Source organism: Streptomyces neyagawaensis (assembly GCF_023516595.1).
Taxonomy (GTDB): Bacteria; Actinomycetota; Actinomycetes; order Streptomycetales; family Streptomycetaceae; genus Streptomyces; species Streptomyces neyagawaensis.
This window is the reverse complement of the sequence record NZ_JAMGBG010000001.1, coordinates 343769-400098: the sequence shown is the minus strand read 5'-3', so window position 1 is coordinate 400098 and position 56330 is coordinate 343769. Positions and strand designations below refer to the sequence as shown.

Below are 56330 nucleotides of genomic sequence, written 5' to 3'. Positions count from 1 at the left end.
ACCGAGTTCGTCACCTGGCTGGAGGGGCTGGAACCCGGCGCCCTCGACGGCCTGCGGTACGCCGTACTCGGCGTCGGCGACCGCAACTGGGCCGCCACCTACCAGCGCGTCCCCACCCTCATCGACGAGCGGCTCACCGCCGCCGGCGCCACACCGCTGCTGGAGCGCGGCGCCGCCGACGCCGCCGGTGACTTCGCCGGCACCGTGGACCGCTGGACCGGCGACCTGTGGACCACGCTCCTGGAGCGCTACGGGACCGCCGGGGAAGCGGCCGCCGCCGAACCGGAGGACGACCAGGACTCGGGCCTGTACGTACTGGAGGACGCGACCGACTCGGTCATCGGCGGGCTCGCCGCACGGCACGGCGTCCAGCCGATGGAGGTGCTCGACGCCGGTGAACTCGTCGACATGTACCACGGGTTGGGCCGCTCCAAGCGCTTCCTCAAGCTGCGGCTGCCCGAGGGCGTCACCTATCGCACCGGCGACCACCTCGCCGTTCTCCCGAGCAACCCGGCCGACCTCGTGCGGCGGGTGGCCGACCGGTTCTCCCTCGACCTGGACCGCACCGTCCGGCTCCAGACCCGCCGCCGCAGCCGGGGCGCCCTGCCCGTCGACCGCCCGCTGACCCTGCGCCGCCTGCTGACCGACTTCGTCGAACTCCAGGACCCCGCCACCCGGGAGCAGGTCGCCGCACTCGCCGAGCACACCGCCTGCCCGCCCGAGAAGCGCCCCCTGGCCGAACTCGCCTCCGCCGACGAGGAGACCTTCCGCGAGCAGGTGACCGCCGCCGGACGCAGCCTCCTCGACCTGCTGGAGCGCTACCGGGCCTGCGAGCTGCCGTTCGAGGTCTTCCTGGAGCTGCTGCCGGTGCTGCGCCCGCGCCACTACTCGATCTCCTCGTCCGCCGCGGCGGCACCCGGCGAGGTCGACCTGATGGTGTCGTTGCTCGCCGCGCCCCACCGCAGCGGCGAGGGCACCTTCCGCGGCATCGGCTCGCACTACCTCCAGACGGTGAGCGCCGGCGACACGGTCCAGGCCCGGGTGCTGCCCTGCAGCGAGGCGTTCCGGCTGCCCGAGGACGACTCGGTGCCGGTGATCCTGGTCAGCGCGGGCACCGGTCTCGCCCCCTTCCGCGGGGCCGTGCTCGACCGCCACCACACCGGGTCGACGGGCACCCTGCTGTGCTACTTCGGCTGCGACCACCCCGACGTCGACTACCTGCACCGCACGGAGTTCGAGGCGGCCGAGGCCGCCGGAGCCGTCAGCATGCGGCCCACCTTCTCCTGCGCCCCCGAGGACGGGGCCCGCTTCGTCCAGGACCGCATCGCCAAGGAGAGCGACGAGGTGTGGGCGGCCCTGGAGGCCGGCGGCCGTGTCCATGTCTGCGGCGACGGCCGCCGGATGGCCCCCGCGGTGCGGGAGGCGTTCATGGCGATCTACCGCACCCACACCGGCGCCGGGGACGTCGAGGCCAGCGCCTGGCTGAACGCGCTGATCGAGTCCGGAATCTACGTCGAGGACGTCTGGGCCGGCTGACCGGCCTCGGTGCGGTGGCGGCGCCCGCCGCACACCGCGCCACCCCACTGACCGACAGGGTCACGGACACTCCCCCCTCCGTGGCCCTGTCTCCTTCGCACCGTCTCCCGCCCCCTCCTGAACTGGTGAGGTTCGCATGCCCGTCACCCGCTCGGCATCCCGCCGAGGACCCTTGACCACCCCCAACCACCCACAGAGGAGCGGTCGGTGAACGCACGAACGGGTTCCGCGCTCACCTTCGGCGTGGCGGTCGCCCTCGTCGCCGGAGTGACCCTGGGCAACGGCGGGGCGAACGTGATGCCTGTCTTCGTCGACGACTTCGCGACGCGCTTCGCGCTGTCCGACTCCACCGCCGGGCTCGTGGCCGCGACCCAGCTGATGGCGACCGCCGTCGTCACGCTGCTGCTGGCCGGGCGGGCGGCGCGGCCGGGCCGGGTGCGGATGGCCCGGCTGGGCCTGGCCGTCTCGTGCGTCGGCTTCCTGGGCGCGGCGGCGGTCACCGACACGGTCACCCTGATCCTCGCCAACCTGGTCCTCGGCGCGGGGCTCGGCGCCGTGTACGCGGCGGCCACGGCCGCGCTCGCCGCCACCGACGACGCCGACAAGGCCTCCGCGGTCACCATCTGCGGTGTCGTCGGGGTGACGGCGCTGCTGATCATGGGCGTCCCCATGGCCAACCACGACCTGGGGGAGGGCACCGGCTTCCTGCTCATGGCACTGTGCTGTCTCGCCGCATGGCCGCTGCTGCGCCGACTCCCCGACGGCCCCGCCGTCCCCACCGCGCCGGGCGCCGATCCCACCGCGTCCGGCGTCGGCCCCACGCCACCGGCCGCCGGGTCCGCCGGTGCGCGAGGGACGGCGGCGTCGAGGCCGTCGGTCGTACTGCTCGTCGGTACCGGGCTCCTGTGGACAGTCACCCAGGGCGCGTGGTCGTACGCCTCGGTGCTGGGGCGTCAGCACACCGGCATGTCGCACTCGGCGGTGTCGGCCGTCCTCGCTGTCTCCAGCGTCGTGGCACTCGTCGGCGCGGTGGTGGGGCCCGTCACCGCGCGGCACTGGGGTCGCATGCGGTCGATGGCCGCCTTCGTCATGGGGCAGGCCGTCGCGATGGCGATCCTGATCTTCACCCACGACCCGGTGTTCTTCACCGTCGCGGCCGTCCTCTGGCAGGGCTGCCAACTGGCCGTCCTGGTGCAGATGCTCGCCGCCGCGGCGCTCCTCGACCCGACCGGCCGACTCGTCGCCTCCCTCAGCGGCGCGGGTGCGCTGGGCACCGGCGTGGGACCGTTGGCCGTCGGCGCCGTGCTCGACGGGGCCGGGGCCGGCGTCCTGAGCGTCGTCCTGGCGTTCGGCACCTGCCTCGCCTCGCTGCCCCTGCTGAGGATGACGGTGGCCAGCGGGGAGACCGCCGGCGCAGTACAGCCCGGACGTGTGCCGGCGGCCTGAGGAGGCCGCACGGGACGTGCGTGCCGACAGACTGCCGTGACCCACTGCCGAAGGGCCGGCGCGGACGGAACACCGTCCGCGCCGGCCCTTTCCCGGCTCGCCGTCAGCTGATCAGACCGTCGGCAGAGTCACGAACTCCAGGCGGCCGCCCGCGAGTGCGACGACGGCGGAGACCAGGGCCTGGAGGCAGGCGAGTTCGGCCTCCTCGTCGGGCAGGGAGAGGCGCTGCGACGAGAGGCCGTCGAAGCCGGCCAGGAAGAACCGGGCGAGGGTCTCCGGCGGCTGGGCCAGCTGGTGACCGGTACGCTCGGCGGCCTCGGCCACCAGCTTCGTCGTCACGGCCGTCACCTCGCGGTAGTGGCCCTCCAGGGCCTCCTTCAGCCGTGGGGTCCGGAGCGCGAACATGGACAGTTCGGTGAGCAGCAGGTGCGTGGTCGGCTGCTCGCGCACGGTCCGCCACAGGGCGGTGGCGAGTGCCGCGATCGTGTCCTCGAAGCAGGCGTCCGTGGGCGCCGACCGTCCGACCTGGGTGATGAGATCGTGGGTGAGCTGCTCCATGACGGCGCGGTAGAGGTCTTCCTTGGTGCCGAAGGTGTAGTGCACCGTGGCCTGGGCGACGCCCAGCTCCGCCGCGATGGCACGGGTGCTGCCGGCGGCCACGCCCTCCCTCGTCATGAGGTCGATGGCGGCCTTGATCAACTGAGGACGGCGCTCGGCCGCGGATACGTGAGCCATGAAGCCATTATATCGACTTAGTCCTGCGAACAAGTCGATCGATCATGTCGAATCGGCGACGGCCGGTGTGTCGAGGTTGACTGCGCCCCGGTTGACTGCGCCCTGGCCGAGCCGACCGTGGCCGCGGCCGGTGGCGCAAGAGGCCCCCTCCCACAGCCCGCCGGGTGTGGGAGGGGACCTCCGTCATTCAGCGATCCTCAGGGAACCACAGGGGCAGTCAGCGGCTACCCGAGGCGGCCCGTGCTCAGCAGGTCGGGCAGCGGGTTGACGAGGTCGCCGCTCGGGGACTGGCGCTGAGCGGAGGGGGCGGCCGGCCAGACCGCGGGGCAGTGGGTGTTCTTGCGAGGGGTCTTCAGAGTGAGCAGGTACGAGTCGATGGCCTTGCGGGCGCACGGGCTCAGCCAGTAGTCACCGTGGCCGACCCCGTCGTACGTGAGGAGGACGGCCTCGCGGCCGATCTGCCGAGCCGCCTGGGATCCCCAGGAGTACGGTGTCGCCACGTCGTAGCGGCTGTTGGTCACGAGGATCGGCGGGGTGCCGTCGACGCGGAGCCGGTGCGGCGGGTTGGCCACCTCGGTCGGCCAGTTCTGGCAGCCGGTCAGGTCGGTCCACGCCAGGGAGCTCAGCCGGGTGACCGGGGCGAGACGGGCCAGCTTGCGTTCGTAGCGGGCGAGCATGCCGTACGAGGCCACGTCGAAGTCGTAGTCCTGGCATGTCACCGGGAGGTACGGGAACTGCGTCGGCTCACCGCGCCGCCCGAGGGACTTCGCCGCGGAGGGGGCGCCCGCGTCCAGGTCGGCGAGGGACTGGGCGAACTCGAACCAGGAGGCCGGGTCGTACATGTTCCCGAACGCCGCGTCCTGGAGTTCCTGGGTGGTCACGGTGTGCGGCGGGTCGCCCGGCAGGACCAGCTCACCGGCGGCCGCGCGCTGGTAGAGCGAGTCGAACAGGGCGCGGGCGTCCCGGCCGTGCAGCGCGCAGGCGGACGTACGGGCGCACCAGTCGGCGAACTGGCCGTACGACTCCTCCATCGCGATCGTCTCGGTCTTCTGGTAGTCCCACCTGCCCAGGCTGTGGTCCATGTTGGAGTCGAGGGTCATCGCGCGGACGCGGTGCGGATAGCGCTCGGCGTACTGCTGGCCGATACCGGTGCCGTAGGAGACGCCGTAGTAGCTGATCCGCTTCTCGCCGAGGCCGGCGCGGATCGCGTCCATGTCGCGGATGACGCTCCCCGTGTCCATGTGGTCGACGAGGGAGCCGGTGAGAGCGCGGCAGCTCTTGCCGAGGGCGCGGTTCGCCCGGCGCAGGGAGGTGAAGGACGCGGTGCTGTCCGGGTAGAGCAGTCCCGACTGCGCCGTGACCAGGTCGCTGTCGCACCGCACCGGGTTGCTGCGGGCGACACCGCGCGGGTCGAAGCCCACGATGTCGAAGCGCTCCAGGAGCGCGGGCGAGAAGCTCTCGGGCGCGCTGAACGCGAAGTCCACGCCGGAGCCGCCCGGGCCGCCGGGGTTGATCAGGAGCGAACCGATCCTGCGTGCGGGGTTCGTCGCCACATGGCGGTTGAGCGCCAGGTCGATGGTGGCGCCACGCGGCTTCTTCCAGTCCACCGGCACGGTGAGGGTGGCGCACTCGAAGGTGCCCTGACCGGAGGGGGACTCACAGGGTTCCCAGGCTATGCGTCCGGGCGACGGGGCCTCGGCCGTGGGAGCGGCGACCGCGGTTCCGGCGAGCAACTGCCCGAACAGGGCGGTGACCAGGGTACCGACGGCGAGTCGCCCGCGCCGTCTGTGGCGAGCGGCGGGCCGGGCCAGTGGGGGGTGGGATGTCACGGATGTTCCTCCAAGGAACAGGAGTTCACAGGCGCGACACAGGATCATCCCAACTGGCCTGCCACGCAAGGAAGATGATGTTCCCTCGGGCGAGGTTGGCCGGATCGGCTTGACCCTCACGCCGCGTGAGGCCGTTGAGTGGGCGCATGAGCGACTACTACGACGCGTTCGAGATGAGCCCCGTGCCCGCTCCCGGCCCCGACGCGGTGCCGCCGGAGCCGTTCCGCGGCATCTACGGGATGCCGGCGTTCGTGACGATCCCCACGGACGATCTGGCGGCCTCGGTGGACTTCTGGGTCCGCGGCCTCGGGTTCTTCGAACTGTTCAGCATCCCCGGCGGGGTCGTGCACCTGCGCCGGTGGGCGTTCCAGGACGTGCTCCTCGTCCCGGCGGCGGGTGTTCCGGAGCAGGCACCGGCGCTGAGTGTCGGCTTCGCGTGCCTGCTGAGCCAGATCGACTCCCTCGTCGAGGACTGCCGTGCCGTGCGCCCGGAGTCGGTCGACGGCCCACGCGACACCCCCTGGAACACCCGCGACGTGGTGGTGACCACCCCGGAGAAGGCCCGGATCGTCCTCACCGCGGCCAAGCCCTTGGATCCGGCCAGTGAGGAGGCGCGGAACCTCGCGGCCGTCGGGATCACCCCGCCGGGCGGCGGCCGACCCGACAATGGGAGCCATGCCTGACGCCACGGACACCGACGGCCTGACCGTCGGTCAGGTCTCGATGCGGCTCGGTGCGACCGTCCGCGCGCTGCACCACTGGGACGAGATCGGTCTGGCGCGGCCGTCGCTGCGCACGACCGCCGGATACCGGCTCTACACCGCCCGTGACCTCGAACGCCTCCACCGCGTCGTCGTCTACCGCGAGCTCGGTGTGGGCCTCGACGACATCCGGTCCATCCTCGACGACGCGACGGAGGTGTCTGCCGCGCTGCGCGCGCAGCGCACCCAGGTCGCCGAACGGATCGACCGCCTCCAGCGGCTCGGCGCCGGACTGGACCGGATGATCGACGCACACGAGCGCGGTCTGCTGCTGACCGTCGAGCAGCAGACCGCGATCTTCGGCCCCGCGTGGAACCCCGACTGGCCCGCCGAGGCCCGCCGGCGCTACGGGGACACGGAGCAGTGGCAGCAGTACGCCGAACGCTCCGCCTCACGCGGCCCGGAGGAGTGGCAGGCCGTCGCCGACTCCGTCGCCGCCCTCGAACGTGCCCTCGGGGAGGCGATGGACGCCGGTGTCGCCCCCGGTGATCCGGAGGCGAACCGGCTCGTCGAGCGGCACCGCGAGGTCTTCGCCGCGTACTTCCCCCTCACCCGGCGCATGCAGGTCTGCCTCGGCCGCAGGTACGAGGCCGACCCGGGGTTCGCCGCCCACTACGACGGCATCCGCGCCGGTCTCGCCACCTGGTTCCGTCGCATCGTCGACGCCGACGCGCGGGCCCACGGCATCGACCCGGACACCGCGACCTGGGAGTAGAGGCCGGCGAAGACCAAGCCTCCTCGCCCCGGTCGACCGGGGGTGAACGCACGCGGTGCGGGGCTACGCGGTGCGGGGCCGCGTCCGTGGGGCGGGCTGTTCGCCGGAGCCCCGGACGATCAGACGGGTGGGGACGGTGAGGGTGCGGGCGCGGCCGCGGTCTCCGTCGAGGCGGGCCAGGGCGGTGGTCGCGGCCACCCGGCCGAGTTCCTCCGCGTCCTGGGCGACGACGGTCAGGGCCGGCTCCAGTGCCTCGGCGAGCGCCACGTCGTCGAAGGCGACGACCGCGACCTCCTTGCGCTTGCTGCGGGCGAGTTCGGCCACTATGCCCAGCGCCATGATGTTGTTTCCCGCGAACAGGGCGGTGGGGGGATCGGCCAGACCGAGGAGCCCGGCGGTCGCGGCCTCGGCCCCCGACTGGTCGTGGGCGTTGGCGACGAGGGCGCGGTCGTAGGGGATGTCGGCCGCCAGCAGCGCCGAGCGGTAGCCCGCCTGGCGCTCACGGCGGGTGTACAGCTTCGGGGGCAGGTCGCCGACGAAGCCGATCCTGCGGTGCCCGTGGGCGATGAGGTGGGCGACGCCCTCCTGGGCCCCGGCCCGGTTGGAGCTGACGATGCTGTCGGTGACCAGGCCGACTCCGGGCCGGTCGAGGAAGACCACGGGAAGTCCCGCCGTGCGCTGGGACTTGAGGTGGGAGTGGTCGGCGCCCACGGACGGGACGACGATCAGGATGCTGACGCGGCGGGCGAGGAACTTGTCCGTGAGGGCGCGTTCCCGCTCCGGGTCGTCCGCGGAGGAACCCATGAGCAGGGTCAGTCCGCGGTCGCCGACGGTGTCCTCGATGGCTCGGGCCACCGCCCCGAAGAAGGGGTTGGCCAGATCGGGGATGACCAGACCGATGGTGGTGTCCGGGCCGCCGACGCGGATGTTGCGGGCCATGAGGTTCGGCTGGAAGCCGAGCTTCGCCACTGCGGCCAGTACCTGTTCCCTGGTTCGCGCGGAGACGGGGCCGTCCTCGTTGAGGACCCGGGAGACCGTCTTGGCGCTGACCCCGACCTCTCGGGCGACATCGGCCAGGGTGGGGCGGCGGTTCGCTGCCATGGAGGAAACCGTCTCCTGAAGGGCTCTCCTCTCCGACCGCGGCCTTCGGCCGGAGACGGGAGAGCGGGGTTGAGCTGTCAGGTGGCCCGGACGCCGGCGGCCTTCGCGGCCTCCGAATCCGCAACGACAGTATCTCCGGCCGCGTCGACGGTGAGTGCGCCGGTCATGATGGCGACGACCTCGGCCATGGAGTAGTCGGAAGGCTTGATCACGGCGGCCCGCCGGCCCAGCCGGTGGACGTGGATGCGGTCGGCGATCTCGAAGACATGAGGCATGTTGTGGCTGATGAGGACCACGGGCATGCCCTTGTCGCGGACCCGGCGGATCAGATCGAGGACCTGGCCCGACTCCTTGACGCCGAGGGCGGCGGTGGGTTCGTCCATGACGACCACCGAGCGGGCCCAGGCCACGGCGCGGGCGACCGCGACCGCCTGGCGCTGTCCGCCGGAGAGGGTCTCCACCGACTGGGTCAGCGAGCGCAGACCGATCTTGAGGTCGGCCATGTGCTCGGCGGCCTCCTGCCGCATGCGCTTCTTGTCGAGCATGCGGAAGGCGGTGCCGAGGACACCGGGGCGGCGCAGTTCACGGCCGAGGAACATGTTCGAGGCGATGTCCATCGACGCGGCGACCGCGAGGTCCTGATACACCGTCTCGATGCCGTGGGCGCGTGCGCTCTGCGGGCCGGAGAACGTGATGGGCTCTCCGTTCAGCCGAATCTCGCCCGCGTCCGGGACAACGGCGCCGGTCAGCGCCTTGATGAGACTGGTCTTGCCGGCGCCGTTGTCGCCGATGACGGCGAGGACCTCACCGGGCATCAGATCGAAGTCGGCGCCGTCGATGGCGGTGACGTGTCCGTACCGCTTGACGAGGCCGCGGGCCTGCAGCACGGGCGTGGGGGCGGGGGTCGCGGTCATCGTGCCTTCTTCCGGGAGATCTGGTCGACGGTCACCGCGAGGATCACCAGGACGCCCGTGATCAGGGTCTGGTAGATCGAGGCGACCCCCATCAGCTGGAGCCCGTTGCGGAACACACCGACGATGAGGACGCCGATGAAGGTGCCGAGGACCGAACCGCGGCCGCCGAAGAGGCTGGTGCCGCCGAGGACCACGGCGGTGATGCTGTCGAGGTTGTCGGTCTGCCCGGCCTGCGGGTCGCCGACACCGGTGCGGGAGATGAGCAGCAGTGCGGCGACGCCGTACAGCAGACCGGCCACCGTGTAGACGCCGACGGTGAGGCGGGAGGTGCGGATGCCGTTCAGTCGCGCGGCCTCGGCGCTGTTGCCCAGGGCGTAGACGTGCCGGCCCCAGCCGGTGCTGCTCAGCGCGTAGGCGAACAGCAGAAACAGGGCGATGGTGACCAGGGAGCCGTAGGTGATGTCCGTGCGGCCGAGGGGGAAGGTCTCGCCGAGGGCGGTCAGCGGGCCGGGCAGATTGCTGACCGTCTGCTCCTCGGAGTAGATGTGCGTCAGCGCGAACGCCACATTGAGCATGCCGAGGGTGACGATGAACGGCGGCAGCGGGATCTTCTGCACCAACAGGCCGTTGAGCAGCCCGAAACCGCCGCAGACGACCAGGCCCAGCGCGATCGCGACCAGCGGCGGGACGGAGCCCTCGGCCGCCATCTTGGCGATCACGATGCTGCCGAACGCCATCACCGCTCCGCACGACAGGTCGATCCCGGCCGTGAGGATGATCAGGGTCTGCCCGATGGCGAGGGTGCCCACGACCATGACCTGCTGCACGATCAGCGAGAAGTTGCCGCCGGTGAGGAACTGGTCGGTCGAGAACGAGAAGAAGGCGCAGGCCAGGAGGAGGGCGGCCAGGGGGCCGGTGGTCGGCGCCGTGAGCAGTCTGCGGACCGTGGTCGGCGCTTTGAGCTCCGAGTACGGCGATGTCGTCGCTGTCATGCGAAGTCCTTGTCGGAAGACAGAAGTCCTGGTCGGAGGACATGGCGTCCTGGTCGGAGGACGAGGGGAGAGGCTCCCGCCACCGGGGTCGGGCACGGCCCGGGGGCGGCCGCCCGGTCAGGGAAGGGGCGGCCGCTCCACGGAGGGCGGTGGCGGGGTCGTACGGTCCCGGGGGCCGGGCTCAGCCCCAGCAGTTCTCCAGGCCGTAGGCGGTGTCCTTCGACGTGACCCCGTCCTGCGCCTTGTCGGTGATCAGCGTGACGCCGGTGTCGGTGTAACCGGACGCCTTCTTGCCGTCCTTGGCGAACGTCACGACCGCCTTCACGCCCTCGGCGGCCATCTTCAGCGGGTACTGCTGCGACGTCGCGGCGATCTTGCCGTCCTTGACCGCCTGGGTGCCGGTGCAGCCGCCGTCGACGGAGACGATCAGCACGTCCTTCTCGCGGCCCTTGGCCTTCAGCGCGGTGTAGGCGCCGAGGGCCGCCGGCTCGTTGATGGTGTAGACGACGTTGATGTCGGGGGCCTTCTGCAGACAGTTCTCCATCGCGGTCTGGCCCTTGGCCTGGTCGCCGCCCGTGTCCTGGGCGCAGACGACGTCCTTGTCCGAGGCGCCGAAGCCCTTCAGGAACCCGTCGTGCCGCTGGACGCCGACCGAGACGCCCGGCGCCAGGTCGAGGGTGGCTATCTTCGCCTTCTTGCCCTTCATCGCGGCCTTGGCGTACTCGCCGATCAGCTCGCCGGCCTTGAGGTTGTCGGTGGCGAAGAGGGCGTCGACCGCGCTCTCCGGGTCGGTCGGGGTGTCCAGCGCGATGACCAGGACGCCCTTGGCGCGGGCCTTCTCGATCGCGGGGACGATCGCCTTGGAGTCGCTCGGGGTGATCAGGATGCCCTTCACGCCGGCGGCGACCATGTTCTCCAGAGCGGTGACCTGCCCGGCGTTGTCCCCGTCGAACTTGCCTGCCGCGGTGGACAGTTCGGCGCCGTTCTCCTTGGCGGCCTTCTCCGCGCCCTCCTTCATCTTCACGAAGAACGGGTTGGTGTCGGTCTTGGTGATCAGGCCGACCTTGACGGCTCCGGAGCCGGAACCCGAGGAGGAGGAGTCCGAACCGGAGCCGGAGCCGCAGGCCGTCAGCGTGAGGGCCGCGACGCCCGTGACCGCGGCCGCTCTGAGGAGGGAGGAGGACAGACGAGTGGTGCGAGACATGATCGACTCCTGTGGGATAGCGAGCGGCACGGGGCTGGGTGATCGGAGCATGCCGCCCCGGTGTCATCGTTGACTTATGTCATCGTTGACACTGCATGGCGAGGATGATGGACTCCGGATCCGGGCAACGTCAATGCCTTCCACCCGTCACAAATCGGCAACGTACGAAGCCGTCTTCTCCGCACGGCCGGTGAGCCCCCCTGTCGCCGCGCCGACCCCTCGCCCGGTCCTGCCGAGCCTTCTTCGAGAGAGAGCAGCCCATGAGCCCGAGTCGGATCACTGTGCTGGGAGAGTGCGTCGCGGACGCCTTCACCGAGCCGGCCCACGCTCCCGATGAACTCGCTCTGCGGGTGCTGCCCGGCGGGGGACCCGCGAACACGGCGGTGGCCCTGGCCCGGCTCGGGACCCCGGCCCGCTTCCTCGCCCGCCTGTCGGGGGACGTGTTCGGCCGGCTGTTCCGGGGGCACCTGGAGGCGTCCGGCGTCGACCTCTCGTACGCCGTCGCCGCCGCGGAGCCCAGCACGCTCGCCGTGGCGGAACTGGACGCCACCGGGCAGGCCGCGTTCTCCTTCCACGCCCAGAACACCGCCGACTGGCAGTGGACCTCGGAGGAACTGGCCCGGGTCGATCTGTCCGGGACGGCCTGTGTGCACACCGGCTCGCTGGCGCTGGTCCGCGAGCCCGGCGGGGCGGTGGTGGAACGGTTCCTGGAGACGGCGGCCGAGCGGGCCACCGTCAGCATCGACCCCAACGTCCGGCCGCTGCTGGTGGACCCCGAGGTCTACCGTGCCCGGCTGGCGCGCTGGTGCGCTCTCACCGACATCCTGCGGCTGAGCTCGGACGACCTGGACCTGCTGCTGCCGGGCACCTCGCCCGAGGAAGCCTGCGACACCTGGCACGCGGCGGGGGTACGGCTCGTCGTGATCACCCTCGGCGCCGACGGCGCCCTGGCCTCGCTCGACGGCGAACGGGTGCGGGTGCCCGCGGTGGCCACCCGGGTCGTCGACACGGTCGGCGCGGGCGACTCCTTCACGGCCGGCCTCCTGCACCACCTCGGCACCCTCGGTCTGCTCGGTGGCCGACTCGACAGGGTCGGTCTCGACGAGGTCGCCGAGGCATGCCGGTTCGGCGCCCGGGTAGCGGCCCTGACCTGCTCGGTCGCGGGTCCCAATCCGCCGTGGCGGGAGCAGCTGACGCAGCTCGCGCCCGCCGTGGGCGCCTGAGCCGCGGGGCGGACCGTGCGGGCGATTCCCCGAGAGTGATTCCCGGCGAGCGATACCCCGCGGGCCGTTGACGTGCCCACCGGATCTCGCCCATCATCGGGCCACTCGATGTCATCGATGACATCGGTCGGCGGGCCCGCCCGGCAGGGATGAACGCCCTGGCCGGAGCGGTGACAGCGCCCTGCCCAGGTGGCAACAGTGACTCTGCCCTGCCGGCCCCTGCCCGGGTCCGGCGACGAAAGGCTCGTGCCGGGCGAACCGCCACAAGCGTGCGGTTCCGGCCGCCGGTTCGGGCCGTGGGTGCGGGCCGCGTACGCGACACTCACCCCTGCGACGACAAGGACACGCCATCGTGAAGAAGACCCTGCTCGCCGAGTTCACCGCCCGTGAGGGGGCCCGGGACGAGGTGGCCCGCATGATCGGGGAGTACGCCCTGAAGGTGCGCGAGGAGGAAGGCAACCTCGCCTTCGACGTCTACACCAAGGCGGCCGAACCGCGCGCCTTCTGGATCTTCGAGGTGTACCGGGACGAGGACGCCTTCCAGGCCCATCTGAAGGCCCCCTACGGCGGCCCGTTCAACGCCGCGCTCGCGCCGCTGATCGAGGAGGACGCGTCCGTGCTCACGTTCCTGGACCCGCTGGCGTGACCGGACCGTTCCTCGATCCGCCGGCGTGACCTGGCGGAACCCCGACCCGCTGGCGTGACCGGATCGTTCCTCGGCCTGCCGGCGTGACCGGGCCGGGCGCGGTGTGCCGCGGGGTGCCACGGGCGGGTCGGGTCGACCCGCCCGGGACGAGGGCCGGACGACAGACCCCAGGTGCGCTGCCGGTCGTCCGCGTCAGCGCTGGGTGTAGATGAAGCCGATCTTGTCGGCCTCGTCGCCCGCACGGCCGTGGAAACCGGCGATCTGCCAGCCCGACGGTGCCGTGCGCGTCACACACGTCGAGGTGGTGGTGCCCCCGGCCAGGGTGCGGCCCTGGTTGGTGGTGAACTTGGCGGAGAAGATCCGGGTGCGGCCGTCCTTCTGGCCCTGGCACAGGGTGGCCGAGGTGAGGTACTCGCCGCTGCCCAGCGTGAGGGAGGACGCGGTGCCCCCGGTGCCGCCGTGGGTGAGCGTGGTGCCGTTCGCGAGGGTGAGGCTCAGCTGGTCCACACGGGAACCGGCGCGCAGGGCGACGGTGGTGGCGCGGGCCCCGGCCGGCACGCTGCCGATGTCGTTGAAGTAGTCGCCGTGCGGGCCGCCGAACTGGTCGCTGAGCTGGAAGGCGGCGTTGCGCGACCAGGAGAAGTCCACCGTGAGGGGGTCGTGGTCGGAGAGCATCAGGCCGCCGTCGGTGAGGAACTTGGCGTGCTCGTTGTTGTAGCGCGTCGCGTTCAGCGAGACGAGCTTGCTGCCCCGGTAGAGGATCTTGTCGACGACCTCGCAGGTGTTGGGCACGGTGGTTCCCGTCTGGTCGCAGACCAGGGCGTCGCTGCCCTTCGCAGGGGCGACGCCACCGCGGATCAGCTTGACCCACGGGTCGGTGAGGCCGTTGGCGGCGGCGAACTCGGCGATGGTGTCGCCGGAGCGGGTGTACCGGGTGTTGGTGTCGCCCATGACCACGACGGCGTTGCCCGCGGAGTGCGAGGCGATGAAGTCGGTGAGCTGGCTGAGGTTGGCCCTGCGGGCGGCGAGGTCGTCGTCGTTGGTGCCGGCGTTGGTGTGCAGGTTGTAGAAGTCGACGTAGACACCCTCGGCGAGGCGCTCACGCATGAAGGTGAAGCCCTTGGGGGTCAGGCAGTCGCCCGAGCCCAAGGTGCAGCTGTTCCAGCGCACCCGCTCGAAGTCGTCCTCGTCGTAGGGGAGTTTCGAGAGCGTGTTGAGTCCGCTGCCGATGGCGGCGCCGCCGCTGGTGGGGGTGCGGTACGGGTGCGCGGTGTCTGCGGCGTAGAGGAGGGCGTGGTAGTTGAAGTCCTCCTGGGCGTGGACGACGTCGTACGACGCGATCCGCTGACCGATCGTCGTGGTGCTGGGCTCGCGGGGCGTCGGTGCGCTGGATATCGCCTCGGGCAGGCCCGCGACGTTGTAGCTGAGGACGTTGAAGGTGCCGGAGTCGGCGGCGGGGGCGGCTGAGGCGGAGGGGGCGGCTGAGGCGGAGGGGGCGGCGACGGTGAGGCCGCCGAGGACGGCGGCCGCCGACGTGAGACAGGCGAGGAGTCTGCGCATGGGGAGTCTCTCCTGGGGAGTGAACTGGGGCTGGTGGTGCGGGAGTAGCGCTCAGGGGTGGGGCTGAAGATGGGGCTGGGGAAAGCGGTTGCTGGACGATCGTGGCTGAAGTTACCCCCGGTTACCCATGTCCTGTCGAGAGTTCGGGCGGCATTCGCCGAGAGTTGCCGAGGTGTACGCCCGCGTTCGGCGGCTCGACCAGGGCGGGGGAGGGCGTGTGATGCTGTCGGTATGACTGAGCGGCGCGAGATCGCGGTGGTCCGCTGGCCCGGGTACGACCCCGGTGACGAGGGCGGGCTCGCCCGGTTGCTCGCGGACTACCACCTGCGGACCGAGGCGGAGAAGGGCCGGGCTGTCACCGGCGTGGACGGGCTGCCCGACCGCTACCGGGCGGAGATCACGGATCCGCGGACCGCGTTCGCCGCCGATGCCGTGCTGCTGGCGTCAAGTGAACAGAGCGCTGTCGGCTGCCTCGTGGTGACCGCGCCCGTCGACGGCTGCTCCGAGATCAAGCGGCTCTGGGCGGATCCCGCCCACCGCGGCAGGGGCGTCGCGTCGCGCCTGATCGAGGCCGCGGTGGCGCACGCCACGGAGAGCGGGGTGAGCACCCTGCGGCTGTCGGTGTGGCAGTGGCGCACAGGAGCCATCGCCCTCTACGAACGGCTCGGCTTCACGCCCACCGAGTCGTGGGACCCGCGCGATCAACTGGTCTGCATGCGGCGGGGGTTGTGAGGGGGCGTAGGTGTGAGGGGCAAGGGGGCAAGGGGGCGAGGGGCGGGGCGGCCGGGGTCGCTGTGGCTGTCGGTGGTGAGCCGGGCGAGGCGTAGCCCGTGGTGACGCTGTAGCCCCCGGTCGCCGAAGTCGTGCAGGCGGTGCGGGTGATGGCCGCCGGTGAGGCACTGCTCGCCTCGTCGGTCACCCGCCGGCTCATCGAGGAGCACGCTCGGCGCGGTCCCGCCCGAGCGGGAGACCCGGCTGGGCCGGGCGCGGGCGCTGCGGGCCCGGGGCCGCCTCGACCCGGCGCGGGAGGCGTGCGGGGCGCTGCTCCGGGAGGCCGCCGAGCGCGGCGACTCGTACGGGCGGGGCCTCGCCGAGTACGAGTGCGGGCATGTCCTGCGGGCCCTCGGGGGCGACGGGGCGGCCCTGCGTCACTGGCGCGGCGTGCCGACCGCCCTGGAGGGCACGGACGCACCGGTACTCCACGAACTCCGGTCACTCACGCGGGAGTTCAGCCCCGACGGGCCGTTCGGCACGACGGTGAGACGACCGTTGCCGAGCAGCGGCCGGCGGCCCTCACCGTGAATCGGCCGCCGACGGGGCCGTGGACGGGGTCGGCACCGCCGAGGGCGCCTCGGTCGGGGAGGACGCGCCCGGCGCCGCGGACGGGGCGGTGGAGGAGTCCTCGGCGGGAACGGGGGTGACGGGCGTGGGCGATTTCGCGCGGGGGTGCGTGGGAGCGGGGCTGGTCGCGGGCGGTGGGGCGAGCGGTGGCGACGGGGGTGTGCGGGTTTCGGACGTGGCGAACAGCGTGGGCACGGTGATGAGGGCGGCCACCGCGCAGGTGACGGCGGTTCCGGCGGCGGCACGCAGCAGACGGCGGCGGGCAGCGGCGCGGCGGATCGCCTCGTAGCGGCCGGACGGCGGGCCGAGGTGCTCGGCGGGCGGGCGCAGGACGACGGTCAGCGGATCGTCGGGCTCGAACTCCGGGCCGTCGTCAGCGGGTGTGATCAAGGCTTCTCCTCAGATGGGCGCGGAGCAGTTCGCGGGCCGCGTGGAGATCGGCCTTGACGGTTCCTTCCTTGCGTCCGGTCAGGACGGACACCTCCCGGATCGGCATGTCAGCGTAGTAGTGCAGCAGGATCGGGACGCGCAGTCGCTCCGGCAGCGACTGCACCAGCAGCCGCACCGAGGGGTCGGCCTGCTCGGCGTGATCGCCCTGCGGGCGCACCGCCGCCTCGGCCGTGGCCCGATGCATCGCCCGGCGTTCCCGTTCGAGTTTGCGCCAGTGGTCCCGTACGAGGTTCGCCGCGGTGACGTAGAGGAAGCCGTGGGGTTCGGCGACGGAGGTCCAGCGGGCCCAGAGCCGGGTGAATGCCTCCGACGCGATCTCGTGGGCCGTCTCGTCGTCGTCGACCAGCCTGCGGCACCAGCCGGCGAGGCGGGGGTAGAGGGCGGCGAACAGTTCGGACGCGGCCTTCTCGCGGGACCGTTTCAACGCTCTCCAGGGTCGTGGGCTCGTCATGCCGTGCGGGCGGTCGTACGGAGGGGATGAGGCCCGCCCCGGGGGTGGCCGTACGGGCGGGCGGCGGGGGAGGGGTGACCGGTCACGGCACCGGCTCGCCCGTACGGCCGGTGGCGCTCAGCGTGGCGAAGACGATCACGTTGTCCCGGTACTCCTCGCCGGAGCGGGGGCCACCGCAGGTGATGAGACGGAGTTCGGGGCGGTCCACGTTCCCGTAGACCTCCGCCGCCGGGAAGTCGGCCTTGGCGACGGTCCGTACGCGGTCGACGGTGAACTCCGCCGTCGAGCCGTCGGCCCGGCGCGCGGTGATCCGCGCGCCGGGCCGCAGCCGCGCGAGCCGGCGGAAGACACCGTCGCCGTAGGCCCCGACCGTGACATGCCCCAGGATCACCGAGGGGCCGGTCTGACCCGGTGTCGGCGAGTGCCGGTACCAACCCGCCCGGTCGTGCTCCGCCACCGGCGGCACCTCCACGCTCCCGTCCGCCGCCAGCCCGAGTTCCATGACCGGCGTGTCCACCCCGATGGCCGGGATCAGCAGCCTGACCGGCACGGAACGCGCCAGCGGCGACGGCGACCCGGCCGAGGAGGACGACCGACGGGACGCGTCCGACGACGGGGCGGACGGGGCCGTGCCGGCCGGGGGAGTGCCCGAGTCCCGGCCCCCGGCCCCGCCGCTCCCCTGGCAACCGACGAGCAGCGAGGCCGCCGCCGCGGCGACGAGGGAGCGCCGGGAGAGCGCCGCGGTGGGCGGTGTCATGCCGCGTCGCCCCGACGGCGCCGGACGAGGACGATCGCGCCGGCTCCGCCGAGGAGGGCCGCGACGGCGCCCGAGCCGACGAGCACGGCGCCCGTCCCGGAGCCGTCCGACCCCGCCGCCTCCCCGGTGTCGGGCGCCCCGCTCGGCACCACGGAGACCTGACTGGGCACCGGAGACGGCTCGGTGGCGTTCCCGTCCTCGGCGGGCTCGGGCGTGGCCGACTCCTCGGCGGGCCCGGCGGTGGACGGCACCGGGGTGGGGGTGGAGGTCGCCGAACGGGGCGCGGCGGACGGGGCGGTGTCGTCGGCGAACGCGGGCAGCGCGCCCGCCAGGACGGCGGTGCAGGCCAGGGCCGCGGCACTGAGGACGGTACGGCGCATGAGTCGCTCTCTCTCGTCGGGCCGCCCGGACGGTGACCCGGCGGGGCGGCGTTGCGGATCGAGCGGAGAGACGAGACAGCGGCCGCCCCCGTTGTAAAGAGATGGCAAAGCCGTTGTCGCGGGCCGGAATCGGCGCGACCGCCGCGACACCCCGAGTACGACGACTTCGGCCCCCCGGCCCGGCGACCGCGACACCCTGGCCCGGCGACCGCGACACCCCGGCCCGGCGACCGCGACACCCGCCGACCCGGCGACTGCGGCGCCCGCCCTGGTCACACGGGTCACACGAGGAACAGCAGCTCCACGGCGACCACCACGTCCACGACCCCGCACCACTCGGCGAAGGTGGGCGCGACGACACCGTCGAGTCGACGCATCCGCAGATGGGCGAAGTCCCAGACGCCGTGGAGGAACCAGCCCGCGGCCACCAGATACCGGCCCACGTCGGGGTCCAGCACCAGACCGGTGAGCGCGAGCGCGCCGAACACGACCGCGCCGGCCGCCTGGACGCCAAGGAGGGGCCGCCCATGGGGAGTTCCGCGCACGGCACCCCACAGCAGTACGGCCAGCGCGACGCCCACCATGACACCGGCCGGCGAGACGACGTCCAGGAGTTGCAGGGCGAACGCGAACACCACGCCCGCCCCCAGCACGGGCCAGGTCGCCTTCGCCCTCCCCGCCTGATGGACGACCACGTACAGCAGCGGGAGGAGGGGCAGGAACTCCCCGTATCCGCGGACGGCGCCAGCCGCTTCTTCCGAGCCGCCCAGCACCAGCCCCGGCACGGTCAGGGCGAGCGCGAGGGCCGTGGGCCAGCGCCGCAGCAGCGCCCGGCCCGGCCGCCGCTCCTCGGACATGTCGCTGGAGCGGGACGAGGTCGTGGCACACATGGGGTCTCCTGCGATACGTGGGAACGGGACACGAGAGGCGTCAAGCCAGGTCAAAGGGGGCGGGGTTCTTCCCCCTGGCCCTCAGACTGCTCCCGCCCCGACGCCGCCAGTAGTGCCGTATCCGCACGCCCGCGCATGGCGTTGTCATGTCTCCGCGTGACATCTGTCATGCGGGGGCACAGCCGTACGACAATGAGCGGGTGCGGGACGGGGAGAGCGAGCGCGGGGCGGGGCTGACGGGCTTCCGTCGTTTCACCTGGTGGACGGTGCCGGGCACCACCGTGTGCCTTCTGGTGCTGTTCTACGGCGAGTGGGTCCTGGACCCGGACGTCCCCGCTTGGGCGCGGGTCCCGGTCGCCGGCGCGCTCGTGGTCGACACGGTCGTCGGCGCGATTCTGCTCGGCCGTCCGCTGAGCCCGTCGAGGGCCGCCGACGTCCCTCACCGCGCGCGCCCACCGCGGTACTTGCTGGTCGCCCTGGTCGCCGCCACCGTCGTGCTCGCGACGCTGCCGCTGGCCCGGCACGCCTACGAGTTGTGGGCGGTCGCCCCGGCCGTCACCACGGCCATCTTCGCGACCTTCCTCCGCCCCCGTCACCGCCGGTCCCTGCTCGCCGGCGCGGTGCTCCTCGCCACGCTGCCGGGCGCCGCCGTCAGTCTGGCCGCCGGTGACGGGGAGCTGCCGTACGCCGCGCTCTTCCCGGCCGGGCTCGTCGCCTTCACCGCGTGGACGGTGCTCGGCCCCCTGTGGGCCTGGAACATCGCCGGACGCCTCGACCGGGCGCGGCGACTGGAGGCCGAGCTGGCCGTGCGGGACGAACGGCTCCGCTTCGCCGCCGACCTGCACGACATCCAGGGTCACCACCTCCAGGTCATCGCTTTGAAGAGCGAGTTGGCGGCGCGGCTCGTGGAACGGGACCCCGCGCGGGCCGCCGCCGAGATGCGCGAGGTACGGCAGCTGTCCGCCGACGCCCTCCGCGACACACGGGCCGTGGTGCGGGGCTACCGCAGGACCACCCTCGACGACGAGATCGCCAACGCCGGGAAGGTGCTGGCCGCGGCCGGCATCGACACCCGCACGTCCCTCGAACCCGCCGCCTCCGCCGGCGACATGGCCGACACCACCCGCCATCTGCTCGGCCTGGTCATGCGGGAGGCCACCACCAACGTCCTGCGCCACAGCCACGCCCGGTACGCGGAGATCGACCACCTGGTCACCGGCGACCGCGCCCGGCTGCGCGTGGCCAACGACGGCGCCGACGAGCGCCCCGGCGCCGGTGACGGCACCGGCCTGACCGCCCTCGCCGAGCGACTGCGGTCCGCCGGAGGCGAGTTGACGTGGCACCGCGACGGCGGCCGCTTCGAGGTCACGGCCACCCTGCCGCTCGGCCGGGCCGACGCGACCCCCGAACCCCTGAAGGAAGTGGCCCGATGATCCGGCTCCTCATAGCCGACGACGAGGACCTCCTGCGCGGCGCCCTCGCCGCGCTGCTCGCCCTGGAGGACGACCTGCGGGTGGTCGCGGAGGCCGCCACCTCCACCGACGCGGTCCGGCTCGCCCGCGAACACCGCCCGGACATCGCCGTGCTCGACCTGGAGATGCCACCGACCGACGGACTGCGCGCCGCCGAGGAGATCGGCGCCGAACTGCCCACCCGCACCGTCATCGTCACCCGGCACGCCCGGCCCGCCGTACTGCGCCGGGCCCTCGCCGCGGGCGTGCGGGGCTTCGTCCCCAAGACGACCCCGGCCGCCCGGCTGGCGGAGATCCTCCGCGACATCGCCGCCGGACGCCGCTATGTGGACCCCGACATCGCCGCGTCCGCGCTCACCGAGGACGACTGCCCCCTCAGCGACCGCGAACTCCAGGTCCTGCGCGCCGCCCGCACCGGAGCCTCCGTCGCCGAGATCGCCACCGAGGTCCATCTGGCCCAGGGCACCGTGCGCAACTACCTCTCCGCCGCGATGTCCAAGCTGGGCGCCCCCACCCGCCACGCGGCGGCCCACCACGCGTGGCAGCAGGGCTGGATCTGACGGGGAGATGGGCGGGTGCCCCTGTCGGCGCACAGGGTCAGTACACGTCCCGCACGTACCGCTTCTCGTTCGCCAGCTGCTTCACGTACGCGGCGGCCTCCGCCTCGCTCAGCCCGCCGTGGGCGACCGCGATGTCGCGCAGCGCCCGGTCGACGTCCTTCGCCATGCGGGAGGCGTCGCCGCAGACGTAGAAGCGGGCGCCGTCCTGAAGCCAGTGCCACAGCTCGGGGCCGTGCTCGCGCATCCGGTCCTGCACGTACACCTTGGCCCGCTGGTCCCGCGAGAACGCGGTGTCCAGCCGGTCCAGCACCCCCGCCCGCCGCAGCTCCGTCAGCTCGTCCTCGTAGTAGTGGTCCGTGGCCCGGTGCTGCTCGCCGAAGAACAGCCAGTTGGGCGCCCGGTGGCCGAGGGCCAGCCGCTCCTGGAGGAAGCCGATGAAGGGGGCGACACCGGTGCCGGGGCCGACCATGACCATCGGGGTCGTGGCGTCCGCGGGCGGCCGGAAGTGCGGTGACCGGTGCACGAACACCGGCACCTCCAGGCCCGTCTCGCCGTCCGCGAGGAACGGTGAGCAGACCCCGCCGCGCGGCTGCCCGCGCAGGTTCTCGTACCGCACGACCGACACGGTCAGCGACACCTCGTGCGGGTCGACGAGCGGGCTCGACGAGATGGAGTACAGCCGGGGCTGGAGCCGCTTGAACACCCCGGCCCACTCTGCCGCGGAGGCCCGCACCGCGAACTCGGCGACCACGTCCACGGCCTGCCTGCCCCACGACCACTGGGCGAGGCCGTCCTTGTTGTCGGGCCGCATCAGCTTCTTCAACTCCCGGTTGTCCCGAGTCCGTTCGGAGACGAAACGGAGCAGGTCCGAGGTGATCCGGGTGATGTCGAGATGCCGGTGCAGCGCCTCGGCGAAGGGCACCTCGCCGACACCGGCGACCTCCACGGCGGCCGAGCCGTCCAGACCGGTCACCGCCAGCCATTCCGCGACCAGGCCGGGGGAGTTGACCGGCCGCACCCCGAGCGCGTCACCGGCCTCGTACGTGAGCCGCGTCCCCTTCGTGTCGAAGGTGAACCGGCGTACTTCCTTGCCCGCCCCCGGCAGGCTGAGCAGCCGGTTGCCGACCAGCCGGGCCCGCGCGGGCGCGGGCCTGGCGGACCGGGGGGCGACGGGCGCGGTGACGGGCGCCAGGACGGGGGCCGTGACAGGGACTGCGTCGGGTGCGGCCTGAGGGCCCGCCTCCGTGAGCCCCTGCGGAGCGGAGGTCTCCGTCCCGGTGCCGAGCGCGGTGAGCACCTGCCCGAGCCAGGCGTCAGCCGACGGCTCGTAGTCCGGCTCGCAGTCCGTACGGGGCGCCAGTCGCACCGCGCCCAGCTCGTCGAGCCGGGCGTCCAGCCGCCGGCCGTGCCCGCAGAAGTCGTCGTAGGACGAGTCCCCGAACGCCAGCACCGCGTACCGCACACCGTCGAGCCTCGGCGCCTCCCGGTCCGTGAGCGCCTCCCAGAAACCCGAGCCGTTGTCGGGCGCGTCCCCGTCACCGAAGGTGCTGGTGATGAGCAACAGGTCCGCGCCGCGCGGCAGTTCGGCCGGGGCGGCCTCGTCCATGCCGACCAGCGCCGCCCGGTGCCCCGCCGCGCCCAGCTGCTCGGCGGCGGCCATCGCGAACTCCTCCGCGGTGCCGGTCTGCGAGGCCCACAGCACCAAGACGTCCCGCCCCGCCGCCCCGGCCGCGGGGACGGCCACCGGCGCCGCGGACCGCGAGTACATCCCGGCGAGCACCCCGTTCACCCACAGCGCGTGCTCGGGGCTGAACGGCGCGTCCGGCGGCAGCACGGGCACCCCGGTGACGCCGGACCCGAGCCCGGCGAGGAAACCGGTCAGGTACTGGCGCTCCTGGGCGGAGAGCACGGGCGGGGGAGCGGGTGCGAGACCGAAGGGGTTGGCGCCGGGGGCGACCGCGCTCGGGACGAGCGCCTCGACAGTGTGAGCCGTGCCCGCCCGGGTGTCGACCGCGCCGGCCGCGACCGGCTGGGTCCCGGTCGGCGACGGCGCGGGCGCCGCCACCTTCGTCAGGCCCACCGCGCACACCTTCAACTCCGGCTGGAACGACAGCGGGTCCACCGCGTCGCTGGTCACCGCGTTGATGCTCAGGTACTCCCCGAACAGGTCGTTCCAGTGGAACGGCGCGAACAGACACCCCGGCCGCACCCGGTCCGTCACGACCACCGGCAGCACGGCCCGCCCCCGCCGCGAGGCGACCTCGACGAAGTCGCCGTCGGCGAGGTGCAGCGCCTGCGCGTCCTGCGGATGCACCTCCACGAACGGACCGGGGTTCAGCCGGTTGAGCTTGGCGACCTTCCCCGTCTTCGTCAGCGTGTGCCACTGGTGCTGCAGCCGCCCCGTGTTGAGCACGAACGGGAAGTCGTCGTCCGGGAGTTCGGCGGGCTCCATGTGCGGCCGCGCGTGGAACACGGCACGTCCGCTCGCGGTGGGGAACGTCAGCCCGCCGTCCGCGTCCACGTACCGGATCGGGTTCCGCGCGGGTCCCGTCTCCTCCGCGGCCGGCCACTGCACCGTCGACGACCGCAGCCGCTCGTACGTCACTCCCCGCAGATCCCACCCGGTCTTCGGGTTCCATGCCTGCTTGATCTCCTCGAAGACCTGCTCGGCGCTGTCGTACGAGAAGCCCTTCTCGAAGCCCATCTCCCGCGCGACGGCGGCGATGATCCGCCAGTCCGCCATCGCCTCGCCCGGCGGGTCGGCGGCCGCGGAGGCCAGCGTCAGATTCCGCTCGCTGTTGACGAGGACGCCCTCGGACTCGGTCCACAGGGCCCCGGGCAGCACGACATCGGCGTACGCGTTGGTCTCGGTGTCGGCGAACACGTCCTGCGTGACGACGAACTCCGCGGCCTCCAGCCCCTCGATCACGGTCTTCCGGTTGGCGACGGAGGCGACGGGGTTGGTGCAGATGATCCAGCACGCCTTGATCTCGCCGTCGGCCATCCTCCGGAACATCTCGACGGTGCCCTTGCCGAAACCGTCCGGGCGCAGCGTGTCCGGCGCCAGCCCCCACAGTTCCTCGACGAACGCCCGCTCCTCGTCCACGAGCACCGACCGCTGGCCCGGCAGCCCCGGCCCCATGTAGCCCATCTCGCGCCCGCCCATGGCGTTGGGCTGCCCGGTCAGGGAGAACGGCCCGCTGCCCGGCCGGCAGATGGCGCCGGTCGCCAGATGCAGATTGACCAGGGCGTTGGTGTTCCAGGTGCCGTGCGTGGACTGGTTGAGCCCCATGGTCCAGCAGCTCGTCCACTCGGCCGCCTCGCCGATCAGCCGCGCGGCCTCGCGTATGTCGTCGGCGGCGAGCCCGGTGACGGAGGCGACGGCGTCCGGCGCGTAGTCGGCGAGGAAGCCGGGCATCGCCTCCCAGCCCTCGGTGTGGGCGGCGATGAACTCCGGGTCGGTGTGCCCGTTCTCGTGCAGCAGGCGCAGCAGCCCGTTGAGCAGGGCGAGGTCCGTGCCCGGACGTATCTGAAGGAAGAGCTCGGCCTTCTCGGCGGTCGCCGTCCGCCGCGGATCGACGACGATCAGCTTCGCGCCCGCTTTGACGCGGTCCATCATCCGCAGGAAGAGGATGGGGTGGCAGTCGGCCATGTTCGAGCCGATCACGAGGAAGACGTCCGCCTTGTCGAGGTCCTCGTACGAGCCGGGCGGCCCGTCGGCGCCCAGCGACAGCTTGTAGCCGGTGCCGGCGCTCGCCATGCACAGCCGGGAGTTCGACTCGATCTGATTGGTGCGGATGAAGCCCTTGGCCAGCTTGTTCGCCAGGTACTGCGCCTCCAGGCTCATCTGGCCGGAGACATAGAACGCGAACGCGTCGGGGCCGTGCTCGTCGATGATCGCGCGCAGCCGCCGGGCCGTCTCGGAGAGGGCGTCCGCGACCGGCATGGGCACCGGCTCGTCACCCCGGTCGTCCCGTACGAGGGCCGTGGTGAGCCGGCCGGGCGCGGCCAGCATGTCGGCGGTCGTCGCGCCCTTGGTGCAGAGTCGGCCGAAGTTCGCCGGGTGGGACTTGTCGCCGGTCGCCCTCAGGACCGTGCGCCGCCCGTCGGGACCCGTCCCGACGTCCAGGAGCATGCCGCAGCCGACACCGCAGTACGAGCACACGGTCCGTACCTGGGTGGTGGTGCTCTGCGGGCCCTGCGCGACCACGGGCGGCCCCTCTCTGTCGGCGTGCGGGGTGTCCCGGTCCCCGTCCGGTACGGCGGCCGGACTGCTTCCGCTCAGCGTCCTGGTGGCCGCCGGGCAGGCTCGATCGTACGAATTGCCCGTTACGCCGATGTCACATGACCTGATCATGAGGGGTTACGCCTGCTACACACCGTCCGGCGCGGGGCTGTGAGGCCGCGGTGCGGCCGACGCGCTGGGCGGAGGTTTCGCGGCCGGCCTCGCGGTCCGTGTCGCTGTTGGGCCGAACGGGTGACCATGCGTAAGAATTGGTCGATGCAGTCAATCAGTGCGAGCCAGGGGGAAGGCCGGTGAACAGGGTGAACAGCCACGATGTCACCGACGAACAGTGGGAGGGGCTCGCACAGGTCGTGCCGCTGCGGGGCCGGGACGCCTGGCCGTCCGCGGTCGACCACCGGACCATACCGGAGGCCGAGACGGAGGCCCGGCGCCGTTTCGTCGTCCTCCGCGTCAATGTCTTCGCCGACGCCCGCGACGTCGCCGAGACGCTGATGGCGGGCATTCCGGTCCTCCTCGACCTCTCCGGCGCGGAGAGCGAGGTGGCCAAACGCGTCCTCGACTTCAGCACCGGCGTCGTCTTCGGCCTCGCCAGCGGAATGCACCGGGTCGACCGCAACGTGTTCCTCCTCACACCCCACGGCACGGAGGTCCGGGGCCTGATGGAGAACGCGGGCGTTCCCGGGGTCTGACCGGCCGGCCCGGACCGCCCGAACCGGAGCAGGGGAGCCGAGGGTCGTCGGAGCCTTCACTCCGACGACGCCGTGGTGATCCGCTTCTCGAACCAGTGATGGGCATACGGCTCGTCGTTGAAGGCGGTGACCTCCTCGAAGCCGTAGGAGTGGTACAGGCCGATCGCGGCGCCGAGAGCCTTGTTGGTGTCCAGGCGCAGGACGTCATGGCCGTGCCGGGCGGCCCGGGACTCCAGTTCGGCCAGGAGCCTGCGGCCGAGGCCGAGGCCACGGGTGTGGGGCGCGACCCACATGCGCTTGACCTCGGCCGGGGCGCCGGGCGGCAGCTTCAGACCCGCGCAGCCGACCGGCTCGCCGTGCAGTCGGGCGACCAGGAACAGCCCGTGCGGCGGCCGGAGTTCGCCCGCGTCGGGCAGCAGGCTCCGCGCGGGGTCGAATCCGGTCTCGAAGCGCTCCTGCAGTTCGGTGAAGTAGGACCGCAGACAGTGCTGGGCGTCGGGGTGGTCCGGGTCGGCACCGTCCAGTGCGACCGTCGCGGCGGTCAGCAGACGGTCGACCTCGGCCATGGCGGCCACCAGCCGGACGCGCTGGGCGGCGTTGAGCGGTTCCAGGAGGGAGCCGGCCAGCTCGTCGCTGCGGCGATCCAGCGCGGCGCGCTCCGCGCGGCCCGCGTCGGTGAGCCGGACCGTACGCACCCGCCGGTCCCGGGGCTGCGGCTCCACCGTCACCAGGCCGTCGGTCTCCAGGGAACGCAGCAACCGGCTGACGTACCCGGAGTCGAGCCCGAGGCGCTCGCGCAGCCGCCGTACGTCCTGGCCCTGCTCGCCGATCTCCCACAGCAGCCGCGCCTCACCGACGGGCCGATCGCGGCCCAGGTAGTGGTCGTGGAGCACGCCCACGCGTTCGGTGACGGTGCGGTTGAACCGCCGCACCTGATCAATCTCCGCCCGATCCATTCTCTGACTCTAGTCAGAGAACCGGCTGTGCGGCCAGAGGGGCCTGGCCGGCGGGAGCGGCTGGCCGGCGGCTCGGCAGCCGCGACGCCTCGCGCGTGAAGCGGTACCCGCGCGGTAGGGCGCCGTATGAGTGCGCCGACGAGATCCACCGGCGCTCCCCGGTCCTCCCGGGCGCATCCCTGGGTGGAAGCGCTCCCTCGTAGGTAGGAAGATCCACGCGGTGGAACGGTTCGTCCGGGCCGGGGCCTCTACGGTCCGCATATGACCGCGTCATCCCCGTCACCGATGCCGACCGGTACCCGCGCAGCGAGCCGCTCGGATCGGCCGAGCGTCACCGAACTGCGGCTCTCGGCCTTCGCGGGTCACCGCGGCGCCGCCTTCCCGCTCGGCCCGCTCACCCTCCTCGCGGGGCCCAGCGGCAGCGGCAAGACGACGGCGCTCCGAGCGTACGAGGCGCTCGCCCGGCTCGGCGGCGGCGCCCGCCTCGACGAGGCGTTCCCCGCCCCGCACGGCTGCGTGCCCGAGCGGGCCCGCCCGGACGCCCAGCGCCGCCGCGGCTTCCGCCTCGGCTGCACCGCCGACGGCCCCGAGGGCCCCATCCGGCTCGACATCGCCGTCCAGGCCGAACCCGAACTCCGCATCGTCGGCGAGCGGTTGACCTCCGGCGGGCTGACCCTCCTGGAGACCGCGCTGGTCGACCCGAGCCGCCCCGTCGTCCAGGCCGCCTGGCACACCGCGGGCGCGTCCCCCGTCACCCGCGGCCCCCTGCCGGACGACCGCCTCGGCACCGCCCTGCTTCCCCTGCGGGTCGCCGGCAAGACCGACGGCCAGCGCCGGGTCCTCGCCGCCGCCGAACAGATGGTGGTCGCCCTCCGCTCGGTCTTCGCCTGCGACCCCCGTCCCCGCCGTATGCGCGACGCCGTACCGCTCGGCTCCGGCCGCCTCCTGCGCGGCTGCGACAACCTCGCCGACGTGCTGTGGCGCACGCGCACGGAGTGCGGCCGACGCCACGCGCAACTGGTCGCGGCGGTCCGGGACGGCTGCGCGGGACCGGTCGCCGACCTCCTCGCCGAACTTGCGCCGGGCGGGCACGGGCAGAGGGGCGCACTCGGGGTCGCCCACGGAGTCAGCCATGGAGCCGACCACGGACGGGGTCGCGGACCCGGTCACGGCAACGGGCACGGTCACGGGAACGGGGCAGTTCGCGGGGCCGGGGCGGGCCACGGGTGCGCGGTCGGCCCCGGTCTGGTGCGGGCGGTGCTCGACCGCGGTGACGGTGTACGGACACCGCTCGCCCTCCTCGGTGACGGCGAGCTGCGGTATCTCGCCCTGGCCCTGGTGCTGTTCACCGGCCCCGGCGTACTGGAGGTCGACCCGGTCGCCGAGGTCCCGGCGGCGCTCCAGACCCTGACCGTCCTGGCCGACGGCCTGGACCGCTGCCTCGACCCCCGTCAGCGCGCCCAACTCCTGTGCGTGGCTGCCCGCATGGGCGAACGCGGCCACATCCGGCTGGTGGGCGCGGTGAGTGACGCGTCATGGGCCGCCGGGGTCCCCGGGGCGACGGTGGTACACCTGGACCGTGAAAGATCCTGAAGCCCCGGACGGACTCGACGTCCCCACCCTCCAGCGTCGCCTCGCCGAGTTCGCGGCCGCCCGGAACTGGGCGCCGTACCACACCCCGAAGAACCTGGTCTCCGCCCTCAGCGTCGAGGCGTCCGAACTGGTCGAGATCTTCCAGTGGTTGACGCCCGAGGAGTCGGCCGGGGTGATGTCGGACCCCGACACCGCCCACCGGGTCACCGACGAAGTCGCCGACGTCCTCGCCTACTTGCTCCAGCTGTGCGAGGTGCTGGACATCGACCCGCTGGCCGCGCTGGACGCGAAGATCGACCGCAATGAGCGGAGGTTCCCGGCGCCGGAAGGCCCGTGAAGTCGAGCCGCCCCACCCGCATATCACTCTCCGTAGTCGGAATGCGGTGCTCTGCCGACTTGTTATCCACAGATTTCAGGCTTCCTCTGGCTTTCTGTCTCAGTCACCCTCACTGTGGGTAATGAACAGACAAGAGGTCGGGCGGGACGTGTGAGAGCGCGTCGGGACAGTCGGGAGCAGCGCATGGACGCGGTGCGGCTCATCTTGGCGAGCAGGCGCGCTCTGGCGGGCAGCGTCGAAGAACCGCAACTCATGGCGGAGGCATGGCAGGCGTACGCCCTCGCGCAGGCGATCGGCAGCCGCCTCGCCGTCTCCGGACCACCCGAACTACGCGGTGAGGCACTGGGGTTGACCGAGCTGGCCGGCAGCGGCTGCGGCATACTCGGCGCCCCTCCGCTCGGGGTGGGCGATTTACGCGCCGCCCAGCTCACCGAGTTGGGCGACGCCCATGACTCCCTCACCCGCCTCGGCGGTCTCCTCGGCGAGGTCGGCATCGCCCTCGTCGGCCTCGCCAGCGCCGCCGACGAGGAGTCGACGTACTGGCAGTGCATGGAGGCGATCGACGCCGCCGACGAGGCCCGCGACAGAGTCCTCGAAATGCTCCGCCGCCTGGCCGTACGGGACCAGGTCCTTGCGGAACGGGACGCGGCAGCCAGCTGAACCGTTTCCGCGCCGGCGGAGGGGAGAAGGGGCCGACAGCGCGCTTCCCCGCGCCTCGACGAGGACCGGCCCCGGCCCGCAGGGCCATGCCCTCGGGCCGTGTCCTCGGGCCGTGTCCTCAGGGACGCGGGGAACCGCACGAGAAGCGCGACGGCGTCGCCCCGCACCCGCCGCACAACCGGTGCACCCGCGTCGGACGGCGCGGCGGTCCGTCGGCGAGGGCAACGGACGGCGGGGTCGGTCGAGTGGCGGGGTCGGTCGAACGGTGGGTGCGGTCGGCCGTCGGTGGTCGGTCAGACGGAGTCCGCGCCCTCCGCAGGAGCGGGACGCGGCGCCGACAGATCGGCGTCGAGCTGGGACAGGTCCGCGTTCAGGGCAGCCATCAACTCCTCCATCTGCTGGAGCAGACCCTTGGGCTGCGCAGGCACGGCGGCCTGCTCCGGCACGGTTTCCTGGGACATGTGACGGCCTCCTCGGCCCTCGCCCCCCGAGGGGGCACGTGTGCGAGCGCCCCGGCAGCGACCGCCGGCGACGGGTGCCGGGCGGTCCGGCTCCTCCCGAGCAACGATCACCGTTGCCGCCGGTCACTGGTGTCGCCCGTTCATCCACCGAATTGACGGGTCTGCACCCGACAGGGCACCACGATCGGGGTCAGGACCGGTGGAGTCGACCGACGTCCGAGCGTGCAGGATGGAGGGCATGGATCTTCGCATCTTCACCGAGCCCCAGCAGGGGGCGACCTACGACACGCTGCTCACCGTCGCCAAGGCCACGGAGGACCTCGGCTTCGACGCCTTCTTCCGCTCGGACCACTATCTCCGCATGGGCTCCGTGGACGGTCTGCCCGGCCCCACCGACGCCTGGATCACCCTGGCCGGCCTCGCGCGGGAGACCAAGCGCATCCGGCTCGGCACCCTGATGACCGCAGGAACCTTCCGCCTGCCCGGTGTGCTCGCCATCCAGGTCGCCCAGGTCGACCAGATGTCCGGCGGCCGCGTCGAACTCGGGCTGGGCGCGGGCTGGTTCGAGGAGGAGCACAAGGCGTACGGCATCCCCTTCCCGAAGGAGAAGTTCGCGCGCCTGGAGGAGCAGCTGGCCATCGTCACGGGGCTGTGGGCCACGGAGGTCGGCAAGACCTTCTCGTACGAGGGCACGCACTACCAGCTGACCGACTCGCCCGCGCTGCCCAAGCCCGCGCAGGCCAAGGTGCCCGTCCTGATCGGCGGGCACGGCGCGAGCCGCACCCCGCGCCTCGCCGCCCGCTACGCCGACGAGTTCAACATGCCGTTCGGCTCGCTGGAGGACACTGAGCGGCAGTTCGGGCGGGTCCGCGAGGCCGTCGAGGAGGCCGGCCGCAAGGGCGACGACCTCGTCTACTCGAACGCGCTGGTCGTCTGCGTCGGCAAGGACGACGCCGAGGTCGCCCGCCGCGCCGCCGCGATCGGCCGCGAGGTCGACGAGCTCAAGACCAACGGGCTCGCCGGCACCCCCGCCGAGGTCGTCGAGAAGATCGGCCGCTACCAGGCCATCGGCTCGCAGCGCCTCTACCTCCAGGTCCTCGACCTCGACGACCTGGACCACCTGGAGCTGATCTCCTCACAGGTGCAGTCACAGCTGTCGTAGGACCCGCCCCCGGACGACGGGGACGCCCCGGACCGGGCCCCGCGCCCCGGAAGGGGGGTGCGGGGCCCGGCCCTCGGCAGGGGAGGGCGGGGGCTCCGGCCGCGGCAGCTGCACCCCGGCGGTCCGCCCTCCTGCCTGCCGGGCTCAGCCGGCCCCCAGGATCCACGGACCCCGGCACTCAGCCGACGGCGCGGGCGTGCACACTCACCGCGTACCCGCCGCCCTGCTCGTAGGGGGCACCGTCCCAGGTGGCGTAGCGCTCCCGGAGGGCCAGTCCGGCGCGCTCGCACCAGTTGTCGAAGTCGGTGAGGGTCACCGTCGCCTCGGGCAGCGGCAGGTGAGCCGCGTCCAGACCCATGCCGGTGACCAGCAGCCCGCCGGGGCGCAGTACGGCGGCCAGCTGCCGGACCACGGTCGGCTCGGTGCCGGGGGCGAGCAGCGGGATGACGTTGCCGGCGGCGACCACCAGGTCGAAGTCCGGGTCCAGGCCGAGAGTGTCCAGGAGGGCGAGGTCCCCGTGGAGCCACCGTGAGGCGGGTGCCTCGCGCCGGGCCACGGCCAGCATGGAGCGGTCGACGTCCACCCCCGTGCAGTGGTGCCCCAGCTCGGCGAGCCGGATCGCGACCCGTCCGGTGCCGCAGCCGGCGTCGAGGATCCGGGCGCCGGGTTCCAGCAGCGCGGCGCAGAAGGTGGCCTCTCCGTGGACGTCATGGCCGGAGGCGGCGAGCCGCGCGAACCGCCGGGCGTACTCCTCCCCGCCCTGCCCGCCCGTCAGCTCCGCCCAACGATCCCGCTGCGTCACCATGTCCCGCGTGCCCTCCGCTCGGCCCTCGTCCCAGGATCGGGACGCCGCCCCGACGCCCCCACCGATCGTCGCACGCGACCTCCGCCCCCACCCGCGCTGCCCGACGCCTCGATCCACGGCGACAGCGGCTTCGCCGCCTGACACCCGAACACGGCGCCTCGACAACCCGCACGAGGACGGTGTGGCGGCCGGTCCCGCCCACCGGCCGTCAAACCGGCCTGGGCCGAAAATACTCCCTGCCCAGAGCACGTTCTCTGTAGGTTGTACGGACACTTCCAACCCGACTCGAGGCCAACCCCCGTGTTCCTGACGATCAGTACCACCGGCACCCCAGAGCGCCCCGCGACCGACCTCGGTTACCTGCTGCACAAGCATCCCGACAAGGCGCAAGCGTTCTCCACGTCCTACGGCAAGGCGCACGTCCTCTACCCAGAGGCGGGCGTCGAGCGGTGCACAGCCGCGCTGCTGCTGGAGGTGGACGCGGTGGCCCTGGTCCGGCGGGGCAAGGGCAAGGGCCGCGGCGGCGCCCCGGACGCGGCACTCGCCCAGTACGTCAACGACCGCCCGTACGCGGCCTCCTCCCTGCTCGCCGTCGCGCTGAGCAGCGTCTTCTCCAGCGCGATGAGCGGCCGCTGCACCGCCCGGCCCGACGCCCCGGGGGAGGCCCGCCCCCTGCGCGTCGAGATACCCGCGCTGCCCGCCCGCGGCGGCCCCGACCTCGTCGCCAAGCTGTTCGAGCCGCTCGGCTGGACAGTCACCGCCGAGGCGGTCCCGCTCGACACGCAGTTCCCGGAGTGGGGCGCCTCCCGTTACGTCCACCTGGTCCTGGAGTCGGAGTCCCTGACCCTGGCCGAGGCACTGCGCCACCTGTACGTCCTCCTGCCGGTCCTCGACGACGCCAAGCACTACTGGGTGTCGTCCGACGAGGTCGACAAGCTGCTGCGGGCCGGTGAGGGCTGGCTGCCCGACCACCCGGAGCAGAAGCTGATCACCAGCCGCTATCTCTCCCGCCGCTGGTCCCTGACCCGCCAGGCCATGGAGCGCCTGGAACTCGTGCGGCTGGCCGAGGCCGACGACAGCGAGGTCGAGGAGATCGACAACGCCGTCGAGGATCCGGAGGAGCCGGGGGAGACGGAGGCGGCTGACGCGGCGGACGCAGCCGAGGCGGTCGAGGCGCTCCAGGGCGCGGAAGGAGCGGGAGCCCGCGAGCACGACGGTGCCGCCGCGGACGCCGCGCACCTCGCCACCGCCGCCTCCGCCACCACTGACTCCACCAACGACGGTGCCGGCTCAACCGGCGCCGACGCGGCCGACGCCGACCCCGACACCGCCGACAAACCCACCCCCCTCGCCACGCTCCGCCGCGACGCGATCATCGCCGCGCTGAAGGACACCGGTGCCGCCCGGGTGCTCGACCTCGGCTGTGGGCAGGGCCAGCTCGTGCAGGCGCTGCTCAAGGACCCGCGGTTCACCGAGATCGTCGGCACCGACGTGTCGATGCGCGCGCTCACCATCGCCTCCCGCCGTCTCAAGCTCGACCGCATGGGCGAGCGGCAGGCCTCGCGCGTGCAGCTCTTCCAGAGCTCCCTCGCCTACACCGACAACCGGCTCAAGGGCTACGACGCCGCCGTGCTCTCCGAGGTCATCGAGCACCTCGACCTGCCCCGGCTGCCCGCCCTGGAGTACGCCGTGTTCGGCTCGGCCCGCCCCCGGACCGTCGTCGTGACCACCCCGAACGTCGAGTACAACGTCCGCTGGGAGACCCTCCCGGCCGGCCACGTCCGCCACGGCGACCACCGCTTCGAGTGGACGCGCGAGGAGTTCCGCGCCTGGGCGGCCACGGTGGCCGAACGGCACGGCTACGACGTCGCGTTCGTGCCCGTCGGACCCGACGACCCGGAGGTGGGGCCACCCACCCAGATGGCCGTGTTCAGCATCAGCGACAGGAACGAGAAGGAGGCGAAGGCGGCATGAGCGACACCACCGTGGAGACCGGCGTGCGGAAGGCCGAGGGGCGCACCCTGCCCGTCACCGACCTCTCCCTCGTCGTCCTGATCGGCGCCTCCGGCTCCGGCAAGTCGACCTTCGCCCGCAAGCACTTCAAGCCCACCGAGATCATCTCCTCCGACTTCTGCCGGGGCCTCGTCTCCGACGACGAGAACGACCAGAGCGCGACGAAGGACGCCTTCGACGTGCTGCACTACATCGCCGGCAAGCGGCTCGCCGCCGGCCGCCGCACCGTCGTCGACGCGACCAGCGTGCAGTCGGAGTCCCGCAAGCAGCTCATCGACCTGGCCCGGAAGCACGACGTGCTGCCGATCGCCATCGTCCTCGACGTGCCCGAGGAGGTGTGCGCCGAGCGCAACGCGGCCCGCACCGACCGCGCCGACATGCCGCGCCGCGTCATCCAGCGCCACACCCGCGAACTCCGCCGCTCGCTGCGCCACCTGGAGCGCGAGGGCTTCCGCAAGGTGCACGTCCTGCGGGGCGTGGCCGACGTCGAGAACGCCACGATCGTCACCGAGAAGCGTTACAACGACCTCACCCACTTCACCGGCCCGTTCGACATCATCGGCGACATCCACGGCTGCGCCCACGAGCTGGAGGCACTCCTCGGCAAGCTCGGTTACGTCGACGGCGTCCACCCCGAGGGCCGTACGGCCGTCTTCGTCGGCGACCTCGTCGACCGCGGCCCGGACAGCCCGGGCGTCCTGCGCCGCGTGATGTCCATGGTCGGCTCCGGCAGCGCGCTGTGCGTGCCCGGCAACCACGAGAACAAGTACGGCCGCTACCTCAAGGGCCGAGGCGTCCAGCACACCCACGGCCTCGCCGAGACCATCGAGCAGATGGAGGGCGAGAGCGAGGAGTTCAAGAAGCAGGTCCGGGAGTTCATCGACGGACTCGTCAGCCACTACGTCCTCGACGGCGGGAAGCTCGTCGTCTGCCACGCCGGCCTGCCGGAGAAGTACCACGGCCGCACCTCCGGCCGGGTGCGCAGCCACGCCCTGTACGGCGACACCACGGGGGAGACCGACGAGTTCGGGCTGCCCGTGCGCTACCCGTGGGCGGAGGACTACCGGGGTCGCGCGGCCGTCGTCTACGGCCACACCCCGGTGCCGCAGGCCACCTGGCTGAACAACACCATCTGCCTCGACACGGGTGCCGTGTTCGGCGGGAAGCTGACCGCGCTGCGCTGGCCGGAGCGCGAACTGGTCGACGTACCGGCGGAGCAGGTCTGGTACGAGCCGACGAGGCCGCTGGCCTCCGAGGCGCCCGGCGGCCACGAGGGCCGGCCGCTGGCCCTGACGGACGTGCACGGCCGCCGTATCGTCGAGACCCGCTACGACGGCCAGGCCCGTGTCTCGATCCGCGAGGAGAACGCGGCCGCCGCCCTGGAGGTCATGAGCCGCTTCGCCGTCGACCCCCGGCTGCTGCCGTACCTCCCGCCGACCATGGCGCCGACGGCCACCTCGCACGTCGAGGGCTATCTGGAGCACCCGGCGGAGGCGTTCGCGCAGTACAAGGAGGACGGGGTCGCGCGCGTCGTGTGCGAGGAGAAGCACATGGGCTCGCGGGCCGTCGCCCTGGTCTGCCGTGACGCGGACGCGGCCCGCCGCCGCTTCGGTGTGGACGGTCCCACCGGCTCCCTCTACACCCGTACCGGTCGCCCGTTCTTCGACGACGAGGCCCGCACCGAGCTGGTCCTCGGCCGGGTGCGGGAGGCCATGACGGAGGCCGGGCTGTGGGATGAGCTGGACACGGACTGGGTGTTGCTCGACGCCGAGCTGATGCCGTGGTCGCTGAAGGCGTCCGGGCTGCTGCGCACGCAGTACGCGGCGGTCGGCGCCGCGTCCGGCGCGGTGTTCCCGGGGGCGCTGGCCGCCCTGGAGGGTGCGGCGGCGCGGGGTGTCGACGTGGGCGGGCTGCTGGACAAGCAGCGGGAGCGGGCCGCCGACGCGGCCGCGTTCACCGAGGCGTACCGGCGCTACTGCTGGCCCACCGAGGGCCTGGACGGGGTGCGGCTCGCCCCGTTCCAGATCCTCGCCGTCCAGGGCCGCAGCCTCGCCGCGCTGCCGCACGACGAGCAGCTCGCCCTGATCGACCGGCTCGTCGAGTTCGACGCCAGCGGACTGCTCCAGACCACCCGGCGCCTCTTCGTGGACACCGGTGACGAGGACTCGGTCCGCGCCGGCGTCGACTGGTGGCTGGAGATGACGGGCCGCGGCGGCGAGGGCATGGTCGTGAAGCCGGTCGGTGCCGTGGTCCGCACGGAGCAGGGGCGGCTGGTGCAGCCCGGCATCAAGTGCCGGGGCCGGGAGTACCTGCGCATCATCTACGGCCCGGAGTACACCCGTCCGGACAACCTGGCCCGGCTGCGCGGGCGTTTCCTCAACCACAAGAGGTCGCTCGCCATCCGCGAGTACGTCCTCGGACTGGAGGCCCTCGACCGGCTCGCCGAGGGGGAGCCGCTGTGGCGGGTGCACGAGGCGGTGTTCGGGGTACTGGCCCTGGAGTCGGAGCCGGTCGACCCCCGGCTGTGACCGCCGGGCCCGCGCCTGTGCGGCGACTTTACGGCTGATAATGTCGCAGACAGGCGTGGCCGCGCTCCGCGTTCGAATGGTTTCAGCGGTTCCGGCACTGCCCGGGGGCAGCGATCGCAGCCAATCGCAGGCGATCGCTGTCACCCGGGTCGGTCCCATCGGTTCCATTCGAAGGTATGCGGGGTACCCCATGCGTCGCAGCACAGCGCAGTCCGGGCGACAGCGATCGGCACTCGACGCCGCCTACGACGAGTGCCGCCGCCTGGTCCGCACGACGCGGCCCACCGAGTACGCCCTGATGGGTCTGATGCCCCCGGCGGCCCGGCCCGCCTGCTGGGCCCTGTACGCGGCGTTCGCCCACGCGGACGACCTGCTCGACTCCACCGACGGCACCCCCGAGGAGCGCGCGGCCCGGCTCAAGGAGTGGCGCGCGGCTCTGGAGGCCGACCTCACCAGCGGTACCAGCGACGACCCGATCCGGCTCGCGCTGACCGACGCGGTCTGGCACTGGGGGCTCGACCTCGGGGACCTGCTGGGCGCGCTGGAGGCGGTCCAGCGGGACGGTGACCGGCAGTCCGTCGCCACCTGGCAGGAGTGGCGGGAACGGTCCCACGCCCAGAACATCAGCTGGCCCGAGCAGTTCATGCGGCTGCTGGTGCGATGCGGTCTGCCCGTGCCGGTACGGCTGCGGGACGTGCCGGGCTTCACCCGTTTCGTGGAGGGTCTGTTCCTCGCGGACATGCTCCGCGACCTGCCCGAGGACCTGGACGGGGGACACGTCTGGTTCCCGACCGAGGTGCTCGACCGGTTCCAGGTCGCCCCGGCCGATCTGATCGCCCGCCGGTGGACCCCCGCCGTCCGGCGGCTCATCGCCCACCTCACGGGTGAGGCCCGCGCCTGGCTGGAGGGCGCCCGCCGGGTCCTGCGCGGCAGCCTGCCGCTGGGGCCGGCGATCGTCCTGGACACCACCGTCGACCTGTTCACCGCGGAGCTGGACGCGATCATAGGCGCGGGCCCCGCCGCGCTGAGCCGGCCCGTACGCGTCCCCCGGCACAAGCAGTGGCGCGTCCTCGGCCCGGCCCGCGCCCGCGCCGCCGCGATCTGGCGGCTGACCCTGCCGCCCACCATGGCCACCCCCGGCGGACGCCCGGTCGCGGGCCCCGACACCGACACCGCGCAGCACACCCCCGAATGGCAGCCGGTGCCGGTCGCCGAGCCGCCGCTGCCGCCGCGCCCCCACGTCGACGGTGTACGCCCGCCCGAGATCGCCGCCGCCCAACTCCCGAACCACGTGGCCATCGTCATGGACGGCAACGGCCGCTGGGCCACCGGCCTCGGCCTGCCCCGCGACGAGGGGCACCGCGCCGGGGCGGTCGCCCTGCGCGATGTCGTCCAGGGCGCCCTGGAGATCGGCCTGCGCCATCTGACGGTGTACGCGTTCTCCACGGAGAACTGGAAGCGTTCACCCGACGAGGTCTCCAAGCTGTTCGCCATCATGCGCGCCGAACTCCTCGACGGCGAACTGCTCCAGCACGACGTACGCCTGCGCTGGATCGGCTCCCCGGACGGCCTTCCGGACGACGTCGTCGAGGTCCTGCGCTCCCAGGAACGCGCCACCCGCCACCGCACGGGCCTGACCCTCAACGTCTGCGTCAACTACGGCGGCCGCGCCGAACTGACCCAGGCGGGCGCGGCCCTCGCGCGCGCCGCCCTCGCCGGCGACATCGACCCCTCTCGCGTCACCGAGCAGCAGTTCGCCGCGCACCTCCCGCACCACGCCATGCCCGACGTGGACCTCCTGTGGCGCACCAGCGGCGAACTCCGCATCTCCAACTTCCTCCCCTGGCACGCCCACTACGCCGAACTCCACTTCACCGACACCCCCTGGCCGGAGGCCGACCGCCGAGACCTCTGGCAGGCCCTGGAGACCTACACCCAGAGAAAACGCCGCAAGGGAGCGGCAACGGAAACGAAGTAGCGGGGCCGAGGGAAGGTACGGAAGGCACGGAGGGCAGGGGGCGCAGCCCCCGCCCTCCCGGGGCGCGGGGAACTGCGCGACCAGCCCCCACGAACCCGCAGACACAGGCACGCGCACTCCCCGGCAGGGGCACACGGCAGCCCCCGAGGCGACGCGGGGTCGAAGGGGCGCGCAGCCCCCCCTGGAGGACGGGACGGGTAGGGGCGGTGGGGGCGAGAACTCACCCCAGAAGCCGCAACCGCACCCCCGCCACCCCCACCTCCACCGTCTGCCCCCACGTCAACTCCAACGCGTCCCCCTCCATCCCGTCCCCGAACACGATCAACCGATCCGACTCCACGGTCAGCCGCAACCGCGCTCCCGCCCCCAGCGCCCCCGCCACCATCGACGTACCGGTCACCGGCGACGGCCACGCCTCCCGCACGAACCACAGCAGCCGCGCCTCCCCGGGCCCCGGCAGCTCCAGCCGACTCGCACGCTCCTGCCACACCGACCGGATCCACCCGGTCGCCCCTGTCCCCGTCCCCACCAGCACCCCCGACGAGGCCTGGGGCTCGACGGCACCCCTGTCGCCGTCGAGCCCCAGGCGGTACCGCGCGGTCTGGTGCCCCGCCGCGCCCAGATAGACCTCGTTGAGCGCCACCAGCCGCTGCGTGTCGTCGGCGACGGCCTCCACCATGGTCAGCTCGTCCACCGCCGCCCCCCGCCCCGGCGCCGAGGCGAGCAGCTTCCCCACGTCCGCGACCCCGTGCCGGACCAGCACCCCCGGGTTCCGCCGGGGATCGGCGTTGACCCCGAGCACCGGCTGCCCCGCGAGGTACTTCGCCACGTTGGCCACCAGACCGTCCTGCCCGACGACGACCACGACGTCCTCGGGAGCGAACAGGAACCGGTCCAGGTCGGCCCGCTCCACGTGGGCCTGACGCCAGGTCAGCGGCACCGAGGACGTGACCTCGGCCAGCGCCCGCCGCTCCCGGCGGTGCCGCTCGGCCACGTCCTCGATGTCCCGCCCACGTGACGTCAGGAAGAAGGCGGCCTGGCCGTGCGTGCCGTGCCGGGCCACCAACTCCTCGTACTCGGTGGTGCGGTGGACCAGCACCACCCGTGGCGCGAGACTCACGCGGTCTCCCCGGAACCGCCCGCCCCGCCCAGCTTCGCCAGCAGCCCGGTCAGCACGTCCGGCGAGACGGTCACGCTCTCGATCCGCGGCAGGTTCTCCGCGAGCCGCGTCCCGGTCAGCGCGTGCAGCGTCGCCGCGTCCACCTCACCGTGCACCCGCAGCCACGCCGACTGCGCCTCGGCCCGCGCCGCGCCGACGGCCCGCGCCGCGGCGGCCTCCGCCTCCGCGAGCTTGACCTGCCGGTCCGCCTCCGCCTCGGCGAGCCGGACGTTCCGCGTGGCCTCCGCCTCGGCGAGCTGCACGGTGCGTGCGGCCTCCGCCTCGGTGAGCCGCAGCGTCCGGGCCGCCTCCGCGCCCGCCTTCACGGCGTCCGCGGCGGCCTTCTCCTCGGCCTCGCGGCGCGCGTTCGTCCCGCGCTGTTCGACCAACTGCTCCTCGCGCCGGGCGAGTTCGATCTGGCTGGCCAGTTCGTTCTCCGCGATGGCCCGTTCCCGTTCGACGGCCACGGCCCGGCGTTCGTAGGTCGCCCGGTCCGCCTCCTGCTGGATCTGCTCCCGCGCGGGCGTCCGCAGGGCCCGCTCCACCTCCGGCTCGGGCCGCAGCGCCACCACGCGTACGGCCACGATCTCGATGCCGGTGGCCGGCAGTCGGGGCTCGGCCGCGAGGCCGCTCGCCACCCGCTCCCGTACCGCCGCGACCCCGTCGACCAGTGCGGACGACAGCGACGTACGGGCGAGGACGTCCAGGGCGTGCTGCTGGGCCGTCTCCGTCAGCAGCGTCGACAGCTGCTCCAGGGGAGCGCCCCGCCAGACGCCCGTGTCGGGGTCGATGGAGAAGTCGAGCCGCGCGGCGGCGATCGCCGGGTCGCTGACCCGGTAGGTCACCGTCGCCTGCACCGCCACGTCCTGGAAGTCGGAGGTACGGGCGTGGAAGGTCATCGCCAGCTCACGGTCGTCGACCGGGACCTCGGACAGCGCGGCGGTCAGCGACCGGTACCAGAAGCTCAGCCCCGGGCCGTCGTGCACGAGTCGTCCCGAGCGGTGGTGACGGATGTGCGCGGTGGGCGCACCGCGCAGATGCCGCCAGCCGAACCGTCTGGTGATGTCGGCCATGAATGATCCCCCTCGTCGTCCCCATGGACTCGTTCGCGTCAGGTAGACGATAATGCCTCGGGCTGATTATCGTCAAGGAGACGAGATCGAGGAATCGTTTCGGCCGACCTGTGGGTGAACGCACGCACGAATGGTCAGGATGGAGGCATGGGATTCCATGTCGACTCCGAGGCCGGGCGGCTGCGCCGCGTCATCCTGCACCGGCCTGATCTAGAGCTCAAAAGGCTCACCCCCAGCAACAAGGACCTGCTCCTCTTCGACGACGTGCTGTGGGTGCGCCGGGCGCGCGCGGAGCACGACGGCTTCGCGGACGTGCTGCGCGATCGAGGAGTCGCCGTCCACCTCTTCGGTGATCTGCTGACGGACGCCATGCGAGTCCCCGAGGCCCGCGAACTCGTCCTCGACCGGGTCTTCGACGAGAAGGAGTACGGCCCGCTCGCCACGGACCACCTCCGGGCCGTCTTCGAGTCCCTGCCCCTGGGTGAGCTGGTCGAGGCGCTGATCGGCGGGATGACCAAACGGGAGTTCCTCGACGCGTACATGGAGCCGACGAGCGTCCGCTTCCACGTCATGGAGCTGGACGACTTCCTCATCGACCCGCTCCCCAACCACCTCTTCACCCGTGACACCTCCGCCTGGATCTATGACGGGGTGTCCATCAACGCCATGCGCTGGCCGGCCCGTCAGCGCGAGACGGTCCACTTCGAGGCGATCTACCGGCACCATCCCCTCTTCCGCGGTGAGGACTTCCATGTCTGGTCCGAGGGGCAGGCCGACTACCCCTCCACCATCGAGGGCGGCGACGTCCTCGTCATCGGCAACGGCGCCGTCCTCATCGGTATGAGCGAGCGGACCACGCCGCAGGCCGTCGAGATGCTCGCCCACAAGCTGTTCGCCGCCGGTTCCGCGCGGACCATCGTCGCGCTGGACATGCCGAAGCGCCGTGCCTTCATGCACCTCGACACGGTCATGACGATGGTCGACGGCGACACCTTCACCCAGTACGCCGGACTCGGCATGCTCCGCTCGTACACCATCGAGCCCGGCGTCGGCGAGAAGGAGCTGAAGGTCACCGACCACCCGCCCGAGCACATGCACCGCGCGATCGCCGCCGCCCTGGGGCTGAACGAGATCCGCGTGCTCACCGCCACCCAGGACGTCCACGCCGCCGAACGCGAGCAGTGGGACGACGGATGCAACGTCCTGGCCGTGGAGCCGGGGGTGGTGGTGGCCTACGAGCGGAACGTCACCACGAACACGCATCTGCGCAAGCGGGGCATCGAGGTGATCGAGATCCCCGGGAGCGAGCTGGGGCGGGGGAGAGGTGGTCCGCGCTGTATGAGCTGCCCGGTGGAGAGGGCGCCCGTGTGAGCGGCCCACGGGGAGGTTGGCGGGCCTGCCTGTGTGGGCGGCCCATGGGGAGGTCGGCGGGGCCTGTATAGAAATGTGGAACATCGTATAGACTTCCAGCCGTCCCGCAGTCCTCCCGTCCCCGACCGACCCTGGAGCGTCCTCATGGCGACCGCCCTCCCCGCCCTCGCCGGGCGCCACTTCCTCAAGGAGCTCGACTTCACCGCCGAGGAGTTCCGTGGGCTGATCGAGCTGGCCGTGGAACTGAAGGCGGCGAAGAAGGCGGGGACGGAGACCCGGAGCCTGACGGGCCGGAACATCGCGCTGATCTTCGAGAAGACCTCGACGCGCACCCGCTGCGCGTTCGAGGTCGCCGCGGCCGACCAGGGCGCCTCGACCACCTACCTCGACCCGTCCGGCTCGCAGATGGGGCACAAGGAGTCCGTCCGGGACACCGCCCGGGTGCTCGGCCGGATGTTCGACGCGATCGAGTACCGCGGCGACAGCCAGGCCAACGTCGAGGAGCTCGCCGCGTACGCCGGGGTGCCCGTCTACAACGGCCTCACCGACGACTGGCACCCCACGCAGATGCTCGCCGACGTGATGACCATGACCGAGCACAGCGACAAGCCGCTGACCGGCATCGCCTTCGCCTACCTCGGGGACGCCCGCTTCAACATGGGCAACTCCTACCTGGTCACCGGCGCGCTGCTCGGCATGGACGTCCGTATCGTCGCCCCCCGCTCCTACTGGCCCGCCGAGGAGATCGTCGCCCACGCCCGCAAGCTCGCCGAGATCAGCGGGGCCCGGATCACGCTCACCGAGCAGGTCGAGGAGGGGGTGCGCGGCGCCGACTTCGTGGCCACCGACGTCTGGGTGTCGATGGGCGAGCCGAAGTCCGTCTGGGACGAGCGGATCGCCGCGCTCTCCCCGTACGCGGTGACCATGGACGTCCTGCGCGCCACCGGCAACCCCGACGTCAAGTTCCTCCACTGCCTGCCGGCCTTCCACGACCTGGGCACGAAGGTCGGCCGGGAGATCCACGAGAGCCACGGTCTGGACTCGCTGGAGGTGACCGACGAGGTCTTCGAGTCCGAGCACTCGGTCGTCTTCGACGAGGCGGAGAACCGACTCCACACGATCAAGGCGGTCCTGGTGGCGACCCTGGCCTGAGCGGGGCCTGCCGGCTGGGCGGCGGCCCGCGGTGCGACCGCTCGTTCGCGAGGGCGCTTCAGATCATCCCCGGCCGCCGCTGGTGCGGCACCGACGGGAGGCGGAACCAGACCGCCTTGCCGGAGCTGGTCGGGCGGTGGCCGCAGGCCGAGCTGAGGGCTCGGATCAGCAGCAGGCCCCGGCCGTGTTCCTGCCAGGGGTCCGGCTCGTCGTACCCGGGCGCCGTGAGGTCGCCCGGCGGTGCCGGGTCCGGGTCGTGCACCTCGACCGTGCAGCCGGACGGCAGCAGCTCCACGACCAGCTCTATCGGGCCGTCCCCCGCCGCGTGCTCCACCGCGTTCGCCACCAGCTCCGCCGTGAGCAGCTCCGCCGTGTCGCAGTCCGTCCCGTGCTTCAGGTCGGTCAGAGCCGTCCGGACCAGCGCGCGGGCCACGGGCACGGCCGCAGCCGTGTGCGGCAGCGCGATGCGCCAGGAGGAGGGGGTGGAGGGCTCGTGCAAGGTGGTGGATCCGTTCATGGAGCAGGTCATGGCTCGTCCTGCTTTCAGCGTTACGAATGGTACGGCGCGCCCCTACGCGATCACTCGCCGGGCGCCGTGCGGGACCTTCGGCCCCGTTGTCGGGCGATGTACCCCTACCGACGCCGCGCCGCTCACGACGGAGCCCGCCGTTACGTGCTTGTCGAACGTCCGTGACCGAGTGACGGGGCCGATCGAACCGGGTGCCCCACCTGCCTCGCGCCAGTCCGGCTATCGCGCACTCGTGACGACAGTCAGATATCGGTGATAGCTTCGTAGGAGCAGGTAAGCAGCCGCAGCGTCGCGGTAGCCCCCCGAGGAGGCCGCCCGTCATGAGTCCCTTCACCGGCTCCGCCGCCCGCACCTCCGACTGGCGACATCTGCGGTGCTCGCTCGCCGACGGCGTCGCCACGGTCACCCTCGCCCGCCCCGACAAGCTCAACGCGCTCACCTTCGGCGCCTACGCCGACCTGCGCGACCTGCTCGCCGAGCTGTCCCGGGAGAGGTCCGTGCGCGCCCTGGTGCTGGCCGGCGAGGGCCGCGGCTTCTGCTCGGGCGGCGACGTCGACGAGATCATCGGCGCCACCCTCGGCATGGACACCGCCCAGCTCCTCGACTTCAACCGCATGACCGGACAGGTCGTCCGGGCCGTCCGCGAATGCCCGTTCCCGGTGATCGCCGCCGTGCACGGGGTCGCGGCCGGCGCCGGCGCGGTCCTCGCCCTGGCCGCCGACTTCCGCGTCGCGGACGCCACCGCCCGCTTCTCGTTCCTCTTCACCCGCGTCGGCCTCTCCGGCGGCGACATGGGCGCCGCCTATCTCCTGCCGCGCGTCGTCGGCCTCGGCCACGCCACCCGCCTGCTGTTGCTCGGCGACCCCGTCCACGCCGCCGAGGCCGAACGCATCGGCCTCATCAGCCGGCTCACCGACGAGGGCGAGGCCGACACGGCCGCCCACGCCCTGGCCCACCGCCTCGCCGAGGGCCCAGCCCTCGCCCACGCCCAGACCAAGGCCCTCCTCACCGCCGAGCTGGACATGCCGCTCGCGGCGGCCGTCGAACTGGACGCCGCCACGCAGGCCCTGCTGATGAACGGCGAGGACTACGCGGAGTTCCACGCGGCGTTCACGCAGAAGCGCCCACCGAAATGGCGAGGCCGCTGAATGCCCGCCGACGGGACGCGGGAGCCACGGGCGCGGGACGCCGTCGACCAGCGGGCCCGCCCCGAGGCGCGGCCGGCCCCCACCCACCCGCGGACGCCCGAGCGCCGAGGGCGCCCGCACAGCATCGCGATCATCGGCGGCGGCCCCGGCGGCCTCTACGCCGCCGCCCTCCTCAAACGCCTCGACCCCACCCGCGACATCACCGTCTGGGAACGTAACGCCCCCGACGACACCTTCGGCTTCGGTGTGGTCCTCTCCGACGAGACCCTCGGCGGCATCGAACACGCCGACCCGGTGGTGCACGAGGCGCTGCGCGGGGACTTCGTGCGCTGGGACGACATCGACATCGTCCACCGGGGCACCCGCCACACCTCCGGAGGGCATGGCTTCGCCGCCCTCGGCCGCCACAGACTCCTCCAGATCCTCCAGGACCGCTGCCGCGCCCTCGGCGTCGCCCTCCGCTTCGGCACGGAAGCCCCCTACCCGGACTGGCTCTGCCAGACGAACGACCTGGTCATCGCGGCCGACGGTGTGCACAGCGCGACACGCGAGGCGTACGCGGCGATGTTCCGGCCGACCATCGAGACCCACCGCTGCCGCTACATCTGGCTGGCGGCCGACTTCGCCTTCGACGCGTTCCGCTTCGAGATCCTGGAGACGGAGCACGGCGTCATGCAGCTGCACGGCTACCCCTACTCCCGCCCGTCCCCCGACCCCGATCCCGACCGCCATCGCTCGACGAAGCCCCCCGGGCCGCGGCATCACCTCGGCGCCTCCACGGTCATCGTCGAGATGCGCGAGGAGGTCTGGCGGGCCGCCGGGTTCGAGGAACGGGACACCGCCGAGTCGGTCGAGCGCTGCGCGAAGCTGTTCTCGGACGCGCTCGGCGGACGCCCGTTGCGCGCCGACAACTCGACGTGGACGACGTTCCGCACGGTCGTCAACGACCGCTGGTCCCACGGCAACCTGGTCCTCCTCGGCGATGCCGCGCACACCGCGCACTTCTCGATCGGCTCCGGCACCAAGCTGGCCGTCGAGGACGCCCTCGCGCTGGCCGCCTGCCTGGAGGAACAGCCCGACCTGGACCGGGCGCTGGCCGCCTACGAGGAGGAGCGGCGCCCGGTCGTCGCCTCGACGCAGCGCGCGGCGCGGGCCAGCCTGGAGTGGTTCGAGAACATCGGCCTGTACCGGCGTCAGCCGCCCCGGCAGTTCGCGTTCAACCTGCTCACCCGCAGCCGCCGCGTCACCCACGACAACCTCCGGCTGCGCGACGCCCACTTCACGGGCGCCGTGGAGCGCGAGTTCGGCTGCCCGCCGGGCACGCCCCCGATGTTCACCCCGTTCCGGCTGCGCGGCCTGACCCTGCGCAACCGGGTCGTCGTGTCCCCCATGGACATGTACTCGGCGACCGGCGGTCTCCCCGGTGACTTCCACCTCGTCCACCTGGGCGCGCGGGCGCTCGGCGGTGCTGGGCTCGTGATGACGGAGATGGTGTGCGTGAGCCCCGAGGGGCGCATCACCCCCGGCTGCGCCGGACTGTGGAACGCCCGGCAGGCCGAGGCATGGCGCCGCGTCGTCACCTTCGTGCACGACACGGCACCCGGCACGGCCATCGGCGTCCAGCTCGGCCACTCCGGCCGCAAGGGCTCCACCAAACGCATGTGGGAGGGGATCGACGAGCCCCTGGACGAGGGCAACTGGCCCCTCGTCGCCGCCTCCCCACTTCCGTACACACCGGCGAACCCCACCCCGCGCGAACTCTCCCGCGCCCAACTCACCGACATACGCGAGCAGTTCACATCGTCCGCCGGTCGTGCCGCCCGCAGCGGTTTCGACCTCCTGGAACTCCACTGCGCGCACGGCTATCTGCTCTCCGGGTTCCTCTCCCCGCTGACGAACCGCCGCACCGACCGGTACGGCGGCCCACTGGACCGCCGGCTGCGCTTCCCCCTCGAAGTGTTCGACGCGGTGCGGGCCGTCTGGCCCGAGGAACGGCCGATGACGGTCCGGATCTCCGCCACGGACTGGGCGCGGGGCGGTACGACCGCGGACGAGGCCGTGGAGATCGCCCGGGCCTTCGCCGCGCACGGGGCGGACGCCATCGACGTCTCGACCGGACAGGTCGTGGCCGACGAGCGCCCCGCGTACGGCCGCTCGTACCAGACCCCGTACGCGGACCGGATCCGTCACGAGGTGGGGACACCCGTGATCGCCGTGGGCGCGATCTCCTCCTGGGACGACGTCAACTCCCTGGTCCTCGCCGGCCGCACCGACCTCTGTGCCCTGGGCCGCCCCCACCTCTACGACCCGCACTGGACGCTCCACGCCGCGGCCGAACAGGGCTACGAGGGCCCGGCCGTGACCTGGCCCGCCCCCTACCGCGCGGGAAGCCGCCGCCCGAACACGGGCCGTACCGATGCCCCCAAGCCGAGACTCACCCTGGGCGGCGCCCCCTGACCCCGGCGGTCACCCGAGGCCTTGTCGGCCGGCAGCGCGCGGCTTGTCCGGGGCCCTACGCCTCGAGCCCCGCGAAGACCGCCCCTGCGTCCCGCAGCCGCTCGTGCAGGGCCCGGAACACGGTCGCCGAGCGCACCCCCGGCCAGTCCGCCGGCAGCAGCGCGGCCGGCAGTCCGGGGTCGACGTACGGCAGATGGCGCCAGGAGTCCAGGACCAGCAGGTAGTCGCGGTAGGCCGCCTCCGGCGGGGTGTCGGCGCGGCGCTCCCAGTCGTGCAGCACCGGCGCGTGGCGGTCGAGGAACGCCTCGTGCTGCTTGGCGATCCCGGCCAGGTCCCACCACCGCGACACCGCCTCGGCGGTCGCCGCGAACCCCAGATGCTCACCCCGGAACAGCTCCACGTACGGGTCGAGTCGCAGCCGAACGAGTGTGTGCCGGGTCTCCTCGTACAGCCGTGCGGGCGCGATCCACACGCCTGGCGCCGCCGTGCCGAAGCCGAGGCCGGCCAGCCGGGAGCGCAGCACGTGCCGCTTCTGCCGCTCGGACTCCGGCACCGAGAACACGGCGAGCACCCAGCCCTCGTCCTGTTCCGGCGCCGTCGCGTAGATCCGCCGGTCGCCGTCGTCCAGGAGCTGCCGCGCGTCGTCCGACAGCGCGTACCCGGCGGCGCCGGCCGCGGTCCGGGCGGGCAGCAGCAGTCCGCGGCGCTTCAGCCGGGACACCGAGGAACGGACGGAGGGCGCGTCGACACCCACCGCGGCAAGCAGCCGGATCAGCTCGGAGACGGGCACGGGACCCGGCACCGAACGGCCGTACGCGCCGTAGAAGGTGACGATGAGCGAACGCGGTGCATGCTGTTCGGACACGTTGATCATTTTAGGTCGTCGGTATCAATGCTGGTCACCTGTGGTGCGCAGACGGAACCGCTGGAGCTTGCCGGTCGCCGTGCGCGGCAGGGTGTCCAGGAACACGATCTCGCGCGGACACTTGTACGGCGCCAGCTCGGCCCTGAGGAACGCGCGCAGCGCCTCGCCGTCCCGGTCCGCCCCCGCCGCGAGGACCACATACGCCACGGCGACCTGCCCGCGCGCCTCGTCGGGCCGCCCCACGACCGCCGCCTCCAGCACCTCCGGATGGCGCAGCAGGGCGTCCTCGACCTCGGGGCCCGCGATGTTGTACCCGGCAGAGATGATCATGTCGTCGGCGCGAGCTACATAGCGGAAGTACCCGTCCGGCTCACGGACGTAGGTGTCACCGGTGACGTTCCAGCCGCCGCGCACGTACTCCCGCTGCCGCTCGTCCGCGAGATAACGGCACCCCACGGGCCCGCGCACCGCGAGCAGCCCCTGCTCCCCGTCCGGCACCGGCTCCCCGTCCGCGTCCTGCACGCGCGCGTGCCACCCCGGTACGGGAACGCCGGTCGTGCCGGGCCGTATGGCGTCGTCGGCCGCGGAGATGAAGATGTGCAGCAGCTCGGTCGCCCCGATGCCGTTGATGATCCGCAGCCCGGTCCGCTCGCGCCAGGCCCGCCAGGTGGCCGCCGGCAGGTTCTCGCCCGCCGACACGCACCGCCGCAGCGCCGACAGGTCGTGCCCGTCCAGCTCGCCGAGCATCGCCCGGTACGCCGTCGGCGCGGTGAACAGCACCGACACCCGGTGCTCCGCGAGCGCCGGCAGCAGCTGCTTCGGGCCCGCCTGTTCGAGCAGCAGGGCGCTGGCCCCGGCCCGCATCGGGAAGACGACGAGACCGCCGAGACCGAAGGTGAAGCCGAGCGGGGGAGACCCGGCGAACACATCGTCGGCCCGGGGCCGCAGCACATGCCGGGAGAAGGTGTCGGCGACGGCCAGGACGTCCCGGTGGAAGTGCACGCATCCCTTGGGCCGCCCGGTGGTGCCGGAGGTGAAGGCGATCAGCGCCACGTCCTCGGCCGCCGTGTCGACCGCCGGGAACGGCCGGTCCGGCGCGGGCAGACGGAGCAGGTCCTCCGGCCCGTCCCCGCCGTACGTGGTGATCCTCAGCCCGGGGACCTCGGCCTTCACCAGGTCGTCCACGGACCGTATGTCGCACAGCGCGTGCGTCACCCGCGCCAGCTCACAGACCGTCACCAGCTCGTACGGCCGCTGCTGCGCGAGCACCGTCACCGCGACCGCCCCCGCCTTGAGCACCGCCAGCCAGCAGGCGGCGAGCCAGGGCGTGGTGGGCCCCCGCAGCAGGACCCGGTTGCCCGGGACGACCCCGAGGACGGAGGTCAGGAGGTGGGCGACGCGGTCGACCCGGGAGGAGAGCTCGCCGTACGTCCAGGTCCCACCGGCGGGCGTGTGGAACACGGGCCGGCCGGGGTCGGTGCCGCCGAGCAGTTCGGCGGCGGCGTTGAGCCGGTCGGGGTAGCGCAGCTCGGGAAGGTCGAAGACCAGCTCGGGCCACTGGTCCGGGGGCGGCAGCCGGTCACGGGCGAAGGTGTCGACATGGGCGGTGACCCTGGAGTTCATGACGTTCGCCCCCTGCTCGGTCCCTGCGGTGGTGGACTCGCATGTGGTGGTGGACTCGCACGTCGTGGCGGGCTCGCATCTGGAGCGTATCGCCTTGATGACGACAGTCAACAGACCGCGATAACCTGAAGCGGCCCGATGAGGGAGAGGGGACGGCAGTGACCGCATTCTCGCTCGAACCGGAACAACTCGCCCGGTGCGCCGACCTGCGTGCCCTCGCCGCCGACCGGCTGCGCCCCCTCGCCGAGAAGGGCGAGCCCGGCCGAGTCAACCGCCCCCTGGTCGCCGAGCTGGGCCGACTGGGCCTGCTGCGCCGCCTGTTCACCTCCGGCGCCCTCGACCTCTGCCTGATGCGCGAGTCCCTCGCCTACGCCTGCACCGAGGCCGAGACCGCGCTCGCCCTCCAGGGCCTGGGCGCCCACCCCGTCCACGCCCACGGCACCGAGGCCCAGCGCGCCCGCTGGCTGCCCCGGGTGAGTGACGGCGACGCGGTCGCGGCCTTCGCGCTCAGCGAGCCCGGCGCCGGTTCGGACGCGGCGGCGCTGGAGCTGCGGGCCGAGCCCGACGGCCCCGGCCGCTGGCGGCTCACCGGCGAGAAGTGCTGGATCTCCAACGCCCCCGAGGCCGACCTCTACACCGTCTTCGCCCGCACCACACCCAACGCGGGCGCCCGCGGCGTCACCGCCTTCCTGCTCCCGGCCGACCGCCCCGGCCTCACCGGCACCCCGCTCGACATGCTCTCCCCGCACCCCATCGGCACCCTCGCCCTCGACGCCGTCCCCGTCACCGCGGACGACGTCCTCGGCACACCCGACCGGGGCTTCGGCGTCGCCATGGGCACCCTCAACCTGTTCCGCCCCAGCGTCGGCGCCTTCGCGGTCGGCATGGCCCAGGCCGCGCTCGACGCCACCCTCACCCACACCGCCCGGCGCGAGGCGTTCGGCGGGAAGCTGCGCGACCTCCAGACCGTCGCCCACCAGGTCGCCGAGATGGCGCTGCGCACGGAGGCCGCCCGGCTCATGGTCTACGCGGCGGCCACGGCGTACGACTCCGGCGCCCCGGGCGTCCCCGGCCGCGCGGCGATGGCGAAGCTGCTCGCCACGGAGACCGCGCAGTACGTCGTCGACGCGGCCGTCCAACTGCACGGCGCCCGGGCACTGCGACGCGGCCATCTCCTCGAGCACCTCTACCGGGAGGTGCGGGCACCACGGATCTACGAAGGGGCGAGCGAGGTGCAACGGGCGCTCATCGCCAAGGAGTTGTACGCCCGGACCGCGGAACAGGAGCCGTCCTCATGAGCATCGAACGGGTGAACCCGGCGGAGCTGTCGCCGCCCACCGGTTTCTCGCACGCGGTGGTGGCCACCGGGGGCCGGGTCGTCTTCCTGGCGGGTCAGACCGCGCTCGACGCGGACGGCAAGGTCGTGGGGGAGACACTGGTCGAGCAGTTCGAGCGGGCGCTCGGCAATCTGCTGACCGCGCTGGAGGCCGCCGGCGGCACACCGGCCGACCTGGCCCGCGTCACCGTCTACGCCACGGATGTCGCCGACTACCGCGCCCATGTGTCGCGGCTCGGCCAGGTGTGGCGGAGGCTGGCGGGCCGGGACTATCCCGCCATGGCGGTCGTCGGTGTCGTCCGGCTCTGGGACGAGAGGGCCCTGGTGGAACTGGACGGCTTCGCGGTCCTGCCGTAGCCCCGAGAAGCATCGGGCATCGGGCATCGGGCATCGGGCATCGGGCGCCCGTGGCCCGGTCGGCCCGGTCGGCCCGGTCGGTCCCGAGCGGTCCGGGGGAAGTCTCAGGCGGCGACGGTGAGACGGCTCGGGGCGACGACGCGGCCGTCGGGGAGGATCTCACCGGTGTCGTCGAAGACGATCGCCCCGTTGCACAGCAGGTTCCAGCCCTGCTCGGGGTGGAAGGCCACGATGTGCGCGGCGTCGGCGTTCGTGCTGTCGGCCGCGGGGCACAGGGGCTGGTGTGAACACATGGCGCACCTCCACGTCATTGTGAGTGCCGGCGGCGAGTCACCGCCTCGCAGTACTGACGATGCACGCCCTCGGAACTCCTCGACAAGGCGTCGCGGCGAGACGTGACAACACCCGGACGTCCTGTGACACGACGCGGACACAACACGGCGGTGTACGGGGGCGGCGGAGGCGACGCGCCGACGGATGGGTGACGATCGCCGGTGCCGCACGGCCTGACCGGTACCTCTGTAAGCCCAGCCCAAGGAGGTCATTCCATGCCCGCTTCCCGCGTCCGCCGGGTGCTCGGCACGGCCGTCGGCGCCCCGCTGCTGCTGTGCGCCGCCGCACCGCCCGCCGACGCCACGGCCGAACCGTTCGAGACGGTGACGGTCGACGCCACCGGAAAGGTCGCCCCCGACGGCACCCTCACCCTGTCGGGCACCTACCGCTGCCTCGGCGGCAGCGGGCCCGTCTTCGTCTCGTCGTCACTGCAGCAGGGCGACAGCCCGGTCCGCGAAGGGGTCGGCGGGGCCGTGGCGAACTGTGACGGCGCCGACCACACGTGGACCAACACCGACAAGGCCGCGCCGGGCCGCTTCCGGCCGGGGCCGGCCCGGGTGGAGGCGACCGTCATGGGACTGTCCGGCGGAGGACTGCCGCTGCCCCGTTTCCACGCCGTCACCCAGCAGGACATCACCCTCGTCGAGGGCTGAGACCCAGCATGCGAAGGGGCCCCGGCGATCTGCGCCGGGGCCCCTTCCGTCCGTCTCGCGGCGGACTACTTCAGCAGGTGCACCCGCTGGGTGGTCAGGTCGTAGCGGGCGCCGACGATGGCCACCTTGCCCGCCTTCACCTTCGCGGCGAGGTCGGGCTCGGCCGCCAGCTTCGAGCGGACCAGCCGGACGTTCGCGTCGATGGTCGCCGCCACACGGGCGTCGCCCTCCACGTGGTGGTCGATCGCCGGGCGGATCTGGTCGGCCACGTACTGGATGTGGGCGGGCAGCCTCTCACCGGTGCTGTCCGCCTGGACGGCCGCCTTCACGGCACCGCAGGACTGGTGGCCGAGCACCATCACCAGCGGGATGTCCAGTTCGAGCACGCCGTACGCGACACTGCCGAGCACCGCCTCGTCCAGTACCTCGCCCGCGCTGCGCACGGTCATGAGGTCGCCGAGGCCTTGGTCGAAGACCAGCTCCGGGGGGACGCGGGAGTCGATGCAGCCGAGGATGAGCGCGAAGGGGTGCTGACCGGTCGTCACGGCCTTGCGGGTGGTGACGTCCTGGTCGGGGTACCGCTGGTGGAAGGTCCGCCACCGGCGGTTGCCCTTCGACAGTTCCTTCAGCGCCTTCTCGGGGGTGTCCGGCCGAGTGGGGGTGGCGGCCGGCGTGGAGCGCGTGGTGCGGGAGGCGGGTTCCGCTTCGGCGGGGAAGGCGCCGACCGCGAGTCCGCCACCGAGGACGGCGGTGCCGGCGAGCGCGGCGCGCAGCAGCGACCGGCGCCCGCGGGGCCGTACGAGGGATATCGGGCCGTCGGCGGAACCGGACGCCACGGCGTCGTCGCCTCTGTGAGGTGCTTGGTCAGAGTTCACGCGGAGGAACGTACGTCCGGCCAAACGTCCAAACGTTCGCCTTGCGGAATCATGGACGAGCGTTGATCAATCATGGTCGGCCGTTGAACCGTTCTTGGCCGACTGAAGGAAAGGTTTTGGACGGTCCGTCACCTGTCGTTCGCCCGACGCGGGGAGCGCTCCCATCGCTGTGCCCGGCCCTGTCGCGGGCCGGGATCCACAGGGCTCAGATGAGGTGCCCGAAGACCACCAGATTGTCGGTGTAGTCCTTGGCGGTGTGGTCGTAGTCGCCGGCACAGGTGATCAGCCGGACCTCGGGGCGCTTCGCGTCCGCGTACACGCGCTCGTCCGGGAAGTTGTCCTTCGCGAACGTCTCCACGTCGTCGACGACGAAGTTCGCCTTGCGTCCGTCGGCCCGTACGACATCGAAGACATCGCCCTTGGCGAGGGCGCCGAGTTGCGCGAAGACGGCCGGGGACGTGGCCGTGTCGACGTGCCCGGCGATGATCGCCGTGCCCGTCTCGCCCGGGGTGGCGCCGTCGGAGTGCCAGCCCACCAGGTTGACGTCGTTGGGGGGCGGCGCTTCCAGTTGCCCCGTGGCGCCGACTTCCAGCGGGGTGAAGGGGGCGTCGACGGAGATCTTCGGGATGTGCAGTCGCACCGGGCGTGACCGGGGGAGGGGTCGGCTCGTCGCTCGGGCGGAGGGGGAGGAGGCCGTGGCGGGCGGGGATGGCGTCGCGGCCTGCGGGGCGTGCCGGGCGCCCGGCGGTGGGGAGGCGTCGGGCGAGGAGCCCTCGCGGCCGAACAGGATCAGGGAGACGATCAGCAGGCCCAGGGCGACCAGCACGGTCACGTTCGGCCGGTTCCGGCGGGTCGGTCCCGGACCGGTGCCGCCGGAATAGGGGGGATGGGCTGCCATTGGACACCACCTCACAAGGCACGGCAGCGGAACGGGCGGGGCGGGGGGCGGGAGCCGGGCGGCCGGACCGCCACACGATGCACGGTGTGACGGCCGCGGCCGCTATCGGGCCGGATATCGCGCCGGGCATGGATCAGGCCGCGCTTCCGCCGATGTTCTTGCGGCGCAGGGCGTACATGCCGGTGCCCGCGACCGCGAGGACCGCCAGCCCGCCGGCGGTCATGGCCGGTGAGGCGAGCCCGCCGCCGCCGGTGTGCATCCCGCCACGCGGCTTGTCGTGGTCGCCCTTCCAGCCGTCCTTGTCGCCCTTCCAGGACTCCTTCTCACTGTCGTCCTTCCACTCCTTGCCGTAGCTGCTCTCCTCGCGACCCTCGTCCTTCTTCTTGTCCTCGTCGCCCCAGGACTTGTCTTCCTTGCCCTCGGAGCTCCACTCGTCGTTCTGGGTGGCGGTCAGGGCGCCGCCACCGGTGTGAACTCCGCCGTGCGGGCCGTCGTGCTTGCCCTCCTTGTGGTGCTCCTTGCTGTACCCGTGGTCCTCGCCCTTCCACTCGTCCCCGTCGGCGTAGGCGCCGGGGGCGGTGATGGCGAGGACGGCCGTGGCCGCCGCTGTCGCGAAAAGCATGCGGGCTGAACGCATTTGATGGTCCTTTCGCCATGACCGGGCAGCTGGTGCTTCGTCAGCTGAACAGACCCGGCCTTGACGTGATCAACCGTCAGTCGGATTTCCGCCCGCCACCACTCAAGGCGCTCAGCCGGGTGAACCCGGCTGTCCACGCCCTGCCTTGACCACCCGTTCGGCTCCCGCCGCGCCCCCTCGGGCCGCCCCGGCGGCCGGAGGGGGCGGGGGAGGCGGAAGGGGGCGTCAGTGGTAGGCGTGGACGACGGCGTGGCCCTTGCCGCGGCCGATCATCCACTTGTTGACCGGCGTGGTGATCAGGAAGGCGACCGCGAATCCGCCGAGGAGTGCCGACCAGAACAGCCCGTCGGAGAGGTGGGCGTCCATCGCTCCCGGGACCAGGGCGATGATCGCGTTGTCGACCAGCTCCATCACGGCGATGGAGACGGTGTCGGCGGCCAGCGCCACCTTGATCGCGCCCCGCAGGTCCAGGCCCGCGCGGCGTACCGCGAACAGGGTGAAGGAGTACCCGAAGACGAACGCGAGGGCGATGGCCAGCACCATCGTCGGCGCGTTGCCCCACCGCAGAGCCGTGCCGACGACCATCCCGAGGATCTCCCCGATGGCGCACCCGGTGAGGCAGTGCAGCGTCGCCTTCACCGCCATGCCCCAGGAGGCTCCGCCGTGCCCGCCGGGAGACATCGAGTGGCCGGAGTGCCCTGCGTGCCCCTCATGCCCCTCCTGGTCGGCGTGGCCCTCGTGGCCGTGCGCGGCGCCGTCATGGTGAGCGCTGTGGTCCATGACTCGTCATCCCCATCCTCGTCCGTGGCAGTGCTTCGTCCTCGTCACCCGCACACTATACCCCTGGGGGGTATATGGCGAGGGGTGGGAGTGACCGTTCCGGGCCCTTGCGTCGCGTGATCCCGCGTACCCCTGAGTCGGATCGCCGCTCCTCACGTACTAAGGAGATACGTAGTGATCGACGAGCGGTGGTGGCGATGTGACGGGACACCTTCTGGGCTGGACGCTGGTGGTGCTGGGAGCCGGGGTGGCCGTCGGCAACCTCGTCCGGATGGCGTTGGTCGACGGCTGGGCCCGGTTCGAGGCGGGTGCCGAGGTCGTGATGGGTGTGGGCATGGCCGTGATGGCGGCGCCCCCGACGGCGCTCCACTACGGCACGTACGGCCTGTGGTGGGCGGCGGTCTTCGCCCTGTTCTGCCTCGGGGGCGCGGCCCTGGCCGTACGGCACGTCAGGCGGGGCGGGATACGGCAGCTGGGGCACGGGGCGCACCTCGTGGTCGGCAGCGCGGCCATGGTGCTCATGACCCTGGCCATGCCCGGCGAGAGCTCCGGGCCGACGCTCGCCCTGGGCGCCTCCGGACACGGGCACGGGCACGGGGGGATGGCCGGCACGGCGGGCATGAGCGGCGGCCACGGGGTGACCGAGGCCGCCGCGTCCTCGGGTTCCGCCGTCCTGTGGCGCGCCGCCTTCTG

At 72.7% G+C, this 56330-nt stretch carries 52 protein-coding genes (2 of these 52 running past the window's edge); 26 read left to right on the top strand and 26 right to left on the bottom strand.

Going from position 1 to position 56330, the window contains the following annotated elements; translation table 11 throughout:
- Both M8J73_RS01700 and M8J73_RS01695 read left to right on the top strand, forming a co-directional pair.
- A protein-coding gene (locus tag M8J73_RS01700) for a bifunctional cytochrome P450/NADPH--P450 reductase (RefSeq protein ID WP_055541432.1) crosses the window boundary here: on the top strand, window positions 1-1536 show its end. It extends 1686 nt beyond the left edge of the window; 1536 of the gene's 3222 nt are visible here — the last part of the coding sequence; the start codon falls outside the window, past its left edge; its stop codon occupies window positions 1534-1536.
- Between the two features lie 207 nt (window positions 1537-1743).
- On the top strand, window positions 1744-2982 hold the full coding sequence (locus M8J73_RS01695) for an MFS transporter (RefSeq protein ID WP_249828139.1): 1239 nt from the start codon (window positions 1744-1746) through the stop codon (window positions 2980-2982).
- 111 nt (window positions 2983-3093) lie between these two features.
- Here the strand turns inward: M8J73_RS01695 and M8J73_RS01690 are convergent, their stop codons facing one another.
- A complete protein-coding gene (locus tag M8J73_RS01690) occupies window positions 3094-3717 on the bottom strand; it encodes a TetR/AcrR family transcriptional regulator (RefSeq protein WP_055542497.1) in 624 nt (207 codons plus the stop codon).
- 224 nt (window positions 3718-3941) lie between these two features.
- Entirely contained in the window at window positions 3942-5546 is a 1605-nt protein-coding gene (locus M8J73_RS01685) for an alpha/beta hydrolase (RefSeq protein ID WP_240501723.1), read from the bottom strand.
- Window positions 5547-5692: 146 nt separating this feature from the next.
- Here M8J73_RS01685 and M8J73_RS01680 point away from each other — a divergent pair, with 146 nt between their 5' ends.
- Window positions 5693-6229, top strand: a complete 537-nt coding sequence (locus M8J73_RS01680; protein WP_055542498.1) for a VOC family protein — start codon at window positions 5693-5695, stop codon at window positions 6227-6229.
- Window positions 6222-7022 carry a MerR family transcriptional regulator gene (locus M8J73_RS01675; protein WP_249828138.1) on the top strand — a complete coding sequence of 267 codons (801 nt, stop codon included), beginning with the start codon at window positions 6222-6224 and terminating at the stop codon, window positions 7020-7022. The genes M8J73_RS01680 and M8J73_RS01675 overlap by 8 nt, the downstream gene beginning before the upstream one ends.
- A gap of 63 nt (window positions 7023-7085) precedes the next feature.
- Here the strand turns inward: M8J73_RS01675 and M8J73_RS01670 are convergent, their stop codons facing one another.
- The 4 genes from M8J73_RS01670 to M8J73_RS01655 form a co-directional block, all read right to left on the bottom strand.
- Complete coding sequence (locus M8J73_RS01670; RefSeq protein WP_055539527.1) at window positions 7086-8123, bottom strand: LacI family DNA-binding transcriptional regulator; 1038 nt, start codon at window positions 8121-8123, stop codon at window positions 7086-7088.
- Between the two features lie 77 nt (window positions 8124-8200).
- Complete coding sequence (locus tag M8J73_RS01665; protein WP_055539526.1) at window positions 8201-9037, bottom strand: ATP-binding cassette domain-containing protein; 837 nt, start codon at window positions 9035-9037, stop codon at window positions 8201-8203.
- Window positions 9034-10029 carry an ABC transporter permease gene (locus M8J73_RS01660; protein WP_055539525.1) on the bottom strand — a complete coding sequence of 332 codons (996 nt, stop codon included), beginning with the start codon at window positions 10027-10029 and terminating at the stop codon, window positions 9034-9036. Before M8J73_RS01660 ends, M8J73_RS01665 begins: the two co-directional genes overlap by 4 nt.
- A gap of 181 nt (window positions 10030-10210) precedes the next feature.
- Window positions 10211-11233 (bottom strand): sugar ABC transporter substrate-binding protein, encoded by a 1023-nt coding sequence (locus tag M8J73_RS01655; protein ID WP_055539524.1) that lies wholly within the window; start codon window positions 11231-11233, stop codon window positions 10211-10213.
- 260 nt (window positions 11234-11493) lie between these two features.
- Between M8J73_RS01655 and M8J73_RS01650 the strand changes: the two genes are divergently transcribed.
- Together M8J73_RS01650 and M8J73_RS01645 are read left to right on the top strand one after the other, a co-directional pair.
- Entirely contained in the window at window positions 11494-12456 is a 963-nt protein-coding gene (locus M8J73_RS01650; RefSeq protein WP_055539523.1) for a carbohydrate kinase family protein, read from the top strand.
- Window positions 12457-12808: 352 nt separating this feature from the next.
- A complete protein-coding gene (locus M8J73_RS01645; RefSeq protein WP_055539522.1) occupies window positions 12809-13102 on the top strand; it encodes a putative quinol monooxygenase in 294 nt (97 codons plus the stop codon).
- 192 nt (window positions 13103-13294) lie between these two features.
- Here M8J73_RS01645 and M8J73_RS01640 read toward each other — a convergent pair whose 3' ends face one another.
- Window positions 13295-14662: a jacalin-like lectin gene (locus M8J73_RS01640; protein WP_249828137.1), complete on the bottom strand. Its 1368-nt coding sequence runs from the start codon at window positions 14660-14662 to the stop codon at window positions 13295-13297.
- A gap of 231 nt (window positions 14663-14893) precedes the next feature.
- Here M8J73_RS01640 and M8J73_RS01635 point away from each other — a divergent pair, with 231 nt between their 5' ends.
- Window positions 14894-15394: a GNAT family N-acetyltransferase gene (locus M8J73_RS01635; RefSeq protein ID WP_249828136.1), complete on the top strand. Its 501-nt coding sequence runs from the start codon at window positions 14894-14896 to the stop codon at window positions 15392-15394.
- A gap of 159 nt (window positions 15395-15553) precedes the next feature.
- Window positions 15554-15964 (top strand): hypothetical protein, encoded by a 411-nt coding sequence (locus M8J73_RS45430; RefSeq protein ID WP_372503870.1) that lies wholly within the window; start codon window positions 15554-15556, stop codon window positions 15962-15964.
- On the opposite strand, the gene M8J73_RS01625 is transcribed toward M8J73_RS45430, so the two are convergent.
- The 5 genes from M8J73_RS01625 to M8J73_RS01605 form a co-directional block, all read right to left on the bottom strand.
- On the bottom strand, window positions 15956-16393 hold the full coding sequence (locus M8J73_RS01625) for a hypothetical protein (RefSeq protein ID WP_249828166.1): 438 nt from the start codon (window positions 16391-16393) through the stop codon (window positions 15956-15958). The genes M8J73_RS45430 and M8J73_RS01625 overlap by 9 nt on opposite strands.
- Window positions 16377-16877 (bottom strand): RNA polymerase sigma factor, encoded by a 501-nt coding sequence (locus tag M8J73_RS01620; protein ID WP_107460856.1) that lies wholly within the window; start codon window positions 16875-16877, stop codon window positions 16377-16379. Before M8J73_RS01620 ends, M8J73_RS01625 begins: the two co-directional genes overlap by 17 nt.
- 109 nt (window positions 16878-16986) lie before the next feature.
- Complete coding sequence (locus M8J73_RS01615; RefSeq protein ID WP_249828135.1) at window positions 16987-17661, bottom strand: class F sortase; 675 nt, start codon at window positions 17659-17661, stop codon at window positions 16987-16989.
- The gene (locus M8J73_RS01610) at window positions 17658-18041 is read right to left on the bottom strand and encodes a Tat pathway signal sequence domain protein (RefSeq protein WP_249828134.1); all 384 of its coding nucleotides are present in this window, start codon (window positions 18039-18041) and stop codon (window positions 17658-17660) included. The genes M8J73_RS01615 and M8J73_RS01610 overlap by 4 nt, the downstream gene beginning before the upstream one ends.
- 281 nt (window positions 18042-18322) lie before the next feature.
- On the bottom strand, window positions 18323-18931 hold the full coding sequence (locus M8J73_RS01605) for a hypothetical protein (RefSeq protein ID WP_055538610.1): 609 nt from the start codon (window positions 18929-18931) through the stop codon (window positions 18323-18325).
- A gap of 146 nt (window positions 18932-19077) precedes the next feature.
- On the opposite strand from M8J73_RS01605, the gene M8J73_RS01600 reads away from it, so the two are divergent.
- The gene (locus tag M8J73_RS01600) at window positions 19078-20364 is read left to right on the top strand and encodes a sensor histidine kinase (protein ID WP_240501233.1); all 1287 of its coding nucleotides are present in this window, start codon (window positions 19078-19080) and stop codon (window positions 20362-20364) included.
- Window positions 20361-20963 carry a response regulator transcription factor gene (locus tag M8J73_RS01595; RefSeq protein ID WP_055538612.1) on the top strand — a complete coding sequence of 201 codons (603 nt, stop codon included), beginning with the start codon at window positions 20361-20363 and terminating at the stop codon, window positions 20961-20963. The genes M8J73_RS01600 and M8J73_RS01595 overlap by 4 nt, the downstream gene beginning before the upstream one ends.
- Window positions 20964-21000: 37 nt before the next feature.
- On the opposite strand, the gene M8J73_RS01590 is transcribed toward M8J73_RS01595, so the two are convergent.
- A complete protein-coding gene (locus tag M8J73_RS01590) occupies window positions 21001-25173 on the bottom strand; it encodes a bifunctional nitrate reductase/sulfite reductase flavoprotein subunit alpha (protein WP_055538613.1) in 4173 nt (1390 codons plus the stop codon).
- Between the two features lie 335 nt (window positions 25174-25508).
- On the opposite strand from M8J73_RS01590, the gene M8J73_RS01585 reads away from it, so the two are divergent.
- Complete coding sequence (locus M8J73_RS01585; protein WP_055538615.1) at window positions 25509-25898, top strand: cell division protein SepF; 390 nt, start codon at window positions 25509-25511, stop codon at window positions 25896-25898.
- Between the two features lie 56 nt (window positions 25899-25954).
- Here the strand turns inward: M8J73_RS01585 and M8J73_RS01580 are convergent, their stop codons facing one another.
- Complete coding sequence (locus tag M8J73_RS01580; protein ID WP_055538614.1) at window positions 25955-26854, bottom strand: bifunctional helix-turn-helix transcriptional regulator/GNAT family N-acetyltransferase; 900 nt, start codon at window positions 26852-26854, stop codon at window positions 25955-25957.
- Window positions 26855-27115: 261 nt separating this feature from the next.
- On the opposite strand from M8J73_RS01580, the gene M8J73_RS01575 reads away from it, so the two are divergent.
- From M8J73_RS01575 to M8J73_RS01565, 3 genes are all read left to right on the top strand, one after another.
- A complete protein-coding gene (locus M8J73_RS01575; RefSeq protein ID WP_249828133.1) occupies window positions 27116-28447 on the top strand; it encodes an AAA family ATPase in 1332 nt (443 codons plus the stop codon).
- Window positions 28434-28784, top strand: a complete 351-nt coding sequence (locus tag M8J73_RS01570) for a nucleotide pyrophosphohydrolase (protein ID WP_055543253.1) — start codon at window positions 28434-28436, stop codon at window positions 28782-28784. The genes M8J73_RS01575 and M8J73_RS01570 overlap by 14 nt, the downstream gene beginning before the upstream one ends.
- 183 nt (window positions 28785-28967) lie before the next feature.
- A complete protein-coding gene (locus M8J73_RS01565; RefSeq protein WP_055543252.1) occupies window positions 28968-29444 on the top strand; it encodes a DUF6099 family protein in 477 nt (158 codons plus the stop codon).
- Window positions 29445-29737: 293 nt separating this feature from the next.
- Here the strand turns inward: M8J73_RS01565 and M8J73_RS01560 are convergent, their stop codons facing one another.
- Entirely contained in the window at window positions 29738-29905 is a 168-nt protein-coding gene (locus M8J73_RS01560) for a hypothetical protein (protein ID WP_169797963.1), read from the bottom strand.
- Between the two features lie 238 nt (window positions 29906-30143).
- On the opposite strand from M8J73_RS01560, the gene M8J73_RS01555 reads away from it, so the two are divergent.
- Window positions 30144-31067: an LLM class F420-dependent oxidoreductase gene (locus M8J73_RS01555; RefSeq protein ID WP_055543254.1), complete on the top strand. Its 924-nt coding sequence runs from the start codon at window positions 30144-30146 to the stop codon at window positions 31065-31067.
- Window positions 31068-31245: 178 nt separating this feature from the next.
- Here M8J73_RS01555 and M8J73_RS01550 read toward each other — a convergent pair whose 3' ends face one another.
- Entirely contained in the window at window positions 31246-31872 is a 627-nt protein-coding gene (locus tag M8J73_RS01550; RefSeq protein ID WP_249828132.1) for a class I SAM-dependent methyltransferase, read from the bottom strand.
- A 300-nt stretch (window positions 31873-32172) separates the two neighbouring features.
- On the opposite strand from M8J73_RS01550, the gene M8J73_RS01545 reads away from it, so the two are divergent.
- From M8J73_RS01545 to uppS, 3 genes are all read left to right on the top strand, one after another.
- Window positions 32173-33846 (top strand): 3' terminal RNA ribose 2'-O-methyltransferase Hen1, encoded by a 1674-nt coding sequence (locus M8J73_RS01545; RefSeq protein ID WP_249828131.1) that lies wholly within the window; start codon window positions 32173-32175, stop codon window positions 33844-33846.
- Window positions 33843-36413 (top strand): polynucleotide kinase-phosphatase, encoded by a 2571-nt coding sequence (locus M8J73_RS01540; RefSeq protein ID WP_055541828.1) that lies wholly within the window; start codon window positions 33843-33845, stop codon window positions 36411-36413. The genes M8J73_RS01545 and M8J73_RS01540 overlap by 4 nt, the downstream gene beginning before the upstream one ends.
- A gap of 190 nt (window positions 36414-36603) precedes the next feature.
- Window positions 36604-38391, top strand: a complete 1788-nt coding sequence (uppS, locus tag M8J73_RS01535) for a polyprenyl diphosphate synthase (RefSeq protein ID WP_055541829.1) — start codon at window positions 36604-36606, stop codon at window positions 38389-38391.
- Window positions 38392-38611: 220 nt separating this feature from the next.
- Here the strand turns inward: uppS and M8J73_RS01530 are convergent, their stop codons facing one another.
- Together M8J73_RS01530 and M8J73_RS01525 are read right to left on the bottom strand one after the other, a co-directional pair.
- On the bottom strand, window positions 38612-39511 hold the full coding sequence (locus M8J73_RS01530; protein WP_249828130.1) for a hypothetical protein: 900 nt from the start codon (window positions 39509-39511) through the stop codon (window positions 38612-38614).
- Window positions 39508-40623, bottom strand: a complete 1116-nt coding sequence (locus M8J73_RS01525) for an SPFH domain-containing protein (protein ID WP_055542696.1) — start codon at window positions 40621-40623, stop codon at window positions 39508-39510. Before M8J73_RS01525 ends, M8J73_RS01530 begins: the two co-directional genes overlap by 4 nt.
- A gap of 147 nt (window positions 40624-40770) precedes the next feature.
- Here M8J73_RS01525 and M8J73_RS01520 point away from each other — a divergent pair, with 147 nt between their 5' ends.
- Both M8J73_RS01520 and argF read left to right on the top strand, forming a co-directional pair.
- Entirely contained in the window at window positions 40771-41994 is a 1224-nt protein-coding gene (locus M8J73_RS01520; protein WP_055542695.1) for an arginine deiminase, read from the top strand.
- 144 nt (window positions 41995-42138) lie between these two features.
- Window positions 42139-43146, top strand: coding sequence for an ornithine carbamoyltransferase (argF, locus tag M8J73_RS01515; protein ID WP_055542694.1), 1008 nt, complete (start codon window positions 42139-42141; stop codon window positions 43144-43146).
- A 58-nt stretch (window positions 43147-43204) separates the two neighbouring features.
- Here the strand turns inward: argF and M8J73_RS01510 are convergent, their stop codons facing one another.
- A complete protein-coding gene (locus tag M8J73_RS01510; RefSeq protein ID WP_055542697.1) occupies window positions 43205-43663 on the bottom strand; it encodes an ATP-binding protein in 459 nt (152 codons plus the stop codon).
- A 332-nt stretch (window positions 43664-43995) separates the two neighbouring features.
- On the opposite strand from M8J73_RS01510, the gene M8J73_RS01505 reads away from it, so the two are divergent.
- Together M8J73_RS01505 and M8J73_RS01500 are read left to right on the top strand one after the other, a co-directional pair.
- Entirely contained in the window at window positions 43996-44823 is an 828-nt protein-coding gene (locus M8J73_RS01505) for an enoyl-CoA hydratase family protein (protein WP_055542693.1), read from the top strand.
- Window positions 44824-47280 carry an oxidoreductase gene (locus M8J73_RS01500; protein ID WP_249828129.1) on the top strand — a complete coding sequence of 819 codons (2457 nt, stop codon included), beginning with the start codon at window positions 44824-44826 and terminating at the stop codon, window positions 47278-47280. It begins immediately after the preceding gene.
- Window positions 47281-47335: 55 nt separating this feature from the next.
- Here the strand turns inward: M8J73_RS01500 and M8J73_RS01495 are convergent, their stop codons facing one another.
- Both M8J73_RS01495 and M8J73_RS01490 read right to left on the bottom strand, forming a co-directional pair.
- Window positions 47336-48154 (bottom strand): PaaX family transcriptional regulator, encoded by an 819-nt coding sequence (locus M8J73_RS01495; RefSeq protein ID WP_055539476.1) that lies wholly within the window; start codon window positions 48152-48154, stop codon window positions 47336-47338.
- 15 nt (window positions 48155-48169) lie between these two features.
- Complete coding sequence (locus tag M8J73_RS01490) at window positions 48170-49879, bottom strand: AMP-binding protein (RefSeq protein WP_372503869.1); 1710 nt, start codon at window positions 49877-49879, stop codon at window positions 48170-48172.
- 47 nt (window positions 49880-49926) lie between these two features.
- Here M8J73_RS01490 and M8J73_RS01485 point away from each other — a divergent pair, with 47 nt between their 5' ends.
- Window positions 49927-51066 (top strand): acyl-CoA dehydrogenase family protein, encoded by a 1140-nt coding sequence (locus tag M8J73_RS01485; protein WP_055539475.1) that lies wholly within the window; start codon window positions 49927-49929, stop codon window positions 51064-51066.
- Window positions 51063-51461, top strand: coding sequence for a RidA family protein (locus M8J73_RS01480; RefSeq protein ID WP_055539474.1), 399 nt, complete (start codon window positions 51063-51065; stop codon window positions 51459-51461). Before M8J73_RS01485 ends, M8J73_RS01480 begins: the two co-directional genes overlap by 4 nt.
- 104 nt (window positions 51462-51565) lie before the next feature.
- Here the strand turns inward: M8J73_RS01480 and M8J73_RS01475 are convergent, their stop codons facing one another.
- Window positions 51566-51754 (bottom strand): DUF5999 family protein, encoded by a 189-nt coding sequence (locus M8J73_RS01475; RefSeq protein ID WP_055539473.1) that lies wholly within the window; start codon window positions 51752-51754, stop codon window positions 51566-51568.
- A gap of 255 nt (window positions 51755-52009) precedes the next feature.
- On the opposite strand from M8J73_RS01475, the gene M8J73_RS01470 reads away from it, so the two are divergent.
- Window positions 52010-52447, top strand: a complete 438-nt coding sequence (locus M8J73_RS01470) for a DUF6299 family protein (protein WP_055539472.1) — start codon at window positions 52010-52012, stop codon at window positions 52445-52447.
- A gap of 65 nt (window positions 52448-52512) precedes the next feature.
- Here M8J73_RS01470 and M8J73_RS01465 read toward each other — a convergent pair whose 3' ends face one another.
- From M8J73_RS01465 to M8J73_RS01450, 4 genes are all read right to left on the bottom strand, one after another.
- A complete protein-coding gene (locus tag M8J73_RS01465; RefSeq protein WP_055539478.1) occupies window positions 52513-53322 on the bottom strand; it encodes a carbonic anhydrase in 810 nt (269 codons plus the stop codon).
- 205 nt (window positions 53323-53527) lie between these two features.
- Window positions 53528-54220 (bottom strand): class F sortase, encoded by a 693-nt coding sequence (locus M8J73_RS01460; protein WP_249828128.1) that lies wholly within the window; start codon window positions 54218-54220, stop codon window positions 53528-53530.
- A 133-nt stretch (window positions 54221-54353) separates the two neighbouring features.
- Complete coding sequence (locus M8J73_RS01455; RefSeq protein WP_055541549.1) at window positions 54354-54857, bottom strand: hypothetical protein; 504 nt, start codon at window positions 54855-54857, stop codon at window positions 54354-54356.
- Window positions 54858-55082: 225 nt separating this feature from the next.
- On the bottom strand, window positions 55083-55637 hold the full coding sequence (locus M8J73_RS01450) for a DUF4396 domain-containing protein (protein WP_055541548.1): 555 nt from the start codon (window positions 55635-55637) through the stop codon (window positions 55083-55085).
- Between the two features lie 199 nt (window positions 55638-55836).
- Here M8J73_RS01450 and M8J73_RS01445 point away from each other — a divergent pair, with 199 nt between their 5' ends.
- Window positions 55837-56330 carry the 5' portion of a DUF5134 domain-containing protein gene (locus M8J73_RS01445; protein ID WP_249828127.1) on the top strand. Its footprint extends 214 nt past the window's final position, so the window shows 494 of its 708 coding nt (coding positions 1-494); the start codon lies at window positions 55837-55839; its stop codon lies beyond the right edge, outside the window.

Excerpts from the sequence above, each read along its gene's own strand:
- M8J73_RS01690 (WP_055542497.1), bottom strand. The coding sequence starts at position 3,717 with ATGGCTCACGTATCCGCGGCCGAGCGCCGTCCTCAGTTGATCAAGGCC.
- M8J73_RS01680 (WP_055542498.1), top strand. The coding sequence starts at position 5,693 with ATGAGCGACTACTACGACGCGTTCGAGATGAGCCCCGTGCCCGCTCCC.
- M8J73_RS01675 (WP_249828138.1), top strand. The coding sequence starts at position 6,222 with ATGCCTGACGCCACGGACACCGACGGCCTGACCGTCGGTCAGGTCTCG.
- M8J73_RS01670 (WP_055539527.1), bottom strand. The coding sequence starts at position 8,123 with ATGGCAGCGAACCGCCGCCCCACCCTGGCCGATGTCGCCCGAGAGGTC.
- M8J73_RS01665 (WP_055539526.1), bottom strand. The coding sequence starts at position 9,037 with ATGACCGCGACCCCCGCCCCCACGCCCGTGCTGCAGGCCCGCGGCCTC.
- M8J73_RS01660 (WP_055539525.1), bottom strand. The coding sequence starts at position 10,029 with ATGACAGCGACGACATCGCCGTACTCGGAGCTCAAAGCGCCGACCACG.
- M8J73_RS01655 (WP_055539524.1), bottom strand. The coding sequence starts at position 11,233 with ATGTCTCGCACCACTCGTCTGTCCTCCTCCCTCCTCAGAGCGGCCGCG.
- M8J73_RS01650 (WP_055539523.1), top strand. The coding sequence starts at position 11,494 with ATGAGCCCGAGTCGGATCACTGTGCTGGGAGAGTGCGTCGCGGACGCC.
- M8J73_RS01640 (WP_249828137.1), bottom strand. The coding sequence starts at position 14,662 with ATGCGCAGACTCCTCGCCTGTCTCACGTCGGCGGCCGCCGTCCTCGGC.
- M8J73_RS01635 (WP_249828136.1), top strand. The coding sequence starts at position 14,894 with ATGACTGAGCGGCGCGAGATCGCGGTGGTCCGCTGGCCCGGGTACGAC.
- M8J73_RS01615 (WP_249828135.1), bottom strand. The coding sequence starts at position 17,661 with ATGACACCGCCCACCGCGGCGCTCTCCCGGCGCTCCCTCGTCGCCGCG.
- M8J73_RS01610 (WP_249828134.1), bottom strand. The coding sequence starts at position 18,041 with ATGCGCCGTACCGTCCTCAGTGCCGCGGCCCTGGCCTGCACCGCCGTC.
- M8J73_RS01605 (WP_055538610.1), bottom strand. The coding sequence starts at position 18,931 with ATGTGTGCCACGACCTCGTCCCGCTCCAGCGACATGTCCGAGGAGCGG.
- M8J73_RS01600 (WP_240501233.1), top strand. The coding sequence starts at position 19,078 with ATGTCTCCGCGTGACATCTGTCATGCGGGGGCACAGCCGTACGACAAT.
- M8J73_RS01595 (WP_055538612.1), top strand. The coding sequence starts at position 20,361 with ATGATCCGGCTCCTCATAGCCGACGACGAGGACCTCCTGCGCGGCGCC.
- M8J73_RS01580 (WP_055538614.1), bottom strand. The coding sequence starts at position 26,854 with ATGGATCGGGCGGAGATTGATCAGGTGCGGCGGTTCAACCGCACCGTC.
- M8J73_RS01575 (WP_249828133.1), top strand. The coding sequence starts at position 27,116 with ATGACCGCGTCATCCCCGTCACCGATGCCGACCGGTACCCGCGCAGCG.
- M8J73_RS01565 (WP_055543252.1), top strand. The coding sequence starts at position 28,968 with ATGGACGCGGTGCGGCTCATCTTGGCGAGCAGGCGCGCTCTGGCGGGC.
- M8J73_RS01560 (WP_169797963.1), bottom strand. The coding sequence starts at position 29,905 with ATGTCCCAGGAAACCGTGCCGGAGCAGGCCGCCGTGCCTGCGCAGCCC.
- M8J73_RS01555 (WP_055543254.1), top strand. The coding sequence starts at position 30,144 with ATGGATCTTCGCATCTTCACCGAGCCCCAGCAGGGGGCGACCTACGAC.
- M8J73_RS01550 (WP_249828132.1), bottom strand. The coding sequence starts at position 31,872 with ATGGTGACGCAGCGGGATCGTTGGGCGGAGCTGACGGGCGGGCAGGGC.
- M8J73_RS01540 (WP_055541828.1), top strand. The coding sequence starts at position 33,843 with ATGAGCGACACCACCGTGGAGACCGGCGTGCGGAAGGCCGAGGGGCGC.
- uppS (WP_055541829.1), top strand. The coding sequence starts at position 36,604 with ATGCGTCGCAGCACAGCGCAGTCCGGGCGACAGCGATCGGCACTCGAC.
- M8J73_RS01525 (WP_055542696.1), bottom strand. The coding sequence starts at position 40,623 with ATGGCCGACATCACCAGACGGTTCGGCTGGCGGCATCTGCGCGGTGCG.
- M8J73_RS01520 (WP_055542695.1), top strand. The coding sequence starts at position 40,771 with ATGGGATTCCATGTCGACTCCGAGGCCGGGCGGCTGCGCCGCGTCATC.
- argF (WP_055542694.1), top strand. The coding sequence starts at position 42,139 with ATGGCGACCGCCCTCCCCGCCCTCGCCGGGCGCCACTTCCTCAAGGAG.
- M8J73_RS01510 (WP_055542697.1), bottom strand. The coding sequence starts at position 43,663 with ATGAACGGATCCACCACCTTGCACGAGCCCTCCACCCCCTCCTCCTGG.
- M8J73_RS01505 (WP_055542693.1), top strand. The coding sequence starts at position 43,996 with ATGAGTCCCTTCACCGGCTCCGCCGCCCGCACCTCCGACTGGCGACAT.
- M8J73_RS01500 (WP_249828129.1), top strand. The coding sequence starts at position 44,824 with ATGCCCGCCGACGGGACGCGGGAGCCACGGGCGCGGGACGCCGTCGAC.
- M8J73_RS01495 (WP_055539476.1), bottom strand. The coding sequence starts at position 48,154 with ATGATCAACGTGTCCGAACAGCATGCACCGCGTTCGCTCATCGTCACC.
- M8J73_RS01480 (WP_055539474.1), top strand. The coding sequence starts at position 51,063 with ATGAGCATCGAACGGGTGAACCCGGCGGAGCTGTCGCCGCCCACCGGT.
- M8J73_RS01475 (WP_055539473.1), bottom strand. The coding sequence starts at position 51,754 with ATGTGTTCACACCAGCCCCTGTGCCCCGCGGCCGACAGCACGAACGCC.
- M8J73_RS01470 (WP_055539472.1), top strand. The coding sequence starts at position 52,010 with ATGCCCGCTTCCCGCGTCCGCCGGGTGCTCGGCACGGCCGTCGGCGCC.
- M8J73_RS01460 (WP_249828128.1), bottom strand. The coding sequence starts at position 54,220 with ATGGCAGCCCATCCCCCCTATTCCGGCGGCACCGGTCCGGGACCGACC.
- M8J73_RS01455 (WP_055541549.1), bottom strand. The coding sequence starts at position 54,857 with ATGCGTTCAGCCCGCATGCTTTTCGCGACAGCGGCGGCCACGGCCGTC.
- M8J73_RS01450 (WP_055541548.1), bottom strand. The coding sequence starts at position 55,637 with ATGGACCACAGCGCTCACCATGACGGCGCCGCGCACGGCCACGAGGGC.